This window comes from Enterobacter cloacae complex sp. XAL002, from assembly GCF_049236805.1.
GTDB lineage: Bacteria > Pseudomonadota > Gammaproteobacteria > Enterobacterales > Enterobacteriaceae > Enterobacter > Enterobacter intestinihominis.
The window spans coordinates 1-55,322 of record NZ_JBMKJN010000022.1 but is presented as its reverse complement, the minus strand read 5'-3'; the positions used below and the strand labels follow the sequence as shown (position 1 = coordinate 55,322).

The 55,322-nt window shown below is 51.7% G+C and carries 67 protein-coding genes and 4 pseudogenes (1 of these 71 running past the window's edge); 58 read left to right on the top strand and 13 right to left on the bottom strand.

What is annotated here, in order from left to right; translation table 11 throughout:
* From tssA to dbpA, 11 genes are all read left to right on the top strand, one after another.
* Nucleotides 1-905, top strand: partial view of a type VI secretion system protein TssA gene (gene tssA, locus ACOT0L_RS18605; RefSeq protein WP_126503961.1) — the 3' portion only. It extends 697 nt beyond the left edge of the window; the window shows 905 of its 1,602 coding nt (coding positions 698-1,602); its start codon lies beyond the left edge, outside the window; it ends in the stop codon at nt 903-905.
* Between the two features lie 41 nt (nt 906-946).
* Entirely contained in the window at nt 947-2,701 is a 1,755-nt protein-coding gene (tssF, locus tag ACOT0L_RS18600) for a type VI secretion system baseplate subunit TssF (protein WP_126503959.1), read from the top strand.
* Nucleotides 2,665-3,750, top strand: coding sequence for a type VI secretion system baseplate subunit TssG (gene tssG / locus ACOT0L_RS18595; protein ID WP_063145837.1), 1,086 nt, complete (start codon nt 2,665-2,667; stop codon nt 3,748-3,750). Before tssF ends, tssG begins: the two co-directional genes overlap by 37 nt.
* Entirely contained in the window at nt 3,728-4,273 is a 546-nt protein-coding gene (tssJ, locus tag ACOT0L_RS18590; RefSeq protein WP_126503957.1) for a type VI secretion system lipoprotein TssJ, read from the top strand. The genes tssG and tssJ overlap by 23 nt, the downstream gene beginning before the upstream one ends.
* Nucleotides 4,273-4,728 carry a type VI secretion system baseplate subunit TssE gene (gene tssE / locus ACOT0L_RS18585; protein ID WP_126503955.1) on the top strand — a complete coding sequence of 152 codons (456 nt, stop codon included), beginning with the start codon at nt 4,273-4,275 and terminating at the stop codon, nt 4,726-4,728. Before tssJ ends, tssE begins: the two co-directional genes overlap by 1 nt.
* A gap of 23 nt (nt 4,729-4,751) precedes the next feature.
* A complete protein-coding gene (locus ACOT0L_RS18580) occupies nt 4,752-6,083 on the top strand; it encodes a VasL domain-containing protein (protein ID WP_126503953.1) in 1,332 nt (443 codons plus the stop codon).
* A 25-nt stretch (nt 6,084-6,108) separates the two neighbouring features.
* On the top strand, nt 6,109-6,597 hold the full coding sequence (locus ACOT0L_RS18575; protein ID WP_022648265.1) for a hypothetical protein: 489 nt from the start codon (nt 6,109-6,111) through the stop codon (nt 6,595-6,597).
* Nucleotides 6,598-6,910: 313 nt separating this feature from the next.
* Nucleotides 6,911-8,041 carry a methyl-accepting chemotaxis protein gene (locus ACOT0L_RS18570; protein WP_022648264.1) on the top strand — a complete coding sequence of 377 codons (1,131 nt, stop codon included), beginning with the start codon at nt 6,911-6,913 and terminating at the stop codon, nt 8,039-8,041.
* A gap of 90 nt (nt 8,042-8,131) precedes the next feature.
* On the top strand, nt 8,132-9,115 hold the full coding sequence (zntB, locus tag ACOT0L_RS18565; protein WP_032624170.1) for a zinc transporter ZntB: 984 nt from the start codon (nt 8,132-8,134) through the stop codon (nt 9,113-9,115).
* A 281-nt stretch (nt 9,116-9,396) separates the two neighbouring features.
* The gene (locus ACOT0L_RS18560) at nt 9,397-9,543 is read left to right on the top strand and encodes a hypothetical protein (RefSeq protein ID WP_369702450.1); all 147 of its coding nucleotides are present in this window, start codon (nt 9,397-9,399) and stop codon (nt 9,541-9,543) included.
* A gap of 57 nt (nt 9,544-9,600) precedes the next feature.
* Nucleotides 9,601-10,974, top strand: coding sequence for an ATP-dependent RNA helicase DbpA (dbpA, locus tag ACOT0L_RS18555; RefSeq protein WP_126503951.1), 1,374 nt, complete (start codon nt 9,601-9,603; stop codon nt 10,972-10,974).
* Between the two features lie 43 nt (nt 10,975-11,017).
* Here the strand turns inward: dbpA and ttcA are convergent, their stop codons facing one another.
* The 8 genes and pseudogenes from ttcA to ACOT0L_RS18515 all read right to left on the bottom strand — a co-directional run.
* Entirely contained in the window at nt 11,018-11,953 is a 936-nt protein-coding gene (ttcA, locus tag ACOT0L_RS18550; RefSeq protein WP_032609308.1) for a tRNA 2-thiocytidine(32) synthetase TtcA, read from the bottom strand.
* Nucleotides 11,954-12,002: 49 nt separating this feature from the next.
* A complete protein-coding gene (locus ACOT0L_RS18545; RefSeq protein WP_126503949.1) occupies nt 12,003-13,241 on the bottom strand; it encodes a site-specific integrase in 1,239 nt (412 codons plus the stop codon).
* A gap of 1 nt (nt 13,242) precedes the next feature.
* Nucleotides 13,243-13,455 carry an excisionase family protein gene (gene xisR / locus ACOT0L_RS18540; RefSeq protein WP_014884030.1) on the bottom strand — a complete coding sequence of 71 codons (213 nt, stop codon included), beginning with the start codon at nt 13,453-13,455 and terminating at the stop codon, nt 13,243-13,245.
* A gap of 64 nt (nt 13,456-13,519) precedes the next feature.
* Nucleotides 13,520-13,762 (bottom strand): DUF4060 family protein, encoded by a 243-nt coding sequence (locus ACOT0L_RS18535; RefSeq protein ID WP_126503947.1) that lies wholly within the window; start codon nt 13,760-13,762, stop codon nt 13,520-13,522.
* 38 nt (nt 13,763-13,800) lie between these two features.
* A complete protein-coding gene (locus ACOT0L_RS18530; RefSeq protein WP_126503945.1) occupies nt 13,801-14,886 on the bottom strand; it encodes a RecT family recombinase in 1,086 nt (361 codons plus the stop codon).
* A 9-nt stretch (nt 14,887-14,895) separates the two neighbouring features.
* On the bottom strand, nt 14,896-18,033 hold the full coding sequence (locus tag ACOT0L_RS18525; RefSeq protein ID WP_126503943.1) for a RecE family exodeoxyribonuclease: 3,138 nt from the start codon (nt 18,031-18,033) through the stop codon (nt 14,896-14,898).
* A 140-nt stretch (nt 18,034-18,173) separates the two neighbouring features.
* Complete coding sequence (locus ACOT0L_RS18520; RefSeq protein WP_065102426.1) at nt 18,174-18,338, bottom strand: YdaE family protein; 165 nt, start codon at nt 18,336-18,338, stop codon at nt 18,174-18,176.
* Nucleotides 18,331-18,441: pseudogene (locus tag ACOT0L_RS18515) on the bottom strand (hypothetical protein); the annotation flags it as partial. The pseudogene ACOT0L_RS18515 and the gene ACOT0L_RS18520, both read right to left, overlap by 8 nt.
* Nucleotides 18,442-18,565: 124 nt before the next feature.
* On the opposite strand from ACOT0L_RS18515, the gene ACOT0L_RS18510 reads away from it, so the two are divergent.
* Entirely contained in the window at nt 18,566-19,066 is a 501-nt protein-coding gene (locus ACOT0L_RS18510) for a hypothetical protein (RefSeq protein ID WP_248178506.1), read from the top strand.
* 415 nt (nt 19,067-19,481) lie between these two features.
* On the opposite strand, the gene ACOT0L_RS18505 is transcribed toward ACOT0L_RS18510, so the two are convergent.
* The 3 genes from ACOT0L_RS18505 to ACOT0L_RS18495 all read right to left on the bottom strand — a co-directional run bounded on the left by ACOT0L_RS18505 (nt 19,482) and on the right by ACOT0L_RS18495 (nt 21,390).
* Nucleotides 19,482-19,859 carry an ASCH domain-containing protein gene (locus tag ACOT0L_RS18505; protein WP_126503941.1) on the bottom strand — a complete coding sequence of 126 codons (378 nt, stop codon included), beginning with the start codon at nt 19,857-19,859 and terminating at the stop codon, nt 19,482-19,484.
* The gene (locus tag ACOT0L_RS18500) at nt 19,837-20,898 is read right to left on the bottom strand and encodes an N-acetyltransferase (protein ID WP_126503939.1); all 1,062 of its coding nucleotides are present in this window, start codon (nt 20,896-20,898) and stop codon (nt 19,837-19,839) included. The genes ACOT0L_RS18505 and ACOT0L_RS18500 overlap by 23 nt, the downstream gene beginning before the upstream one ends.
* A 99-nt stretch (nt 20,899-20,997) precedes the next feature.
* Nucleotides 20,998-21,390 carry a helix-turn-helix domain-containing protein gene (locus ACOT0L_RS18495; RefSeq protein WP_020690963.1) on the bottom strand — a complete coding sequence of 131 codons (393 nt, stop codon included), beginning with the start codon at nt 21,388-21,390 and terminating at the stop codon, nt 20,998-21,000.
* A gap of 99 nt (nt 21,391-21,489) precedes the next feature.
* On the opposite strand from ACOT0L_RS18495, the gene ACOT0L_RS18490 reads away from it, so the two are divergent.
* The 18 genes from ACOT0L_RS18490 (at nt 21,490) to ACOT0L_RS18405 (ending at nt 31,488) form a co-directional block, all read left to right on the top strand.
* On the top strand, nt 21,490-21,717 hold the full coding sequence (locus tag ACOT0L_RS18490; protein ID WP_126503937.1) for a transcriptional regulator: 228 nt from the start codon (nt 21,490-21,492) through the stop codon (nt 21,715-21,717).
* 2 nt (nt 21,718-21,719) lie between these two features.
* Entirely contained in the window at nt 21,720-22,271 is a 552-nt protein-coding gene (locus tag ACOT0L_RS18485) for a toxin YdaT family protein (RefSeq protein ID WP_126503935.1), read from the top strand.
* Nucleotides 22,272-22,355: 84 nt separating this feature from the next.
* On the top strand, nt 22,356-23,273 hold the full coding sequence (locus ACOT0L_RS18480) for a replication protein (protein ID WP_185817720.1): 918 nt from the start codon (nt 22,356-22,358) through the stop codon (nt 23,271-23,273).
* Nucleotides 23,270-23,977, top strand: coding sequence for a replication protein P (locus ACOT0L_RS18475; protein ID WP_126503933.1), 708 nt, complete (start codon nt 23,270-23,272; stop codon nt 23,975-23,977). The genes ACOT0L_RS18480 and ACOT0L_RS18475 overlap by 4 nt, the downstream gene beginning before the upstream one ends.
* Before the next feature lie 392 nt (nt 23,978-24,369).
* Complete coding sequence (locus ACOT0L_RS18470) at nt 24,370-25,143, top strand: hypothetical protein (protein WP_126503931.1); 774 nt, start codon at nt 24,370-24,372, stop codon at nt 25,141-25,143.
* Nucleotides 25,144-25,203: 60 nt separating this feature from the next.
* Complete coding sequence (locus tag ACOT0L_RS18465) at nt 25,204-25,431, top strand: hypothetical protein (RefSeq protein WP_126503929.1); 228 nt, start codon at nt 25,204-25,206, stop codon at nt 25,429-25,431.
* Between the two features lie 188 nt (nt 25,432-25,619).
* Entirely contained in the window at nt 25,620-25,931 is a 312-nt protein-coding gene (locus tag ACOT0L_RS18460) for an HNH endonuclease (RefSeq protein WP_126503928.1), read from the top strand.
* 426 nt (nt 25,932-26,357) lie between these two features.
* Nucleotides 26,358-26,582 carry a DinI family protein gene (locus ACOT0L_RS18455; protein WP_126503926.1) on the top strand — a complete coding sequence of 75 codons (225 nt, stop codon included), beginning with the start codon at nt 26,358-26,360 and terminating at the stop codon, nt 26,580-26,582.
* Between the two features lie 388 nt (nt 26,583-26,970).
* A complete protein-coding gene (locus tag ACOT0L_RS18450) occupies nt 26,971-27,582 on the top strand; it encodes a DUF1367 family protein (RefSeq protein ID WP_126503924.1) in 612 nt (203 codons plus the stop codon).
* Nucleotides 27,573-27,779, top strand: coding sequence for a hypothetical protein (locus ACOT0L_RS18445; protein ID WP_185817719.1), 207 nt, complete (start codon nt 27,573-27,575; stop codon nt 27,777-27,779). The genes ACOT0L_RS18450 and ACOT0L_RS18445 overlap by 10 nt, the downstream gene beginning before the upstream one ends.
* A gap of 2 nt (nt 27,780-27,781) precedes the next feature.
* Complete coding sequence (locus tag ACOT0L_RS18440; protein WP_022651648.1) at nt 27,782-28,063, top strand: DUF1364 family protein; 282 nt, start codon at nt 27,782-27,784, stop codon at nt 28,061-28,063.
* On the top strand, nt 28,060-28,416 hold the full coding sequence (locus ACOT0L_RS18435; protein ID WP_126503920.1) for a RusA family crossover junction endodeoxyribonuclease: 357 nt from the start codon (nt 28,060-28,062) through the stop codon (nt 28,414-28,416). The genes ACOT0L_RS18440 and ACOT0L_RS18435 overlap by 4 nt, the downstream gene beginning before the upstream one ends.
* A complete protein-coding gene (locus ACOT0L_RS18430) occupies nt 28,413-28,550 on the top strand; it encodes a YlcG family protein (RefSeq protein ID WP_000801961.1) in 138 nt (45 codons plus the stop codon). Before ACOT0L_RS18435 ends, ACOT0L_RS18430 begins: the two co-directional genes overlap by 4 nt.
* Nucleotides 28,550-29,365 (top strand): antitermination protein, encoded by an 816-nt coding sequence (locus ACOT0L_RS18425; protein ID WP_126503918.1) that lies wholly within the window; start codon nt 28,550-28,552, stop codon nt 29,363-29,365. The genes ACOT0L_RS18430 and ACOT0L_RS18425 overlap by 1 nt, the downstream gene beginning before the upstream one ends.
* Nucleotides 29,366-29,572: 207 nt before the next feature.
* The gene (locus ACOT0L_RS18420) at nt 29,573-29,764 is read left to right on the top strand and encodes a hypothetical protein (RefSeq protein ID WP_126503973.1); all 192 of its coding nucleotides are present in this window, start codon (nt 29,573-29,575) and stop codon (nt 29,762-29,764) included.
* 563 nt (nt 29,765-30,327) lie between these two features.
* Entirely contained in the window at nt 30,328-30,552 is a 225-nt protein-coding gene (locus tag ACOT0L_RS18415) for a class II holin family protein (protein WP_014884012.1), read from the top strand.
* Entirely contained in the window at nt 30,530-31,024 is a 495-nt protein-coding gene (locus ACOT0L_RS18410; protein ID WP_126503916.1) for a lysozyme, read from the top strand. Before ACOT0L_RS18415 ends, ACOT0L_RS18410 begins: the two co-directional genes overlap by 23 nt.
* A complete protein-coding gene (locus tag ACOT0L_RS18405) occupies nt 31,021-31,488 on the top strand; it encodes a lysis protein (RefSeq protein WP_126503914.1) in 468 nt (155 codons plus the stop codon). The genes ACOT0L_RS18410 and ACOT0L_RS18405 overlap by 4 nt, the downstream gene beginning before the upstream one ends.
* A gap of 33 nt (nt 31,489-31,521) precedes the next feature.
* On the opposite strand, the gene ACOT0L_RS18400 is transcribed toward ACOT0L_RS18405, so the two are convergent.
* Nucleotides 31,522-31,806, bottom strand: a complete 285-nt coding sequence (locus ACOT0L_RS18400; protein WP_126503912.1) for a hypothetical protein — start codon at nt 31,804-31,806, stop codon at nt 31,522-31,524.
* A gap of 152 nt (nt 31,807-31,958) precedes the next feature.
* Between ACOT0L_RS18400 and ACOT0L_RS18395 the strand changes: the two are divergent.
* Nucleotides 31,959-32,165: pseudogene (locus ACOT0L_RS18395) on the top strand (hypothetical protein).
* Between the two features lie 67 nt (nt 32,166-32,232).
* On the opposite strand, the gene ACOT0L_RS18390 reads toward ACOT0L_RS18395, so the two are convergent.
* Complete coding sequence (locus ACOT0L_RS18390) at nt 32,233-32,484, bottom strand: hypothetical protein (RefSeq protein WP_126503910.1); 252 nt, start codon at nt 32,482-32,484, stop codon at nt 32,233-32,235.
* Between the two features lie 62 nt (nt 32,485-32,546).
* Here ACOT0L_RS18390 and ACOT0L_RS18385 point away from each other — a divergent pair.
* From ACOT0L_RS18385 to ACOT0L_RS18255, 27 genes and pseudogenes are all read left to right on the top strand, one after another.
* Nucleotides 32,547-32,735: pseudogene (locus ACOT0L_RS18385) on the top strand (terminase small subunit); the annotation flags it as partial.
* A 372-nt stretch (nt 32,736-33,107) separates the two neighbouring features.
* Nucleotides 33,108-33,299, top strand: coding sequence for a hypothetical protein (locus tag ACOT0L_RS18380; protein WP_126503908.1), 192 nt, complete (start codon nt 33,108-33,110; stop codon nt 33,297-33,299).
* Between the two features lie 52 nt (nt 33,300-33,351).
* Complete coding sequence (locus ACOT0L_RS18375) at nt 33,352-34,344, top strand: terminase small subunit (RefSeq protein WP_126503906.1); 993 nt, start codon at nt 33,352-33,354, stop codon at nt 34,342-34,344.
* Nucleotides 34,322-35,629 (top strand): terminase large subunit domain-containing protein, encoded by a 1,308-nt coding sequence (locus ACOT0L_RS18370; protein ID WP_109082157.1) that lies wholly within the window; start codon nt 34,322-34,324, stop codon nt 35,627-35,629. Before ACOT0L_RS18375 ends, ACOT0L_RS18370 begins: the two co-directional genes overlap by 23 nt.
* 1 nt (nt 35,630) lies before the next feature.
* Entirely contained in the window at nt 35,631-37,019 is a 1,389-nt protein-coding gene (locus ACOT0L_RS18365; RefSeq protein WP_126503904.1) for a DUF4055 domain-containing protein, read from the top strand.
* Between the two features lies 1 nt (nt 37,020).
* Nucleotides 37,021-38,118, top strand: a complete 1,098-nt coding sequence (locus ACOT0L_RS18360) for a phage minor head protein (protein WP_126503902.1) — start codon at nt 37,021-37,023, stop codon at nt 38,116-38,118.
* 80 nt (nt 38,119-38,198) lie between these two features.
* The gene (locus tag ACOT0L_RS18355; protein ID WP_118283747.1) at nt 38,199-38,969 is read left to right on the top strand and encodes a hypothetical protein; all 771 of its coding nucleotides are present in this window, start codon (nt 38,199-38,201) and stop codon (nt 38,967-38,969) included.
* A gap of 11 nt (nt 38,970-38,980) precedes the next feature.
* Nucleotides 38,981-39,934 carry a major capsid protein gene (locus ACOT0L_RS18350; protein ID WP_126503900.1) on the top strand — a complete coding sequence of 318 codons (954 nt, stop codon included), beginning with the start codon at nt 38,981-38,983 and terminating at the stop codon, nt 39,932-39,934.
* A gap of 47 nt (nt 39,935-39,981) precedes the next feature.
* Complete coding sequence (locus ACOT0L_RS18345) at nt 39,982-40,215, top strand: Ig-like domain-containing protein (protein WP_126503898.1); 234 nt, start codon at nt 39,982-39,984, stop codon at nt 40,213-40,215.
* 36 nt (nt 40,216-40,251) lie between these two features.
* Nucleotides 40,252-40,734, top strand: a complete 483-nt coding sequence (locus ACOT0L_RS18340; protein WP_126503896.1) for a DnaT-like ssDNA-binding protein — start codon at nt 40,252-40,254, stop codon at nt 40,732-40,734.
* A gap of 1 nt (nt 40,735) precedes the next feature.
* A complete protein-coding gene (locus tag ACOT0L_RS18335; protein ID WP_126503894.1) occupies nt 40,736-41,086 on the top strand; it encodes a hypothetical protein in 351 nt (116 codons plus the stop codon).
* 1 nt (nt 41,087) lies between these two features.
* Complete coding sequence (locus tag ACOT0L_RS18330) at nt 41,088-41,672, top strand: hypothetical protein (RefSeq protein WP_126503892.1); 585 nt, start codon at nt 41,088-41,090, stop codon at nt 41,670-41,672.
* On the top strand, nt 41,669-42,079 hold the full coding sequence (locus ACOT0L_RS18325; RefSeq protein WP_368994957.1) for a DUF4128 domain-containing protein: 411 nt from the start codon (nt 41,669-41,671) through the stop codon (nt 42,077-42,079). The genes ACOT0L_RS18330 and ACOT0L_RS18325 overlap by 4 nt, the downstream gene beginning before the upstream one ends.
* A gap of 69 nt (nt 42,080-42,148) precedes the next feature.
* Nucleotides 42,149-42,820: a phage tail protein gene (locus tag ACOT0L_RS18320; RefSeq protein ID WP_047352246.1), complete on the top strand. Its 672-nt coding sequence runs from the start codon at nt 42,149-42,151 to the stop codon at nt 42,818-42,820.
* Nucleotides 42,821-42,880: 60 nt separating this feature from the next.
* Complete coding sequence (locus ACOT0L_RS18315) at nt 42,881-43,192, top strand: phage tail assembly chaperone (protein ID WP_094084361.1); 312 nt, start codon at nt 42,881-42,883, stop codon at nt 43,190-43,192.
* A complete protein-coding gene (locus ACOT0L_RS18310) occupies nt 43,189-43,503 on the top strand; it encodes a DUF1799 domain-containing protein (RefSeq protein WP_080345978.1) in 315 nt (104 codons plus the stop codon). Before ACOT0L_RS18315 ends, ACOT0L_RS18310 begins: the two co-directional genes overlap by 4 nt.
* The gene (locus tag ACOT0L_RS18305) at nt 43,500-46,412 is read left to right on the top strand and encodes a phage tail tape measure protein (protein WP_126503888.1); all 2,913 of its coding nucleotides are present in this window, start codon (nt 43,500-43,502) and stop codon (nt 46,410-46,412) included. The genes ACOT0L_RS18310 and ACOT0L_RS18305 overlap by 4 nt, the downstream gene beginning before the upstream one ends.
* 112 nt (nt 46,413-46,524) lie before the next feature.
* The gene (locus ACOT0L_RS18300; RefSeq protein ID WP_038419619.1) at nt 46,525-47,208 is read left to right on the top strand and encodes a hypothetical protein; all 684 of its coding nucleotides are present in this window, start codon (nt 46,525-46,527) and stop codon (nt 47,206-47,208) included.
* Between the two features lie 74 nt (nt 47,209-47,282).
* The gene (locus tag ACOT0L_RS18295) at nt 47,283-47,630 is read left to right on the top strand and encodes a phage tail protein (RefSeq protein WP_126503886.1); all 348 of its coding nucleotides are present in this window, start codon (nt 47,283-47,285) and stop codon (nt 47,628-47,630) included.
* Complete coding sequence (locus ACOT0L_RS18290; RefSeq protein ID WP_126503885.1) at nt 47,627-48,382, top strand: phage minor tail protein L; 756 nt, start codon at nt 47,627-47,629, stop codon at nt 48,380-48,382. Before ACOT0L_RS18295 ends, ACOT0L_RS18290 begins: the two co-directional genes overlap by 4 nt.
* Before the next feature lies 1 nt (nt 48,383).
* Nucleotides 48,384-49,094: a C40 family peptidase gene (locus tag ACOT0L_RS18285; protein ID WP_094084357.1), complete on the top strand. Its 711-nt coding sequence runs from the start codon at nt 48,384-48,386 to the stop codon at nt 49,092-49,094.
* Between the two features lie 32 nt (nt 49,095-49,126).
* A complete protein-coding gene (locus tag ACOT0L_RS18280; RefSeq protein ID WP_059294648.1) occupies nt 49,127-49,756 on the top strand; it encodes a tail assembly protein in 630 nt (209 codons plus the stop codon).
* Between the two features lie 52 nt (nt 49,757-49,808).
* Nucleotides 49,809-53,360: a host specificity protein J gene (locus tag ACOT0L_RS18275; protein ID WP_126503883.1), complete on the top strand. Its 3,552-nt coding sequence runs from the start codon at nt 49,809-49,811 to the stop codon at nt 53,358-53,360.
* Nucleotides 53,361-53,402: 42 nt separating this feature from the next.
* Nucleotides 53,403-53,717, top strand: a complete 315-nt coding sequence (locus ACOT0L_RS18270; RefSeq protein ID WP_023303629.1) for a hypothetical protein — start codon at nt 53,403-53,405, stop codon at nt 53,715-53,717.
* A complete protein-coding gene (locus tag ACOT0L_RS18265; RefSeq protein WP_126503881.1) occupies nt 53,718-54,389 on the top strand; it encodes a hypothetical protein in 672 nt (223 codons plus the stop codon).
* A 107-nt stretch (nt 54,390-54,496) separates the two neighbouring features.
* On the top strand, nt 54,497-54,730 hold the full coding sequence (gene cor / locus ACOT0L_RS18260; protein WP_126503879.1) for a phage exclusion lipoprotein Cor: 234 nt from the start codon (nt 54,497-54,499) through the stop codon (nt 54,728-54,730).
* A gap of 58 nt (nt 54,731-54,788) precedes the next feature.
* Nucleotides 54,789-55,322: pseudogene (locus ACOT0L_RS18255) on the top strand (phage tail protein); the annotation flags it as partial.

Here is a 55,322-nt window from a genome sequence, read left to right as displayed (position 1 = left end):
GTCAGGATTTGCTGGCTCAGGCCCGAACCCTAACGGGATATTTGCGTGAGCAACCTGATGGCTGGCTTGCCGCACACCGGCTGATGAAAAGTCTGCGTCACGACACGCTGAGAGCGATCCCGGCACCGGATGCCGAAGGGAAAACGCGCATCGAACCGCCGCGGGCTGACCAGCGGGCAATGCTCAAACGGCTGTATTTGCAACAGAGCTGGCTGGAGATACTGGAACAAGCGGACAGCACTTTCTCGCGTGGCGCCAATCATCTCTGGCTGGATTTGCAGTGGTACATCCATCAGGCCCTGATTAAATCAGGCCAGGATGTGCTGGCCGATATCATTATCGCTGACCTGAAAGGGCTGCTGCGGCGCCTTCCCGGACTTGAAACGCTGGCCTTCAATGACGGCACACCCTTTGCTGATGAGGTCACGCTGAACTGGATAAACCAGAGCGTGCAGGACGAGATGTCCAACTGGCGGGATGAGCCTGTCAATGCCTTGAGTGAAACGGGCAACGATATTCTGGCCCTTGAACCGGAAGTTTTGGAGAAAGCTGACACGGATGGTCTGGATGCCACACTCCACTGGCTGCAAACGCGCCCGGGCACCGACACCACAAAAGACAAATGGTTGGTGCGTCTGCTGATGGCCCGCGTGGCGGAGCAGAAGGGTAAGAATGAGCTGGCTCTGCATCTGCTGGGTGAGCTTGACGGTGCAGCACAGGCCATCACCCTCACGCAATGGACGCCAGCATTGTTGTTTGAAGTGAAATCGCGCCGCCTCAGGCTGCTGCGCATGAAAGCCGCCCGCAGCGAAACCGATAAGTCACGGCTTCAGCCAGAGATGGACCAGCTTCTGGCGGGCCTGATTGCGCTTGACCCGGCAGGCTGTGCGGTGCTTTGCGGGTAAAGCGACTGACATACCTTTAAAACACATTTATTCAGGTTCTTATGGATGATTTAACCCTGCGTTATTACGACGCTGAAATGCGCTACCTGCTGGAAGCCGGCGAAGAATTTGCCCGCGCTCACCCCGAGCAGGCGGCTATGCTCAATCTCGATAAGGCGGGCGCGCGCGACCCGTACGTGGAGCGCCTGTTCGAGGGCTTTGCCTTCCTGATGGGCCGTCTGCGCGAGAAGCTTGACGACGACCTGCCGGAACTGACCGAAGGGCTGGTCAGCCTGTTGTGGCCGCATTATCTGCGCACCATTCCCTCGATGTCGGTGGTGGAGTTCACTCCTGTCTGGCGTGAGATGAAAGAACCGATGCGTATCGCCAGAGGTTTCGAGGTCAATTCGCGGCCGATCGGTGAAAAAGGCACGCGTTGTCGCTACACCACATCTAAAGAGATAACCCTTCAGCCACTGGCGTTGGAGCATGCCCGCCTGTCGACTGATCCTGACGGGCGCTCTGTCATCAGCCTGCGCTTCAGTTGTAGCCATCTTGCTGACTGGAGCCGTGTCGATCTCAGCCAGATCCCGTTCTATTTCAATGCTGACGCACCGCTGGCCTGCGCTATGCATGAAGCTTTTACCATGAATACGGCGCGTCTGTGGCTGCGCATGCCAGGTGACGTAGACAGAAGGCCGATGGACGGGTATTTCACCGCACTGGGGTTTGGTGATGATGACAGGCTGTGGCCGAAGGGGGACAGCAGTTTCAGCGGTTACCAGTTGCTGCTGGAGTACTTCACCTTCCGCGAGAAATTTATGTTCATGGGGCTGCGCGGGCTGGAGGCCGTGATCTTTCCTTCTGAGCTTCCTTGGTTTGAAATCGACGTGGTGCTGGCGGAACGCTGGGAGCATGACTTCAGCTTTACCGAAAAGCACCTGCGCCTGAATTGCGTGCCGGTCATTAACCTGTTTCCGCTGGAATCCGATCCGCTGACGCTCAATTCTCTGCAAACCGAATACATGCTGCGCCCGATGCGCGTGCAGGATGGCCATACCGAGATATATACCGTGGATTCGGTGATGTCGTCGAGTCAGCATACCTACGTGCCGTTTTCGAGCTTCCGTCATAAGGGAGGAATGATGCGTCATGAAGCACCGGAATATTACTACCACACCCGCGTGCGCCGCGGTCCGTCCGGCCTGCATAACACCTGGCTCATTCTTGGCGGCGAAGCATTTGATAATCATACCGTCCCGGAAGACGAAAGCCTGTCGCTGACGCTCACCGGCACAAACGGTCAACTGCCACGACGTGCGCTGCAAAGCACCGTGCTTGATACGGTGATGAAAACCACTTCGGTCAGCATTGCCGTGCGCAACCTGTGTGCGCCGACGCTGCCTTGTTACCCACCGGCGCAGGACCGTTTCCACTGGCGCGTGCTGAGTCACCTTGGCAGCGGATTTCTGTCGATGATGGATAATGCCGACGTGCTGCGCGGTACCCTGGCGCTGTATGAATGGACCGACAGCGAGATGAACCGTCGCCGCCTGGAAGCCATCATTGACGTGAAGCACAGTGAAACCGAACGCTTTGAACAGGGCTACCTGGTGCGCGGCGTGCAGATTGAGGTGACCCTGGACAGCCATGGCTTTGCCGGGCGCGGTGACATCTGCCTGTTTGGCGAGATGCTGAGTCGTTTCTTTGCGCTCTACACCGACATTTATCTGTTTAACCGACTGATTATCATCCTGCAACCTACCGGAGAGCGCCTGGAATGGGAAGAGAAGCACAATCGCCGTATTCCCGGCTGAGCCCACGGCTGGAAGCCGACCTGCATCGTATGAACTTTTACCGTTTATGCCAGTTACTGGAGAAGCGTAACCCGGGCAGGCCGCTGATGGGCTCGACCAGTCATCCGGGGGATGATCCGGTACGCTTTGCCCCACATCCGGGGATGGGATTTCCGGCCAGTGAGATGAAAGCCGTGGAATATGATGAGGAGGATGACAGCCGGCCACCACTCATCCGCACGACCTTTATGGGAATGTACGGTGTCGACTCACCCTTGCCGACGGCGTATCTCGATGACATCGCTCAGCGTCGGGAAGGGCATTATGCACTACAGGGTTTTCTGGATATCTTCAGCCATCGCATTCTGACGCAGTTTTACCGTATCTGGCGTAAATACTCTTATCCTGCCACCTTTGAACCCGGTGGTACGGACAGCATCTCGCAGTCACTGCTGGGCCTGGTGGGGCTGGGTATTCCCGGCACAGCAGACCATATTGCCACACCGGTATCCCGTTTTCTGGCTTTGCTGGGTGTCCTACAGCAACCGGGCAAAACTCAGGAGGGGATGCAGGCGCTGGTGACTTTGCTGGCCCCGGAAACCACCGTTAAGGTTAGCCCGTACTGCCTGCGGCCGGTGGAAATTGGTCAGCCACTGGGCTTTTACGGTGATGACGATTTTCTGTTGGACGGCAACACACCACTGGGTGACGAAGCGATGGATGCGGGTAGCCAACTGCTGGTTGCGCTTAGGACGGATAATGAACAGGAGGCACAGGGCTGGAAGCCGGACGGTCTGCTGTATCAGGACTTTATGGTGATGCTTCGTGTCTGGCTCGGTTGGCGTTTTAAGGCAAAACTCACCCTGACCACCCGGACCCGACTTCTTGCCGTTCCGCCGCTTGGTGAAGGCCCTTTCTGGCTCGGGATGAACGGCGTGCTGGGGGCTGATGAGGGGGAGTTTACAGACGATATCCCACCGACCTTTACGACGGAACTGGGCTATTACACCGGCCTGAAGCCGGCAATATCACAACAAGGAAACCGACGTGTTACGTACAAGTTCAATTAAACATGCGAGCTTGCTGCCTGCTCTGCTGGCATTCAGCCTGACGGGGTGCGGGGTGACGCAGGGCATCACTGATGGCACCAAATCGGCATTTAACTCCGTGTTCTACAAAAAAATTAAGATGCTGCACCTGGATTTCACGGCGCGTGAAGCGTTAAACACCGATTCCCGCGAAAATAACTCACTCTCCGAGCCGGTGGTAGTCCGCGTCTATCAACTGAAAGACCGTAAAATCTTCGATAAAACGGTTTACCAGCAACTGCTGAAAGATGGCGAAACTATCCTGAAAACCGACCTGATGGCGACCCGCGATGTGGTCGTAAAACCGGGCGGTGATACAAATCTTGATATGCCAATGGAAGAAGAAACGCAGTTTGTCGCGGTAGTCGGCCTGTTTCGTCACCCGGACCTGGTCAACAATACCTGGAAGCAGGTTCTAAAACGTGAAGATCTCGATCCGGATAAGCCGCGCATTCTGGAGGCTGGGAATAACCACCTTACGTTACAGCCATTGAAGGATGACTGATGCCACAGGGACACAACACGCCATCGCTTTATGAAATGCTGAGCGGTAATTTCTCAGGAGGCCTGAGCTTCAACCAGGTCAGCGAACAAAATCAGGTGATTTTATCCGTACTCGATAACATGCAGCGCATCCTCAACTGCCGCGCCGGTACGCTGGCTCACCTGCCGGACTACGGCCTGCCGGATATGACAAAAATCCTCCAGGGGATGCCCGGAACCGCCCATCAGCTGATCACCACACTGTCGGCCGTGTTGCTGAAATATGAGCCGCGCCTGAATCGAATTAACGTGGTGATGCAGGAACAGATTCAGACCGGTGAGCTTCGCTACGCCATTGACGCGGAGCTGAAGGGGGTGGGGCTGGTGCGCTACGGCACGGAATTTATGCCCGAGGGCAGGGTATTAATCCGTCATCTGAAACAACAGCAATACCTCGATGCACGAGCCGCCATCTAGTTATTACTCAGGTTAAAACAGTTATGACAATAAATTCTGAACGCCAACTTAAAACCGGCGGGGATCCGCGCACGCTTGCGGATTACGCTGCCTTGCGCGAAGAAATGAACAAGCTCACCCATCCGGCACGCCCGGATGTGAACTGGCAACACGCGGAAACGCTCTGTCTGTCACTGTTCGGGCATAACGGTGTGGAGCTACAAACGGCTGCCTGGTATACGCTCGCCCGTACGCATCTGGCCGGATTGTACGGTATGAATGAGGGGCTTGCGTTACTTGCTGCACTGGTAGCCCGCCAGTGGGGAAACCTCTGGCCACAGCCTGTCCATGCGCGAATCGAAATCCTTAGTGCACTCAGCAAGCGCCTGCAACAGGTAGTACGAACGCTATCGCTGACGTACGCTGACTTAGGGCAGCTGTATCAGTCTGAAGAGCATCTGAGCGCTTTGGGGGACGTCTTGCAGCGTATGGAACTCAAGCATGCTACTCAGCTTGATGCTCTGCGCACGATGATGCAGAACGCAGCAGTGCGTCTGGAAAAGAGCGAAAATACGGACATGAGTCTGCACGGTGACGCATTGGGTGCTACGGAAATTCACCTCGTCGGACCGACTGAGCGTAGTAAATGGGTTTATGTGGTTGAGCCCGAGCCGGTGCTGAACGTTGGGGTGGTTAAAGAACCTCCGGTGTCGATGAAACCCTGGAAGCCATTTGCTGCTGGTATGTTGACCATGCTGGTGGCAGCCAGTGTCGTCGCAGGAGGATGGCAGATGTTGCATGCGCCAGATTCGGCACAAGCGCAGCTAGCCGCGGCTCTGGCTCCTCTACCTCAAGGGCTATCTACAGGGCAATTAGAGGCGCTGCAACAAACGTCACCATCACCGGAACCGGGGCTTGGCAGGACACAACAGCTGTTAGCGCAGCTTTTACAGTTGAAACCAGACTGGGCAGTGAGCTTCGGCGACCGTCTGGTGCAGCAGGCGCTGACGCTGTGGCCGGAAGAAGCCAAACCCCTGGCGCAACATTGGCAGAAACAGATGAGTATCGCTGCGCTAGCAGATTTAGATCTGAATGGCTGGCATCAGGGTATGGCGCAGTTGCAGCAGTTGACGAACAAGCTGAACGCACTGGATGAACAGAAGGGGAAGTACATTACGGTGAGTGAACTGAAATCAGACGTGTTTGCCATGTCGCAGTCATTTAGCCAAACCATACCGCTTGAGGAGCAGCTTCGTCTGCTTTCCACTCTACCTGCCGGGCAACCCCGGTCAGCAGCGCAGCAAAACAAGGTCGAACAACATCTTCAGCAGTTGATTGTTAGCTACGCCCTGCTGAAGCACAAAAAAGAACAATAAGACTGGCGAAAAACACGGAGTTAACATGTCAGCAAGAGAACGTTTTTTTAAGAAAGTGCAGCAGAATAACGTAAATAAACCGATTCATATTAATACGGCTGAAGCCGAAGTCAGGGCTTTTTGTCAGCGGATGGATGATCTTGCACAGCAAATTATTGTTTGGTTTGAGGGTTCTGGTATTGAAGTCCTGTTATCCCAAAAGCATATCACCGATTTGAGTACGGTCGGCTACAGCCTCAGTAGCAGTATATGTCGTTATGTCATCACGACTGTCATTCTGCGAAATGGAGATCGCAGCGTCAGCATTATGCCAGAACAGATCATCAGGGGATCAGAGAAGGGGTGTATGACAATGTGCATTAATGCCCCCGGCAGTATATCGGGGGAGAGGATATACCATTTAAGCATGGCGCCTGAAACAGGCTGGTATATTCGTCGCGGACATCAAAGTGTGAAAGAGAATGTTCTCATGACGGAGGACTATTTTTTCCAGTCAGTCGACTGTCTGGCCTGACCGTAAGCCAGCCTGGTGGGAGGTCACGGTAACGTAGTTGATATATATTAACTACGTTAACTTATTAAGCATGACTAAACAATGTTGCCCTACGGTACTCCTTCTTAAATAGGTAAGTGCTAATATTTAAGGGGGGGCGGTAACCAAACTACAAGCTGGATATTTACCGTATATCATGCTTTTTATCTGCCTTAAGCGAAACTGCTCAAATCAAACTGCAAAACAACAAACCAACGACGAACGTGAGGACAAAATACTGTGGCAATGCTATAAACCTTAGAGCCCACAAAAATATAAAGTCGTAGGAAAAACTATGCTAAGAAATATTAGTGTCAGAACCTTCATTGTCTATTTCCTTTTATGTGTGTTTTTGGTAAGTGATGGAGTTATAGCGCTATTTTCAGGGAGTTTTTCGCTTTTTATTGCAGTCATTATCGTACAATGTATCGCCTTAATTTTACTCTGGGCGTATATGACAAAATATCTTGTGACGCCGATCAATACTGTGAAAAAAAGTATTGAAGAAGTGACGTCAGGCAATCTCGGCGTGTCGATCCCTGAATTCGGCAACAACTGTGCGGGACGACTGATCCCGGGCATTAATAGTCTCTCCAGCAACATTGCAACGCTGGTCCGTGAGATCCGCGCCTCCTCGCAAACCGCGATGACCCTGTCAGATCAGCTTTCTTCACGCAGCGCGCAGCTTTCCGTTAAAACAGAACAGCAGTCAGCTTCGCTGGTGCAAACGGCAGCCAGCATGGAAGAGATGGCTGCAAGTACAAAAAATAATGCCGACAATACCCGTTTAGCCAGCGAACAGGCGAATATCGCGACGTTGCAGGCGCGTAAAGGCGGAGAGTTAATGGGGCAGGTCGCGAACAATATGCAATCAATTACCGACTGCGCCCAGCAAATGACAGAGATTATCTCGCTGATTGACGGTATCGCTTTTCAGACCAATATTCTGGCGCTTAATGCTGCCGTTGAAGCGGCAAGAGCGGGCGACCATGGAAAAGGATTTTCAGTAGTCGCCGGTGAGGTCAGAAGCCTGGCGCATCGTAGCGCCGAAGCGGCAAAAAATATTAAGTCATTGATTGAAGTCACCAGCCATAACGTGACGCAGGGCGTTAACGTAGTCTCTGAAGCTGAAAAAAACATGCACGACATCGTTACCGGCTCGGGCAATGTCAGCAGACTGATGGATGAAATTTCCGCCTCAACATCGGAACAAGAAAAAGGGATTTCACAAATCACGCTGGCATTGTCAGAGCTGGAACGCGTAACGCAGAGCAATGTGTCGATGGTTGAAGAACTGAACGGTTCTTCAGATGTGCTGCGCAATCAGGTGATTGAACTTCAGACACGAACACGTAATTTCCGTCTGAAGAACGAGTACCAGGCTGATAATGCGTTAATAAGCCGCGAATGGGTGGTGAATTCCTGAGCATATTCAGGATGATGCCTCACATAATTATTGCTTAACCCTCGACGAAAGCTAGACTGACACCGAAAGAGATAAATCGGTGGAGGCGCTGTGGAGAGCATTAAAGGGTCTGAAGTTAACGTACCTGACGCGGTTTTTGCATGGGTACTTGATGGACGCGGGGGCGCAAGGCCGCTTGAAGATCAGGATCACATCGACAACGAACACCCATGCTGGCTGCACCTCAACTACACGCACCCGGACAGCGCCGAGTGGCTCGCGTCCACGCCGCTATTGCCCAACAACGTTCGGGATGCGCTGGCGGGAGAAAGTCTCAGACCTCGCGTCAGCCGGATGGGTGAGGGGACGTTAATAACACTGCGTTGCATAAACGGCAGTACGGATGAGCGTCCGGATCAGCTGGTGGCAATGCGTGTCTACATGAATGAACGATTGATTGTTTCCACCCGTCAGCGAAAAGTGCTGGCGCTGGATGACGTCATTAACGATCTGAAAGAGGGCACGGGGCCTACGGATTGCGGAAGCTGGCTGGTGGATGTATGTGATGCGCTGACCGATCATGCCAGCGAGTTTATTGAAGAACTCCACGATAAAATCATCGATCTGGAAGACAACCTGCTCGATCAGCAAATTCCCCCACGTGGTTTTCTGGCGTTGTTGCGAAAACAGCTCATTGTTATGCGCCGCTATATGACCCCGCAGCGCGACGTCTATGCGAGACTGGCCAGCGAACGCATGAGCTGGATGAATGACGATCAGCGTCGCAGAATGCAGGATATTGCTGACCGGCTGGGACGTGGTCTGGACGAAATTGATTCGTGTATCGCCAGAACGGCGGTCATGGCGGATGAGATAGCACAGGTAATGCAGGAGTCATTAGCCAGGAGAACCTATACCATGTCGCTGATGGCGATGGTCTTTTTACCGAGTACGTTCTTAACCGGGTTGTTTGGCGTCAATCTTGGGGGGATCCCCGGCGGTGAATATCACTATGGCTTCACCACGTTTTGCGTCATGTTAGTGGTTTTGATTGGGGGTGTTGCATGGTGGTTGCATCGTAGTAAATGGCTGTAAATTTACGCATTTTCTAATGCAGCGACTGCTTCAAAACGACATTTTAATTGAGCGAAGTCAATAAACTTAGACCATGTTAGGTGCAATATTACTCCCGCAGGTGAATGCAACGTCAAGCGATGGGCGTTGCGCTCCATATTGTCTTACTTCCTTTTTTTGAATTACTGCATAGCACAATTGATTCGTACGACGCCGACTTCATAGTCGGCTTTTTTTTGCCTCCTGTTTATCTGCGTCTACCCTTTAGGGGTAAGCACCCAAATCTGGAGGAAAAGATGAGTATGCTACTTGCCTTGCAACGCCTGAACACATGGCAGTCCGATCCGGTGCCCACCGATCCGACCCCAATTCCCGATCCCATCCCGCGTCCGCAGCCGATGCCGGATCCGCCACCGGACGAAGAACCGATTAAATTGTCGCATCGTTAGCGGAGATCTGCGAGGATACGCGCCATCTGACTGCAATCATTACCATGAGAGTATATTGTGACCGCTTTTTCCACGCTGAACGTTCTGCCTGAAGCCCAACTGACAAACCTGAATGAGTTGGGTTACCTCACTATGACCCCTGTCCAGGCCGCCGCGCTGCCGGCTATCCTTGAAGGCCGGGATGTGCGCGTGCAGGCGAAAACCGGTAGTGGAAAAACGGCTGCATTTGGACTCGGCCTGTTGCAGCATATTGATGCAACCCTGTTTCAGACCCAGTCCCTGATACTCTGCCCGACGCGCGAGCTGGCCGACCAGGTCGCGGGTGAGCTGCGTCGTCTGGCGCGTTTTTTGCCTAACACTAAAATTTTAACGCTCTGCGGCGGACAACCGTTCGGTGCGCAGCGCGATTCCCTTCAGCACGCGCCGCATATCATTGTGGCAACGCCGGGCCGTCTGCTTGATCACCTGCAAAAAGGCACCGTTTCACTCGATGCACTGCAAACGCTGGTGATGGATGAAGCTGACCGCATGCTGGATATGGGCTTCAGCGATGCGATTGACGAAGTGATCCGCTTTGCGCCAGCCACGCGTCAGACGCTGCTTTTTTCTGCCACCTGGCCAGAGGCGATTGCGGCGATCAGCGGGCGCGTGCAGAAGAACCCGCTGACCATTGAAATCGATACTGTCGATGCATTGCCAGCGATTGAGCAGCAGTTCTTCGAGACGTCGCAGCAGGGCAAAATTCCACTGCTGCAAAAATTGCTTAGCCAACACCAGCCAGCGTCCTGCGTGGTGTTCTGTAATACTAAAAAAGATTGTCAGGCGGTGTGCGATGCCCTGAACGATGCCGGACAGAGCGCATTATCGCTGCATGGCGATCTGGAGCAGCGCGAGCGCGATCAAACGCTGGTTCGTTTCGCAAACGGCAGCACTCGCGTGCTGGTTGCAACGGATGTGGCAGCCCGTGGCCTGGATATCAAATCGCTTGAGCTGGTGGTGAATTTCGAACTGGCATGGGATCCTGAAGTGCATGTCCACCGCATCGGACGTACCGCGCGTGCGGGTAACAGCGGTCTCGCCATCAGCTTCTGCGCGCCTGAAGAGGCGCAGCGCGCTAATATTCTTGCGGAAATGCTGCAACTGAAACTCAACTGGGTGAATGCCCCCGGTAATATCAGCATCGCTCCGCTGGCGGCGGAAATGGCCACCCTGTGCATCGACGGCGGAAAAAAAGCCAAAATGCGTCCCGGTGACGTTCTGGGGGCGTTAACAGGGGATATCGGTCTCGACGGGGCAGATATTGGCAAGATCACGGTCCATCCTGCACATGTCTATGTAGCGGTTCGCCAGTCGGTTGCGCATAAGGCCTGGAAACAGTTGCAGGGCGGGAAGATTAAAGGGAAAACCTGCCGCGTTCGGCTGCTGAAGTAAGGGAAAAAAGCGTCTCAGAAGCACTGTCTGAGACGCAGTCAGGTTATTTCACTTCCACCACGTTCAGGCGCAGTTCATCGAATTGCGCATCCTCTTCCTCTGGCTGCCAGCCAGCAGGCTGCATCGGGATCTCTTCGCGGTCAAACGCCAGATCCCCGCCGTTCACCACCTCTGAACCGTGGTTAATCCCTTTGAAATCGAACAGTTCAACATCGGCGAGGTGCGAAGGCACCACGTTCTGCATGGCGCTGAACATGGTTTCAATGCGACCCGGATAGCGTTTATCCCAGTCACGCAGCATGTCGCCAATGACCTGACGTTGCAGGTTCGGCTGTGAACCGCACAGATTGCACGGAATGATAGGGAAGGCTTTGGCCTGAGAGAAACGCTCAATGTCTTTCTCGCGACAGTAGGCGAGTGGGCGGATCACGATGTGTTTGCCGTCGTCACTCATCAGCTTCGGTGGCATTCCCTTCATTTTGCCGCCGTAAAACATATTCAGAAACAGCGTTTGAAGAATGTCGTCCCGGTGATGACCAAGCGCAATCTTAGTGGCGCCCAGTTCGGTTGCGGTGCGGTACAGAATGCCGCGACGCAAACGTGAGCAAAGCGAGCAGGTCGTTTTGCCCTCCGGGATCTTCTCTTTAACAATGCCGTAGGTATTCTCTTCTACGATTTTGTACTCAACGCCCAGGTTCTCAAGGTACTCCGGCAGGATATGCTCCGGGAATCCTGGCTGTTTCTGATCGAGGTTAACCGCGACCAGGGAAAAGTTCACCGGTGCGCTTTGCTGTAGATTGCGCAGGATCTCCAGCATGGTGTAGCTGTCTTTACCGCCCGACAGGCAGACCATGATGCGATCGCCTTCTTCAATCATGTTGAAGTCTGCAATGGCTTCGCCCACGTTACGGCGCAGTCGCTTTTGCAGTTTATTCAGGTTGTATTGTTCTTTCTTTGTATTTGATTGATTTTCTTGCATTTATTACTACCTTCGGAGCCAATAGGGGCATAATAGGGGCAAAAATTTTTCAGCGTGCGAGCTTATCGTTAAGCATCAGCACCTGTTCGCCATTCATTTCTTCAATCCACGCACCGTAGACTTCATAAACCATTTGCGCGTTTTCATGCCCCATCTGGCTGGCTATGAAAGACGGGTTAGCGCCGGCAGATAAAAGCCAGCAGGCAAAAGTATGCCGCGTATGGTACGGATTCCGGCGGCGAATACCAGCACGTTTTACAGCTGCGTTGAATCTCGCACCGATGCTCGATAAAGAGTAGTAGGCTTTCTGCTCTCCTTTGCGCATCCGGGGTATGAAAACGAATCGCAGGCTTTGATTTTCCACTGCGCCATACTCGCGATGATTAAAGACAATTTCGGTTTTAGGCTGTAGTGCTGTCAGCTTGCGCTGTGCTTTCAAGGCTTCAAGTGCCGGCTCTAATAGGGTGATAACCCGGTTACCTGCTTCGGTTTTTGGCGGGCCGAACATGCCCAACGCATTAAGATTGCGCTTTATATGGGCTGTACCTTTTTCCCAGTCAATATCTTCCCAGGCAAGAGCTGCGAGCTCTCCATGACGCACACCAGTATATACTGCGAACGTCCACATATTCAGGCTTTGGCCACGCTCGGATTCCGCAAGCAAACTAAACTCCTGCTTCGTTAAAGGATCCGGTTTTACTTTCCCTTTGTGTAATTTCTTGATCCCTTCGAAGGGTTTGCTACTGATAAAGCCTGATTTGTGTGCAAACCGAAGAAGTGAGCACAGAAGCGATATATAGTTGTTCACTGTACGCACAGTGCGTCCCTGTTTGTTGCTTCTGGGATTTGCCAGGTAAAGTGTCTCACCGTTCAAAAGTTCCTTTCTGTATTTCAGAATGTCGCTGTGGCGTATAGTTGAAACCGGCGTGTCTTCGTTAATGATGTGCATTAACGTACCGAGTTGTGAGCGCGTCTTACGCATCGTATTCGCGCTAATTTCTGTTTCTTTAATGTTCGTCCACAGTTCACACAGCTCTGAAAAGGTTTGAACTGAAACAGTGGTTACGGTTTTTTTTGCTTTGGAAGATGAAGGAAAGCGCTGGTGGTAATCAAACTCTCCAAGGTTGATCTCGCTAACGATCACAGCCCGAAGATTCCCGGCTTTTTTGATGTTCGCCGGGGTGTTAATCCAACCTTTTAGAATTTCGCGGCAACGCTTTCCCCGGTACATAAACCAGATACAAATCTTATTGTTTCTGATTTCGACACCTGTAGGCAAAGCTGTCATCTTACGCATCCCTTATTAACTGATTAATTCTCGGATAGTTATACCAGGTTGTGCCACGCAAGGTTTTTTCGCCAGAAGGAGATACCCGTTTAAAATGGACACCTTCCACCCAACAGCCCTGGCGATACTTCTCAATCTGTCGTTCGGTCAGGCCTGTTTTTTCTGTGAGCCTTGCGCCAACAACCCATTCTTCGTTAAAAATTACCTGCGACATGGTTCACCTCAGGTAACCGGCATGAGTATAGATATGCCGGTCTATAGTCGTTGATATTTCAGTTTCAGTTTGCCTGGCCGGGCAGGGAACGCAGTCGGCGCATGCCGGTCATTGCTGTGGCCACGTAGCTTGACTTGCAGTTGACCACTTCAACCCAGACCTTCACGCCTTCCACTCTCACCGTATAGGTCTCTTTCATCTTGCTGCGCCCATACTCGCCATATCTTTGCTGGTGGGTTGCGAGTGCGATTTCACATGCCTTGCGAGCCAAAGGGGATTGCTTACTGCCTCGATTAATCAGTCGCATTTCTTCTCCTAGAGGGAGGGTTTCCCCTCCCGATCTCGTTAGTCCACGTATTCCGGTTTCATATCCGCCAGGGTGATGCTGAACTGACCATGCAGTTCGTCGCTCAGATGGCGTTTAGACGACGCAAGAACGCGCTCTACCTCTGCGAACCGCGCAGCTGCATCGGGTTCATCTGAAGGTGGCAAGGAATTGATGGCTGCTTCGACTTTGTTCCGTGCATCAACCAAGTAATATCGTTTAACGGCCTTGTTTTTCAGCTCAGTGAAAAGGGCAGAACCCAGCGTTGCTTTCACGGTTTCAATATCTGCGCGCAGAGCTTTAGCGCTATCCACATCCTGAGCCGCCTCGATGCGGTCACGAAAATCATCAGCAAGTGCATCGATGTTTTGAGCTGATTCCTGAGCCGTTTGAGTCGTAGAGACGTTGTCACCTGAAATGTCTGCAAGGCTTACGTGCTGCGCCGGTGCTGGGTTTACCTCTCGTTCTTCACGGCGATCATCCAGTTCATCCGGGGTATAAACTCCCAGAATTACATCCGGGCAGAATAGTCTCGCCCAACGTTTGACGGCCAGGTACGCCAGCTGCTGGCGAGGGTCGTCAGCCCAAAGGGTAGAGTTTCGGGTTCGGGCCTGAGCCAGCAGTAAATCAAGTTCCCTCGGCTGATCTTCACCTTTAAGCGTTGCGCGGATAATGATGCCGATCCCGGCTTCGTCAGCCAGGGTCCAGCCCGGGACGCGGTACTCGCCTTTGTCGCCTTTACGGATGTGGAATTTTCCAACGACCTTTTCCCATGGCCCGTACCATTCATATTCAAAGCGGCTGGCCAGCACGCCGCTTCGTGAAATGACGGCATTAACCAGCTGAGCTTCATACCCGAGCACACCGTTAATCAAGTGCGTCTTCTGCGCCACGGCAAAGGGATTCATCTGCCACTGTGCCGCTTGCATCGCAACTGCCATGCAGTCGGCCTGATTGCCTTGCAGGTGCTTAGGAACAGTAGCGGTGCCCTGGGCCATAATCTGCGCGAACGTGCTGATGGCGTTCAGATACTGGGAATCGAACAAAGCCACGTTGGAGTTAATAACGGTATTCTGGTCAGCAACGGTAACGTTTGTGTTATGCATAAATCCCCCTTAAGCCTGAGCGCGCAGCGCTTCGAGGCGGCGCAGGTCAAAGTCGTTCAGTTCATCGGTGTAATCGGTAGTGATCGGCGCTGGCCATTCGCCCGTGTCGAATCCGGTTGCGATGGCGCGCATCGTTTTGCGGTACTCGAGCATGCCCAGCTCCAGCAGTTCGGTTGACGCCTCGATGATGGCGATCCAGTGGTAGTTCTCGTCTTTGTTGACGAAAATCCAGAAGAACTGATCCAGTGCCGCGGTCTCGCAATACATAGCCGCACTGAGGTGGTAGTCCCGATCAATGATTTCCCGGTGCAGCCTTGCGCGCAGGCTTTCCTGCTTCACATTCCACATGCTGATGGTTTTCAGGTCAGCACCGATGCGCACGCCGTCCAGTTCAATCTCGAGGTCAGGGCGTACACGCACTTCTGATCCGGTTTCGTCGTCGAAACCGAAATAGCTCACTTCAACGGCGCGGCTTGGATGTGTCAGCAGCATGCCCGCGGTCGGGTGCGCCAGTAGTGCGGACTGAATTGCCCGCGCTGTGGCCAGCTGCTGGCGGGTAACCAATATCTTTTCGCCAGGGTTGTTGCGCCAGGCATCCAGCAGTTCGTCGGCGAAGATGGCATCGGGCTTAACTGATTTAACTGCCTGGATCATGTCTGCTTTGGTACCGGACACTTTCAGCGGTGTCGGTTTCTGCGCTTCTTGCGCTACCTGGTCTGGATTGATGATTGCTAATTGCTCAAGTAATGCATCACGGCTGCCGCTGGTTTTAACCGGCACGGGCAGGGTGGCGTTGTACTCTTTAATGCATGCCTTCATTGCTGTTGCTGTCTGCTTCTGGCCTTCTTCAATACGCTGGTACTCAGCTGGGAGAGCCATATAGCTTTGAGCCGTTTCTTCCAGACTGGCACCAAGCGGCACTGGAGCAGGAAGGGATGCGTTATATTCTTCAAGCAACGCTTTAATCTCGTCAGCGCTTAGTAGTGCCGGCAGGCTGGCGTTGTACGCGTCGATAAACTCACGCAGAGTTGCGGTGGTCGTAAACGCACCTTCAGGGATCTCCGGTTCTACGCTGAACTCTACATCGAGGTTTTCCGGCTGCAGTGCAAGGGCGTGCACCAGATTTCCCATGTCCAGCACTTTGGATGCTGTGCGCGGGATGGTTTTAGCCACATGTCGTGCGTTGAAGTACATCAGGCTGACACGGGCATCTTTCACCTGGGTTGAGCTAATACCGTTTGCTGCGTGATAAACGTCATTCGGCAGACCTTCGTAGCGGCCAGGCTCGAAGTAAGCCGGGTATTCGATAATTGGCTCTGGCTGCTGCTCTTTCGGCGCTATAGAATCTGTCTGCGTATTAGCTGCATCAGTGCTTTCGCCCGGTGGTACCGGACCAACATCTTCGTCTTTCTCTGGCTTAGCCGTTTCCATCTGCACATCGCTGGTGGTCTCCGCTGTGTTTTCCATTTTTTCGACTTCATTTGAAGGGATATCGATGACCGGGGCGGTATTTCCAACCATCAGACCATCGATGGAGAACACGCCGCAGCCGAGATTTTCAACCTGCGGTTGTTCAGCTGGGGCTTCAGTCTCAACTACAGGAGTAGGCAACGGCAGTAATTCCACCGCAGAGTTAAATTCAGCCGTCATGGTTTTATTAACGAACTCAAGATGAGCCGCTGGCGTGTGGTGGATGTTTTCCGGCGCTATGCGGATCAGATTGAAGATTGCCGCACGGTTCACCGCCAGTACGCCGGGCTGATTACGCAGGATGGCGCTCCATGATTTCCATGGTTCTTCTTTCTTAGCCACGATTTCTTTGGCACGTCGTAATACGCACGAAGGAATTTCGAAGTGGTGGAAGTCCATAGGCAGTAGGGCACAGGCAATTTCAAGATCGAGAGTGTCCAGAGTGTGGTGCGCGCCTTCGCCGCGATCCGTTACATAGCCGCCGTCTGCATTGGTACCAGAATCAGTGCGCTGAATATTACTGATGCGATTACCAGCAGCCCATTCGCGAACGAGAATGCCGCGGTCAATGTAATCAGTCGCCGCCCAGATTCGGGTAAAACGAAGTACCAGAGCGAGTTCGTGACGCTTCTCCTGGCTGAACACCTTGCGAATGGCATCGGTGTAGCGCCACAGGTCTTTAGTGTCGTAACTCTTCACCTCTTCGCAGTTTTCTGCCGCCAGCAGCAGGTTCTGGACATAGCTGTTGTCAGTGTCCATCTCCAGAGCGCTGATACCTTCGTATTCTTCGCGGGTTAAGTGGTGGCGCAGTTCGTCGGCGGTGAACTGGGCGAGTAGCTGCTTGCGGAAGGGCATACGAACGACTGGATAACGTGTGGTTTCGTCATCATTCTCGTCAATCTGGATACCGTTATCAGGTTTGAGATCATGACCAGTTGTAACGTCGGCGTCGCTGGTGCTTTCTGATTTAAGAGGAGCAAGCTTTCCGCTTCTCCACTCTTCAACTAACTGATTGCGGTCGCCGGCATCTGCTCTCGCCCAGTCAGCCATGAATGCAGCGATAATTTCAGTTTCGTGCGCTTCATCTGGCGCGAAGACCTGCTTAATTGCCTGAACCAGTTTCCACTCAGCGTTCAGGCTGAGTTCGGCAACTTCAGGTATGTCGTTCTTCGCCAGCAGCAGATTCTGGAGATAGGTGTTGCCTTCATCCAGAGACATTTCACTGGCAGCCAGTTGCTGCTCTTTAGTGATGTGTGACTGATATTTGTCGCTGGTCAGGTGGACGGCATAACGAACCGCTGGTGTGCGGTTTTCAAGCGGGACACTCTCGCCGGTAGTTTCGACTTTTACTGTCGGTTCCGGTGCGGCAGTGTTGTCCACGGCGCCAGTAGACTCAGCACCAGCCTTTGGTAGCCAAGTGCGTCCATCGTCCTGGAGTTCGTAGCGTTTGCACCAGGTGTAATCCACGGTGCTTTCTTCCGGCAGATCGTTATAAACCGGAAAATCGGTGCGAACTGGTTTTATGTAATCCTTACCGCGGCCGGCTTCAATACCAGCATCTTCAAGCTCAACGTCGAGCTGTAGGTTTGCACGAGCTTCTGATTTCGCAGTGAACCAAATCACTGCGTCTTCTTTGCCAGATTTCTGCGTAGCCTTAACTACATAGAAAAATTCCATGTGAGATCCTCTTTTTTGGATGTAAGATCCCCGGGCCAGAGATAGCGCCCATTGGGTGAACTTTGGTTTTTTAAGTAGTTTTCCGGTGTAACTTTGGTCGGGAGCACCGGACGTACGGGCCGCCTTGCGCGGCTTTTACGTTATGCCTCGTGCGCCATCTGGTCGTACGAAGCACAACGTTCAGAGCAGTATTCCTTTTCTTTGCGCGCCAGCTGTGAGCCGTTGCGATAGAGAAGGGTACTTTTGACTACTTCCTCCGGTTCAACCGGCTTGCCGCAGTACCCGCATTTTGTTGAGTCACACATTTGGATTCCCCTTTTGCGCCAGCAAGTAGCACAAGCGGCGAAGAATCACCTCGATGAAGTTCAGCTTTACTGCCTGCTGCCGTGATGGTTTACGTGCGTAATCAGTCACTTTGATCTCCTTGTAATGCCTGTCTTTTGACCACATCAGGCTCGGTGGATCCTGCTATTCCCCAACAACAAGGATTCGTTTAATCTGGATATCCCCAGCAACAAGAAGAGTATTCGTAGTGATTGCCGAACTATCAGCTGCCATGGCCGCCATAAAAGAGACCGCAGGTTTAGCCAAAGTCATCAACGACGCAAAAACTGATGCGGAAGTTAAAGCTGCCACGATTGAACTTCAGAACAGGTTAATTACACTTCAGGCGGAGTGCTTCTCGCTCGGTGACGTGATCCGTCAACGTGAAGAAGAAGCAATGCTTCTCAAAGCAAAAATTGCAGAGTACGAAGACTTTAATTCCCAGACGGAAGGTTATGTTTTCAACCAACTTGATTCTGGTACGTTTGTGTATTCTAAGGAGCAAACTGTGGGTGACACGAAGGTGACTGTGCATCTTTGCCCACAGTGTTTTACTAAGAGAGTAGTATCGATACTTCAACCAACTGGAGAGCCGTATTATAACGCTCACACCAAAAGCTATTTTCACCAATCTGTTTGCCATAACTGTAATGCCTCGTTCTCGATGAACAACTCTAAATATCAACTTGATGTCAGTTGGTTAGGCTGACATACAGGGATATCCAGATTTTTAAAGAGCGAAGCGTCCTGCAGGGCGCTTTTCTTATGCCTTATCGCCGGCCAGCGGAACGTTTACACCTGATGCGCGTTAATTTATCCACCTCATCCGACTGTTCATATGCCGTCGGCGGCTACTTCGTGGGCGTCCTGCCTTGGTGGTTCATAGTGCGTCTTGGTGAGATTGATTAAACACAATGTTTAATCGCATGTCAACAAAATGAGTATTTATGTATAAACAAAAAGTTTAATTATGGTTTGTTAGTGGTGAGATTTGTGAGTTTCAGACGCAAAAAATCAACGGAATGGCCCAGCTCGGAGAGGGAGAGGGAGAGAGAGGTTTTACTTTGTGGCGAGTTGATAGGGTAGGATAACAACAAACCCGGCATGGTGGCCGGGTTGTAGGTTTAGGCGGGAAGGTATAAATATGATTGCGGTGGCTTTATGTTTTGGCCTAATGAGGAAATCGGCATAGGATTCTCAAATCTTTCCACATCGCCTACTTTTATAGCATATGCCTTTTCCCTTCCCAAGTAATAGCTATCGAAGAATTTTTTTGATATTCCTGCATAGTCTTTTGTCTTTTTCCATATAGCTTCAGGTTCGTCGGATAAAATGTAGTCGATTGAAAATTGACCCACAACTTTACCTAGCGGCATTGTTGCATATATTACAACAGTGCTAATTTCCTGATTTTTAAAAATCCCTTTGCGAAACTCGAACCTCTTAGTTCCGTTTAGTATTTTTTCAGCGAATTCAGGTTTAATCGACAATAAAACTTTCATTAATGCGGCCTAATTCTAGAATTTCATTAAATTGCCGGTCAGTGAGTTCAAAATTACCCCATCTGCCATTGCGGTCCCCAGTCAAACCGACTTGATCAATCAGCATTGCACGATTAGGGCGTTTTTGCAATGCAATATTATATGTAAATCTAACAATATAAGGGGATTTCTTAGAGCGATAAAAATCCCGTAATTCAGATTCTGAGAACACGCTAAATCTACGGCATTGATCTACGAAAGAATTTTCATCAGTAAAACTGGTGATTAGTCGTACAGACTCCACTACACATATAGAACTGGCCACTGATCTGTAACGCGCTGAACCCTGTCCATCGGTCATGCGATAAATAACGATAATATCTCCTCGATTCATGTTCTGAACCGAATGCATTGCACATATGTATATTTTGTGAATGCTATTTGTATGAGAGACGTCGCGAACCACGTCGGGAGATTCATTAATCAGTTTGGAGTCAGGGAAGAGTCTTGTATGATACTCAGGTTTGATTGCAAGGATAAATTTCTTTTTGTTTCGTGGTAAAACCAAAGGGTAGTCAAGCAATACATCGCCGTAAATATCATTTAAGTTGCGCGCATATACAAACTCTTTACCGTTTTGAGTTTCTTTTTCCCCATGAATATAAAAACCATAAGTTTGAAACAACTTTACGAGGTGCTTGTGTTTTTCAAAGACAGTTACATATATATCATCGGAGTTAGAGTTAAAGGCGTGGTCGAATGCTTTTTTTAAAAAGCGTTGTCCTCGTAAGGTACCTTTTGATTCAAATTTAAATGTTCCGATTTTCAGATGTTTACCTTTAGGAAGAGCGGGAGATATATCTCCAGCATCATCATCTTCCTTCAGGTACATGAATCCTTCAATGTTACGATTCTCATTATAAAGAACATAAGCAAAATCACCATTCCTTGCTTTCTTGTTCATCCATTCGGGGAATTCCTTATAGTCTTCCTTTAAGCTATCAAAGAAAGGATCGTCATGGTTAAAATCAGAAAACCTTTGAAACTTAAGACTATCCATATCTTTACTCCCAATGATTTGATTCAGATTTTTTAAGCCATTGATTGCACAATTTATGATTATTTCGGGGTTGCAACAACTTCGTGCAACCAGAACACTCTAATCCTCTTGCGATCGGATTCGACCTTTCATGTACTTTTCATACAACTCGTCCAGCTCTTTCAGACGAAGCGCAAAGATACGGAGCATGTTCTGTTGCTCTTCTTCAGGAAGTTGACGGTATAGCTCCAGTAGACGTTGTTCGTCAGGCTTTAGTCCGTCCTTCTCTCCGACATCTTGACCAAGAAGCCACTCAAGGCTTACCCCAAGTGCATCCGCTAATTTTATCGCTGAGCTTTTCCCAATGGTCCCACGAACGAACCAGTTATTGACCGACTGAGCACTGACGCCGCAAATGCGGGCCATGTCTGATTTGGTCAATTTCTTCAGTTCAAGGACTTCGTTAAGTCTCTGAACTTGTGGGTGGTTAATCTGATGAGTTTTTTCTTTCATGGACGAATTCTAAACCAAAAGTTTATTAGCTCAATATTCAAAATGTTGACATATGGATAAACAAAATGTTTAATTTGGCCATTACCCATGGAGCAAATTATGAAAGCAATTGATAAAGCAATTACCAAAGCAGGAACAGCTTCACGCTTAGCCAAACTCCTGACCGTAAGTGCAATGACAATCAGTCATTGGCGCAATAGATATAAGGGCGTTGTTCCAGCAGATCGTGTCCTGCAAATTTATGGGGTAACTGGCGTAACTCCCCACGAACTACGCCCCGATCTATACCCGAATCCCACTGACGGATTACCTAAACAGGAGCTTTAACCATGCAAACTGTTTCATTTCAACAGAGTAGCAGAGCCTCCTCTAATTCACTGATATTCCAGTGTCATCAAAGCGAGTCGGCAGCGCAGGATATTGATCATCGAGATATTTGTTCAGCAGTCCGGGCGTGGGCAGCGGCAGAAGGGCGCGTAGCTGTTGCGCTTCAGATTCAAGAAGCGGCGGAAGAACTTCAACCTGATGGCGTGGATTTCTCAGGCCAGGCCGATGTGTGGAACGTAAAGCTGTTCCGCTGGCTGGATAACAAAGAAGACTCCGCATCGTACCGAAAGAACGTCGAACAACTGATGCCAGCGATCATGTCCGTATTACCGCTTCGATACCGAGACCGCGTCGTTAAAAACGACTCGTTTGCATACCGGATGGCCAGGTTGGAAAAAGAGGTGAGTGAGGCGAAGCAAGCTCTGATGCTCGATGCACCGAAGAAGGAAAAGCTAAAGGAGTTAGGAGAGGGGATTTTCGAAATGTTCCGTGTCGATCCGGATCTCACAGCGCCGCTGCTGGCGATGGTCACAACCATGCTGGGGGCAATGTGAAGACTTCAGAAAAGGCGAAAGCCGCGGTGCTCGAACACCAACGGCTTTCAGGTGCAAAAACGGAGTGTAATTGCGGAGCTAAGTATGTCAAACACAGCTGAAATTATCAATTTCCCCAACAGAACCGAACAACCGGGAGGTCGTATGGCCGACCTGTCGAACGGGTATACCAAGGTCGCTAATGAGATCCAACAGCTCAAGCCTCGTCTGAGAATGTCAGGCCGGGAGTGGCAGTGTTTTGAGGCGGTGATCTGGCTTACCTACGGCTGGAACAAGAAACAGGACCGCGTTACTAACACGGTGATTGCCGAGCTTACAGGGCTGAGTGATTCGCATGTCTCTGATGCGCTCAAATCGCTAGCTGAACGCAAAATTATCTTCAGTCAGAAGCAGGGCGTGATGAAAACGGTCGGTATAAATACTGACCTTTCCGCCTGGATTTTAGACAAGCCGAAAACGGGAAAAGTCTTCCCGAAATCGGGAAAAGTGTTACCGAAAACGGGAAAAACCTTCCCGGAAACGGTAGACACCCAAGACTATAACAAGAACAATATTAAAATATCCTCGTCTCGGAATTCTGACGAATCCCGAAACCAGAAAACTCAAAAGTTTCTCTCACGCCATCCAGAAGCTGCCGCCGGGATATACACCCCGGCAGGTAAATCATGGGGATCCGCTGACGACCTCAAGGCCGCACGCTGGATTTACGACAGGCTTCTCACCGTCAACGCATCGCTATCCGAACCCAACTGGGCTGAATGGGCAAATACCATCAGGCTGATGCGTGTCCAGGACAAGCGCACGCACTACGAAATTTGTGACCTGTTCCAGTGGGCCAACCGGGACGAGTTCTGGAAAGACAACATCCTGAGCCCTTCAAGTCTGCGCAAACAGTGGGATCAGCTCACCACCAAACGGCTGCGCGCAACCGGAATGGTAAAACCTTCCCGGGGCGGTATCGACCTGCATAACACCGACTGGATTGACGGGGTGCTGGAATGAAAAACCTTGCCGAGAGCATTCGCAGTTTTGACCGGGAACAGGCACGCCGTGTGGCACACAACATGCCTGAGCAGTACACCGAACGCGAACAAACGCAGCAGGTGGCGCAGATTATCAACGGGCTATTTGTACAGTTGGCCGCTGCGTTCCCGGCAAGCCTGGTTAATCGTAGTCAGGAAGACGTGAACGAGATCCGTCGACAGTGGGTGCTGGCCTTCAAAGAAAACGGGATCACCACTCTGGAGCAGGTTGAAGCCGGTATGAGCATGGTGCGCCGTCAGGAGCGACCATTCCTGCCTTCGCCAGGCCAGTTCATCAAGTGGTGCAGGGAAGGGCGCAGCGTGCTGGGGATCACCACCGCTGACGTTATGGCTGAATACTGGAAGTGGCGCAAGCTGGTGTTTCGTTACCCGAGCAGCGAGCAGTATCCGTGGTCTAAACCAGTTTTTTACCACATCTGCCTTGAACTGCGGCACCGGGGAACTGATGGCCAGTTGAGCCACAAAGAACTAGAGCGCGAAGCCAGCGACATTCTGGATATGTGGGAAAAACGGGTGCTGGCTGGGAAACCGATTCCGCCCGTTCGACGGGCGTTGGGGGCGCCTGTATCGCCAAAGGGGCCGACACCAGTGGAGCTTTTGAAAGCAAAATATGAGCGCATGAAGGCTGAAGGGAAGGCACCGGGAAGAAATGGTACGCTATGAGCGAGGAGCAGACGTTCGGAGTGCATAATTATATCGATGCGTCTTAAGCAATGGGGAGCAGTTTACGGCGGGCATACACTGATTCAGATCAGCATCACAAGGCATGTAACAAGTAGACTGGAAAGTGTCATTCAGGGCCCGTCGCCTTAACGACGCTTAAAATGCCATGTGTCTTCGCTGTTTTATTTAAAGCAGTAACGTTTGGGAAAGAAGAAGAGGTCGAGCGAATACGTTCAGATTCGATGGCAGAAATTTATATGATTGATTTAAAATAGTGTTTGCCGCATTCTATATGAGGCTGAGGCGGAGTTAGATTGTAGGCTCTATTGACGCGTTGGTACAGCCTTCCATCTAATCACTATTAGTCGTCTCAAGGAATGACAGTAGAATTTATGAATGTGAAACTTCGTATACTTTCTCTATCTGCGTTGCTTTTCGCTGTTACTCCTGCGTGGGCTGAAGAATCTGGTGCAAAGGCCCTATGTGAGCTTCCGCGTCCGAAGCTGCCTCGTAAGGCTGCGCAGACTATTAAGCCTGAAATAAGCATTGTCTGCGGATCAAACACAATTTCCCAGACTGTTAGCTTACCGTCAACACAGGCCTTAACTACAATCCCGAGCCAGAGCGGCAATGCGCCCTCGGGTTCATCGGCCATAGTCGCGTTGATCTCTGCTGCTGCAGGGATATTCGGGGCATTTGCTGGCGGACTTGCCAGCTACTTGATTGCTAGACACAAGGCGAAGTCAGACTTAGAACTCGAAACCAAACGTCTGCAGGCAAATCTTGTGGCGACAGAGCGCCTTCGTTGGCTGCAAGATATTCGTGTAAGGTTGTCGGATTTATATAAACAGCTTGATCTACAGTACAACCATTTGAAGCGTCCAGTGGTTCCCGGTTCAATTGCAACTACACAGCAGCAACTTGATGTGATGTCTTCTGAGATCATGGCGCAATGCAATATGATTACGTTAATGCTGAATCCAGCCAAACCTGATCAAGCCGAGCTTCGGGATACGCTTCAGCAGGTGCTCGCATTCATGCTGAGAGCATTCCAGCATGCGGCAGCATTAAATGACTCCGAGTACACTAGACTTAAGCAAGCTGCTTTTGATGCAATGACACGCTTGGGCGTAGAGACTTGGCGACAGGTTAAATCCTTGTCATGAACGAGCAACGGTTAACCGAAATGTTAGTCACTCATTGTTAATTTGATATAAGGACCATTTATGAACCTCAACATCAAAATTCTTAAAAAGGGAGACTCAGTTATTAGCGTGTTGCCCTATGAAGGAAGCGTTGCTATCGCAGTTAAGAGAAAATCAGGTCATATAGATATTGTACTGATTTCAAAGAATTCAGAGGGTTTGCCAGAAATAACGTCAACATGGACAATTGGCGAGGGAGATAATGAAATTGAAGTTCAAGATGGCGACGTAACGATCTCAACATTTTAGAGGCCTGCAAATGAATTGTAAAGCATGTGGATTGGAAGGTCACAACAGTAGGACATGCCCAACCGCTAATAACATAAGTCCTGAAACCAGAGATAGGGCTTTAATTCTTCGTATAGACGGAATGACTCGAAGCGAGCAGAGTGAAATGCATGCCGAGCTTGTTAAGTTAAAGAAGCGCGTAACTGCAGATGAAGCGAAAGCCACATTGGTTGAAGGAAGCTCACGCGAATTACCTAGTAAAATACGCGCTCTCATTGAGAATAAGCAAAGTGAATAGACGGCCCTATTCTCATTCCCGACAGCAAAAGAGAATTAAAGAATTACAGGCTAACCTATGTATTGTTTGTTGGACTGACGATAAGAAACAAGCACGAGGTCATCACTTGATTCCCTTCTCTGAGGACGGTGGAGATAACATCATTAATTTTGTTACTCTGTGCGACGAGTGTCATAAAAAATACCATGCAGGTAAGCTGAACATTGATATCTATAGGTTTTGAAAGAATGTCATCCCCTGCAATTAACTAACGGGAATGGCGCATACCCTGAAACACTTCAAATTTAACTCAGGTAATGAGCCTCCCGATGTTTTACTCACCGTTTTGATAGATATGTCCGCTTCTGGCATAAGGCTGACATCCCATCCTGTATCAGATTGAACATTAGCTTATATTGAATTAGTGGCTTTCTAGTTGTAACACAACGCATGCGAGTCTTGCTGCAAATTTAAACTCTTTTCTTTCTTACGCCCTTAAACCTGCAGCCCACAAATATTCTAGTCTTCATTCTAGAAGTGGCCTGTGATTTGTTTAGGCGGTACATAACCGAAATCTTATACATGCATGCTTTTAAACCGTTGCAAAATCCGGGAGATACGTTTATAAATACACTGTACATTCATACAGTAATTCATTGCGGAGGGAAAAATGAAAATCGAGTTAGCCATTGATCGCATGAAGAAACTTCCTGATGGAGCTATACCTGCACTAGAATCAGAACTGCTGAAACGGCTCAGTAAACAGTTTGATGATTGCCAGCTTACGATTAAGCGTGCCAGCAATGATGGGTTGACTGTTTTCGGGGGCGACAAGAAAGAGGTCGAACATATCGTGCAGGAGACTTGGGAAAGCGCGGACGAGTGGTTTTATTAATCGCGTGAAATTCACTGGAGCAGTTTCAAAGAGTATCGCTGTTTGCGTTCCCCTGGCTGTTTCAGATTACTGTTTATCGCGTCAATAAGTCGCTCTGGGGGAAATAGTGTGTAGTGCAGATGCCTTTAATGCAGATGATCAATGGTACGACGTGGTCAGAAGGGCCGATAAAGCAGTTATCTATAGCTTCCCGGCGGAAGGGAGATATCTGGTTTATCGAGTAAATGGAATAGTTTCATTACGACCGTTACTCGAAGAGGAAGAAATCTTCACTCTCAACGGGTTCATGCAATTTGCAAAACGGCTTGGGTACCGAATTACACCACCGTCTGATATTATTCTTTCATAGGCCTGAACAACCTATACCTGATGCGCCACGGAGAGAACCATGGCGCTAGAATTACAACTTATCAAACACCACTCAGGAATACTGATCCCGGCAACGCCCGAGACCAGCGATATCCTGCAATCCAAAACCCGGCTCGGTGATGTTCTTGTCGCCGAGTTCAGGCGGGTACGAAATCCAGCGTTTCATCGCCGCTTCTTCGCGCTTCTCAATCTCGGTTTTGAATACTGGGAACCAACCGGCGGGGCTATCTCGAGTAACGAGAGGAAGCTGATCTCAGGCTACGCAAAATTCCTGGCTTCTTACGGCGGGAATGAGGGCGCGCTGATCGATGCTGCTGAGCAGTATCTGGAACAAGTGGCCTACCGCCGGGTCACGAATGGCATTAGCCTGTGCAAATCCTTCGATGCTTACCGCGCCTGGGTGATCGTCGAGGCAGGGCACTTTGATGCCATTCAGCTACCTGACGGAACACTTAAAAAACATCCTCGCAGCATCTCATTCGCCAACATGGACGAACTTGAGTTCCAGCAGCTCTATAAAGCTGCGCTCGATGTTCTCTGGCGCTGGATATTGTCAAAAGCGTTCAGGGACCAGCGCGAGGCGGAGAACGCCGCTGCTCAGCTTATGATCTTCGCGGGGGGATGGGGATGAAGCATAGCTGGTTCCATCATACCGATTGCACAACCCAGCAGGCCGAAGAGCTCATGGCGGAATACCAGCGCCGCGGCGTAATGGTAGAGCGCAGCCTGAACTCCGATTATCTCATCTGGACCGTCAGCGCCCGGCTGCCTGAAGGCAATAAACCGCCGCGTATAAATCGCCGGTGGCAAAACCGGATATGGGGGTGAGCATGGCTATTTATCGCAGCAAAAAATGGCTCGCCGCCGTCGGGCAGATCGAGCGTTGTGTTCTTTGTGGAGCATGGGGAACGCAGGTGGCACACCGGAACGAAGGGAAAGGCATGGGATTAAAAACCGATGACTGTGCGACAGCTGCGCTCTGCGTTTGCTGTCACGACAGCATTGATAACGGGAATAAGCTGAACAGGGAAGAGCGCCGGCAGCTTATGGACCGTGCGATTGTTCTGACAGTGATTGAAGTTGCCCGCCGCGGGCTGGTGGTGCCCGCATGAAAATTTACGAAATTACGCCGATTGGCAAGCCCCGAATGACTCAGCGTGACCGATGGCATAAACGGCCAGCAACAGCAGCGTACTGGGCATACAAAGAACAGGTCAGGCTGCTGGGCATCCGCCTGCCAGAGTCCGGATATCACGTCACGTTCGTCATCCCCATGCCAAAGAGCTGGAGCAAGACAAAGCGGGCGCAATATGTCGGCCAGCCTCATCAACAAAAGCCGGACAAAGACAACCTGGAAAAAGCTTTGCTGGATACAGTGTTTGACGAGGATAGCCATGTCTGGGACGGACGGGTTACCAAAATCTGGGGAGAAACAGGGCAGATCATTATCGAGGAGGCCAGATGAAGCCAGAAACGCTTGAGATACTCCGGGCGCGCTGGCAGCGCCTTCGCATTTACCGCTACCGGGGATCGGTGCTGGTGGATTACCGCATTCTTCGTAATTTTGTTCGTATCTATCATTCAGCAGGAGCAGCCTAATGAACCTCGAAAACACCGTGAAATACCACTTCGCCAAGTCGACGCTTATTAGCGACACTCCGCGCGCCACTGGTTCAGATTCGCTGACCGGGACGGATGTCATGGCGGCCATGGGCATGACCCAGGAACGCGCCGCCATGGGATACAGTGCCTTCCTCGGCAAGATGGGCATCAGTTACAACGATCGGGCGAGGGCGATTGAGTTGCTGGCTGAGTATGCGTTAACCAAATGCGATAAGGTTGCCGCGCTGCGCAAGCTGGACAATGCGGTTAAGCCACTGGTTATGCACCAGCTGGCCACCTTTGCTTTTGAAGATTATTCTCGCAGCGCCGCCAGCGTGAAACAGTGTGATTGCTGCTCGGGTCAGGGATTCATTGAGGCTGATGTTTTCACGATGAAATCGCACTACACCATGAAGCTTCCACAGTGGGCAAGAGACCTTAAGCAGTCGCCAAGTGATTTCGAAGTTAAACGTCAGGTGAAAGAGTTGGTGCGGGTTCTGTGTTCGGCCTGCAACGGGAAAAAGGTGGTTAGCTGCGCCTGCGGCGAATGCCGGGGCCGGGGTAAAGCGGTTAACAAAAAGCTCACCGATAAGCAGGGGGTACCGGTTCTAGCCGATTGCAAACGCTGTAGTGGGCGCGGCTATGAGCGAATTCCATCGACCGAGGCGTATGCAGCTGTTTGCCAGATTACCGATGCAATATCCGTCGCTACCTGGGAAAAGTCGGTTAAGCGTTTCTATGACCAGTTAATCACGAAATTCGATATTGAAGAAGCGTGGGCAGAGGCGCAACTTGAGAAGATAACCCGATAGCGCTCAAGAAAATAGCGCTCAATTTTATAGCGACCTATTTACTTTTCCGGAATCTGTGTTAATTTCTCTCTAACGATGGGTTAATGCCTTCGTTTAAAGCCCTGCGGTTAACCCCGTGGGGCTTTTTGCTTAATAGCGATTTAAGAATTTCTAAAACCATCACTATTCATTGCCTCTTATAATCTTTATATCGAAGAGGAGGGTATGATGAGAGAAGGCTATTACTGGATCCAGTACAATGGCAGCAGGCTGATCGCTTACTACATGCACGAAAAAATCGACGATTTAGAGTCGGGTGAAGTTATCTATGGTGCATGGTACGTGACTCGTGGAGATGACCTTGCCAATAATGGCGAGGTTGAAGTAATTAGCGAGCGTATTGAAGAGCCAAAGCTGTAACAGCAAAAAATTATATGAAGCCTCTTAACTGTGCGAGGCGTTAGTACCCATGGAAGAAGTAACGAATCTTCAAGCCGATAAACTTCAACACTGGCCAGACATAATGCTGGATTAAATATAGGGCAGGCGGAACAACTAAGGTCGCACCGGTTGCGCAGATTGCGTATACCGCCGAGTCCTTTGCGATTAATGAATAATTTAGGTTAAGCGTTTCAAGATTGATTGCATTGGCCGTACTCGAACCTACAAATCCAGAGCCAAAAACAACCAGAAACACATATAGTGATGCTGTTATGAGCTTTAAAATTAGCCGAATGTATTTCACGATGAACACCTGCTGATTGATGCCATCTTTTTACACAAATGCCATCTGTTTAGCTAGCTTAAAGGTCTCTTGCTTCTAAATAATACCCTGCTCATTGCCTTACCCTCACATTGCCAGCCTGTCGCTGGCTATTTGATTTCAGGCTCCGGGTACCATCATCGACACGCCTTCTTGTTAATCGTCCCGACGGACTGACCCTTTTCAAACACACAGCACCCGCCCAAAGCGAGGTGAGAGTATGTATCGCATGGACAAACTAACCACCGGTGCTGCTTATGGCGCTTCAGCCGGTAGCATCCTAAACGGCATGCTGAATGCCTACAGTCCCGAGCAGTGGAACGCTATCGGCGTGCTGGTGGGCATCATCATCGCTGTACTGACATATCTGACGAATCTCTATTTCAAAATCCGCGAAGACAACCGCCGCAGCAGGAGCCGAGATGAACCCGACACTCCGAAATAAGCTGGTGGGCGCCGTTGTTGGTGGATCCGGAGCAATAACTATTGCTGCAGTAATGCTGGGCAATGCGGATGGGCTGGAAGGGCGTCGCTATTACGCCTATCAGGACGTGGTCGGCGTCTGGACCGTTTGTGATGGGCACACCGGTGCCGACATTCGCCGCGGTCACCGTTACACCGACAAAGAGTGCGACAACCTGCTGAAGGCAGATCTGCGAAAGGTGGCAAATGCCATCGACCCGCTGATAAAGGTTCGCATCCCTGAGCCCACGCGCGCCGCGCTTTACTCTTTCACTTACAACGTTGGATCTGGAGCTTTCGCCAGCTCAACTCTGCTGAAGAAGCTGAACTCCGGTGATGTGCCTGGTGCCTGCAAAGAACTGCAGCGCTGGACGTATGCCGGTGGCAAACAGTGGAAGGGGCTTATCACCCGGCGCGAGATTGAGCGTGAAGTTTGCGAATGGGGCCAGAAATGAGCCGATTAACAGCCATCATCTGCGCAGTCGTTATCTGCCTGCTGGTTTCTATGACATGGGCGATTAACCACTACCGAGACAACGCCATCGCTTATAAAGACCAGCGCGATAAGGCCACTGAGAAGCTCAGCCTGGCAAACTCCACCATCAAAGACATGCAAACCCGCCAGCGTGACGCAGCGGCACTGGATGCTAAATACACAAAGGAATTAGCTGATGCGAAAGCTGAAAATGATGCTCTGCAGCGCAAGCTTGATTTTGGCGGCCGGGTGCGCGTCAAAGGACGCTGTCCAGTGCCAGCCTCAACCGAAACCGCCAGCGCCGCCAGCATGGGCGATGATGCCACCGTCGAACTCTCTTCAGTTGCTGGACGAAACGTTCTCGGTATCCGAGACGGAATCAAGCAAGACCAAGCAAAAATAGCCGCACTTCAACAGTTCATAACTGAGCAGTGCAGCCAGTGATTTTATTTAGCAGTTGATGGGTTATGCGGATAATTACTGCTCTGGGAAATGCACTTCGAAAGAGTAGTTTTGCTTATCACTGCTTATGGTTAGAGTGCAGTTTTCTTCGTCCCACTCCATTTTTTGAAAGCGCGAATCAAAATATTGATAACCACAAATTGATGACTCAAAACTAAATACAACCTTATCGTAGTCTGAGGAAATAGTCACAGCGTAATAATTACCATCTACGTACCCACCTACGGTTACGTAGGTATTACCTTTTATTCCGAGATGCTGACGACAATCTTGGGCGGCACCAATTGATTCAAAAGCCATTGTTTATTCCACTTTAAAAGAAAGATATATATATCGGCAATCCAGGATAAAACTTTAATTTACCTCCAAGCGAGTCGGAAAAACGATACTAAAGAACTATAAAGTGGTGGAAATTTTTAGTTGCTGGCTACAGAAAAAAAAAGAGGCTCTCATTGTCCGACATCTACATCATCAAACTGACGACGAACGACGGCGGCGAGAACAGAGGCAAGATGTAACGGCGTCAGCCTGAGCAGGTTAACGGCTTTGCTCCTCTGGCGACGGAGACGGGCGAGTGGCTTTACTTTGCACCTGCTGATGTTAAGCGCGTGCAGTTCACGCCAGTACCGGCAGAGCAGACCGAACAAAAAGCAGGCTAAGTGACAAAAGAGAGTGTGGGCGGGCTGCCACTCAGTTTACCAATGAGAAGCAGCTCCATGTTTTAATTTAAACAAATTCCCGAAGTTTCTCGGTTAGCAGTTGCGAGCTTATTGCCTCTGGTGTATCACCTTGAATGGTATTTTCTTCTATAGCTTCTAAAAGCCCTTTGTTAATTGCGTTTTTGACAGTTGCGCCATGCTTAAACTCTATAAACTGAAGCAATGCCTTTATCATTGATTTGTGGGCGACCATGGATACGTTAAGGTCCAAAACTTTGTCTTCAAGTTCTTCAAGCCTTGCATTTAAGTCTTCCATCATTACCTCTGAGATTAAAAATGGCACTCACCGACAAGCAAGAAATGTTTTGTCGCTAGTACCTCATCGATTTAAACGCCACGCAAGCGGCTATTCGGGCGGGGTACAGCGCAAAGACAGCTAACCGCACTGCGTCCGCAAACCTGTCAAAACCTGACATCCAGTCCAGAATTGCCGAACTCAAGTCCCAACGCAATGATCTGGTTGGCATAAATGCGATATACGTCCTAAATCGTCTCGTTGAGATAGACCAAAACGTGGTAGGCGAACTGCCAGAAGGGGAAGTCAATCTGAAGTAGTAAAGCGGCTGGACCGCCGCCGAAAGGCATTGCAGCAGTCATGATGCTTCCCTGAGTCGCCAGTGTGCTAGTCTGTGTAGTGATGGGTCAAGGGTTCTATATCAAAACAAGCTCCGGTAAAGCAGCGCGAACGCCAGACGCGCACCGGTTATAAGCGGCGATGAAGCGACAGCAACTCAAGGGCATGAGCGTGGCTACTCCGGGAAGTGGCAACAATTACAAAGCTCACTCGCTGGTGGGCGTGATAATGGAAAAATTATTTGAAATCTTGACATTATCCCCCACATCCTCATTACCACAGATTGGCTGTGGGAAAAGGAGAAAATAATGTTAGATGGTTATTTTGGCAATAATCCAATGACAAAAGACAAGCAACGCTTGCTTGCAGTTCAGGCCGCTCTTGAAATTGCAAAGGCTTCTGCCAATTCAGGCAGTGGCGTTATGCACAGCGATTTGGAACAGGCAAGCAATTACATTGAAAAGCTAGCTGACGCGATCCAAACAGCCTTGAAGAAATAGCATCCACTAATGATATTTAACCGCCTAAGGGCGGTTTTTTATTGGAGTAAATATGGCAAAACCGGACTGGGGCGAGCTTCAGCAACGGTTCCTGTCCGAACATGCCGCAACCGGCGTATCACCGAAGGATTGGTGTGAAACGCAGGGACTGAACTACGCGACCGCCCGCCGATATATCAAAAAACCTTCTCCGCAAACTGCGCAAAAATCTGCGCAGAAAAAAATGCGCACTGCGCAGAAAGATAAAAGCGCAAATGAGCTGGTGGATGATGATGGGATTACCGCTCAGCAGCGCTTATTTGTAGCGGAATACCTGAAGGACAACAACGCCACCGCTGCCGCTGCACGTGCTGGTTATAGTGACCCAAATTACGGTCGTCAGCTCATAGCGAATCCTAACGTTGCGCAGGCTATTGCGCGGCAGCAAAAAGTGTCCATTGCGCGCACGCTTGGGAGTGCTGATGAGGTTCTGGCGCAGATGTGGCGACTCGCCACTTTCGATGCAAACCAGCTTTCACAGTATCGTCGCGGCGCGTGTCGTTACTGCTGGGGATTCGGTCACCACTACCAGTGGCGCGATGCAGTTGAGTTTGATGAGGAAACGGCAAAAGTCGAGGGAAGGGAAGGTACCAGGCCGCCGCAGGATACTGGCGGCTATGGTTACGACCACAACCGAGAACCAAACCCAGAATGCCCACGCTGCAATGGTGACGGCATTGGCCAGCCTTATTTCCCTGATACACGCAAACTCCCGGCTGTTTCTAGGCTTGCCTATTCAGGCGTGAAGGTTGGCAAGAATGGTGTCGAAATCACAGCCATCAGCCGCGAAAGAATGTTCGAAGCGGTAATGAAACGACTCGGCCTGGCCGATAGCGAATTCGCGCAGCGCCTGCAGCAGATTGAAATCGAACGCCGGCAGCTTGAGGTCGAGAAACTCCGTAAAGAGCTGGCCGGTGATGGTGAGGACGATGAACCAACTCCAGTGCAAATCAATATCAACGTAGTGGATGCGAGGGCAGATGATGGGGATCAGCCCGACACTTAACATTCCTCAGGCGCGCTTCCTCGCAATGCAGCACAAGTTTAAAGCCTACGTTGCCGGGTTCGGTTCCGGTAAGACGTGGGTGGGTTGTGGCGGCATCTGTAAGGGGATGTGGGAGCATCCTAAAATCAACCAGGGTTATTTCGCGCCGACGTACCCGCAGATCCGTGACATCTTCTACCCGACGATTGAAGAGGTGGCCTTTGACTGGGGCTTGAACGTCAAAATCAACGAGGGGAACAAAGAGGTTCACTTCTACGAGGGGCGACGGTTCCGCGGGACTACAATCTGCCGCTCGATGGAGAAGCCCGGCTCGATCGTCGGCTTCAAAATCGGTAATGCGATGGTGGATGAGCTGGACGTCATGGCGGCTGCCAAAGCGCAGCAGGCGTGGCGAAAAATCATCGCCCGTATGCGTTACAAGGTTGATGGTCTGCGTAACGGCATCGATGTCACGACTACGCCGGAGGGCTTCAAGTTTGTCTACCAGCAGTTTGTGAAGGCGGTGCGTGAAAAGCCTGAGCTTTCTGCTTTGTACGGGCTGATACAGGCCAGCACGTTCGACAACGCGAAGAACCTGCCCCCGGATTACATTCCCTCGCTGCTGAGTTCTTATCCTGATGAACTGATTCAGGCATACCTGCGCGGGAAATTCACGAACCTCAACAGCGGGACCATTTATCACACCTTCAACCGTAAGCTGAACAACTGTTCTGACGAGATTCAGGATGGAGATCCGTTGTTTATCGGTATGGACTTCAACGTAGGGAAAATGGCCGCGATTGTTCACGTAAAGCGTAATGGCCTGCCGCGCGCGGTCCGTGAGCTGGTGAAGGTCTACGACACGCCGGCGATGATTAAGCGCATTCAGGAAGAGTTCTGGCGCTACGAGGATGGTCGCTACGTTAAAAGCCGGGAGATTTACATCTATCCGGATGCCTCTGGCGACTCCCGCAAATCGCAGAACGCCAGCAAGACCGATATTGCCCAGCTCAACGATGCCGGATTCAGCGTCATCGTTGATGATGCCAACCCGCCGGTTAAGGACCGTATCAACTCTATGAACGCCATGTTCTGCAACGCCAACGGCGAACGCCGCTATCTGGTGAACGTTCAGAACTGCCCGGTTTATACCGAGAGCCTCGAGCAGCAAATCTGGGCGGCCAATGGCGAACCGGACAAATCAGCTGATAACGATCACCCCAATGATGCTGGTGGGTACTTCATCGTGAAGGATTACCCGATCGTGAAACCGGCATACTCAATCACCATGGACACCACTTTCTGATATGGCAAACGACGACATCACCTGGGTTCGACCAGAACACCGGGCGGCTTCTGCTGCCTGGCGGAAATACAGGGACTTCTGCAAAGGAGTTGAGGCCGTAAAAGCGGCGGGTAATAAGTATCTGCCTTATCTCGACCCAACCGATAAATCCACACGCAATCGCAAGCGCAACGAAGACTATCTGAGCCGCGCAGTGTTCTATGCCATTGCGGGCAATACTAAGATCGGCATGCTTGGGATGGCGTATCGCAAGGACCCCACGTTTAATGGTCCTGAAAAGCTGAAATACCTGTTGGACAATGCTGACGGGGCCGGTACCAGCATCTATCAGCAGTCGCAGCTGGTGACCGAAAACGTGCTAGAGGTTGCGCGAGAGGGCATTTACGTCGATTACGCTGCAGAGTCCGACGAAGCGATCATCCTCCGCTATCCGGCAGAGAACATCATCAACTGGAGAACAAAGCGTATTAACGGACGCGATCAACTGGTGCTTGTGGTCCTGCGTGAATGCGTAGAAGAGCCTGATGGTTACGCTTACAAGGATGAAATCCAGTACCGCGAGCTGGCGCTGGAAGAAGGGCGGTTCATATGCCGGGTATGGCGCCGGGCTGGTGGCACCGCAAGCGGAACCTACACAGTTGACAGTGAGTACCACCCTAAGCCGAAAGGAAAGGACTACTGGGATGAAATCCCGTTCACCTTTGTCGGTGCTCAGAACAACGATCCCACTATCGATGATTCACCGCTTGCCGCGCTGGTGGAGATAAACCACGGTCATTACCGAAACAGCGCTGACTATGAAGACAGCGTGTGGTTCTGTGGCCAGGTGCAGCCGTACATGACTGGGCTCGATACCGGCTGGCGCGATCACCTCGAGAAGAAGGGGGTGAAAATTGGTTCCCGATCACCGCTTTTGCTTCCTAAGGAGGGCTCGTTTGGCTATGCCCAGGCACAGCCCAACATGCTGGCTAAAGAGGCCATGGACAGCAAACGCGATTACATGGTGCAGTTGGGCGCCCGCCTGATTGAGCAGAACGCCACGGCGAAGACGGCAACCCAGGCGAGCGGTGAGCAAACATCATCAACATCGGTGCTCGGTATCTGTGTTTCAAACGTTTCTGAGGCCTACACGCTGGCGCTTGGCTGGTGTGCAAAATATCTCGGCATCAAGGGTGAATCGACGAGCTACACGATCAACCAGGAATTCATCGCGAAAGTTGCCGAGTCAGGCATGGTGACGGCAATCGTCAATGCCTGGCAGTCGGGTGCGCTGCGAGATAGCGATATGATTCGCGCACTGCAGAAGCTTGATCTCATTGACCCGGCCGACAGTCCTGACGAGGTTATTGATACGCTTCGCAATCAGGCACCAACGCTGACCGGGGGCTAATATGGCAACCGTGAACGAAAGCCTGCGGGATGAGGCTATTGCTCATTCCGTCTGGATTAGCCGCTACGCTACGGGCGTGGCAAACCGGATGGTGAAGTTGCTTAACGAGACGGATGCGGACCTTTCGGCCCGACTGCTCGATGCGCTGGACAGATTGGCTCCTGAGAGCTTCACCGTTAGCCGTTTGCAGAGTTTACTGGGCAGCGTGCGCGATCTTAACCATCAGGCCGTAGCCACCATGCAGGCAGGGCTCGAGAGTGAGCTGGTGGCGCTGGCAAAGAACGAAGCCAGTTATCAGCTGAGCCTGTTCGATTCCCTTCTGCCATCACAGGTCTTGTCTCACTATCCGCTGCAGGCCATCACCGCCGATATGGTGTATGCCGCAGCGATGGCGCAGCCCTTTCAGGGGCGGCTGCTGAGTGAGTGGGCGGATAATCTGGAATCGGACAGGCTGGCGCGTATCGTGAACGCTGTCCGCAGGGGGTATCTTGCTGGCGACACGGTAGAGACTATCGCACGCAATGTTCGCGGACACGCCAACAAAGACTATCGCGACGGCGCGCTGCAGATGAGCAGGGCAAACGCTGCCAGCATCGCTAAAACAGCCGTGAATCATCTGGCTGCCACAGCACGCAACAGCTTCGCCAGTGCCAACAGCGATATCGTGAAAGGCAAACAGTGGCTGTCTACGCTGGACAATAAAACCAGCCACGACTGCATTATTCGTGACCTGCTGCGCTACACCCTGGATAACAAACCGGTCGGGCATAAGGTGCCTTACCTGCAGGGCCCCGGGAAAATTCATTTTTGCTGTCGTTCTACCGAAACCCTAGTGCTCAAGTCGTGGCGCGAACTCGGCATTGATATCGACGAGATGGACGAGGGGACTCGAGCCAGCATGGATGGACAGGTACCGGGGAAAGCTTCGTATCTGGAATGGCTCGCGCGCCAGCCGGCACAACGTCAGGATCAGGTTCTTGGTGCAGAGCGTGGCCATCTGTTCCGCGCGGGTGAAATCGACCTGGCTGATATGTTCACTGACAAAGGCGAATGGATCAGCCTTGAACGGCTGAAGCAGCTCTCAGGCACAGACAACTAACAATCACATCTTACTCCACGCCCTGGCATCCGCCGGGGCTTTTTTATGGGCGAGGCCCGGCAAAATCCCGAGGGGACATTATGTTAATTCGAAATATGCTTCTGAAATATTACGCACCTGAAAGTGGCGGTGAGGGCGGCGGTGGAGGTGGTATCGAAATCACTCCTGAAATCCAGAAGCTGATTGATGAGCGCGTGACCAGTGAAGTCACTGGCCTCAAAACGAAAAATAGCGAACTGCTGGGCACCATTAAACAGCAGAAAGAAAACCTGTCCCGATTTGAAGGTATCGATCCAGACGCGGTACGCGGCATCTTGCAGCGTTTTTCCGACGACGAAGAGGCAAAGCTGATTGCCGCCGGAAAAATCGATGAGGTGCTCGATAAGCGCACCGAGCGTCTGCGTGCTGACGTTGATAAGCAGATTAAAGCCGCAAATGAACGCGCGGACAAAGCCGAAGCGTTCTCCAACAAATTCCGGGATCGAGTTCTGGGCGATGCAATCCGTGCAGCAGCGTCAAAAGCTGGCGCGCTGCCGGAAGCATCGGACGATCTGATTCTGCGTGCCAAAGGCACATTCCAGCTCAACGACGAAGGCGAGGCCGTAGCAGTTGATGCAAATGGCGATGTTCTGTTCGGTAAAGACGGCAAAACTCCACTAAGCCCGCTTGAGTGGGCGGAGTCTCTTAAGGAGACGGCTCCGCATCTCTTCCCACGCGCAGAAGGCACCGGCGCGGGCGGACACAAACCAAACGGCGGTGGCAGCCTGAAACGTTCCGAAATGAGCGCCAGCGACAAAGCGGACTACATCCGCAAGCATGGCCAGCAGGCCTTCCTCAAACTTCCGAAATAAGGGATTAACCCATGTCTACCACTGTTAATAGTGACCTGATCATTTATGACGATCTGGCGCAGACCGCTTTCCTCGAGCGCCGCCAGGATAATCTGGAAGTGTTCAACGCTTCCTCCAACGGTGCGATTTTGCTGGATAACGAACTGATCGAAGGCGATTTTCGTAAGCGTGCTTTTTATAAAGTTGGTGGTTCCATTGAATCGCGCAATGTGAACTCTGTCGATAAAGTCACAGGTAAAAAAATCGGTGCCGGTGAAGCGGTATCCGTTAAAGCACCGTGGAAATACGGCCCGTATGAAACCACGGAAGAGGCCTTTAAACGCCGTGGCCGCTCCGTTGATGAGTTCTCCGAAGTGATCGGCGTTGATGTCGCAGATGCCACGCTGGAAGGCTACGTGAAATACGGCCTGAAAGCGCTGACTGCGGCGATTGGTGCTAACGCCGACATGGTCGTAACCGCCGACATTGAGACCGACGGTAAAAAGACCCTGACGCGCGGCCTGCGCAAATACGGGGACAAGTTTAACCGCGTGGTCCTGTTCGTGATGCACTCTGCCACCTACTTCGACATTGTTGATGAGGCGATTGCCAACAAAATCTACGAAGAAGCGGGCGTGGTGGTTTACGGCGGGCAGCCAGGCACGCTGGGTAAACCTGTGCTGGTGACCGACACCATGGACGCTGATGCGATCCTTGGGCTGGTAGCTGGTGCGGTTACCGTCACCGAATCTCAGGCGCCGGGCTTCCGTTCCTACGATATCAACGATCAGGAAAACCTTGCGGTTGGCTATCGTGCTGAAGGCGTGGTGAACGTTGATCTGCTGGGCTACAGCTGGGATACCGCCAAAGGTGATAACCCTGACCTGACCGCCATTGGCACTGCGGGCAACTGGAAGAAACACTTCACCAGCAACAAATCTACGGCAGGCGTGCTGATCAAACTGGAATCCGCGGTGGGGGAGTAACGCTGTCAGCGGATAAAACCTCCGCAACCGCTGACAGTACAGACGCGGTGACTGTTTCTCTGAAGTACACGCTGAATGGCTCCGGTGTATCCGGTAAAACCGTCGCGTGGACGTCCACAGGTGGCACGCTCAGCACGGCCAGTTCTCAAACCGGCTCTGCTGGTGGTGCAACGGTGAAACTCACATCAGACGTTGCTGGCACCTTCACGGTAACCGGCACGGTTGAAGGAGTGGCGAAAACCACTGATGAGATCACCTTCACTGCGCCTTCCGGAGAATAACGAATGGGGCGAAAGCCCCATAAACAGGATGATTCGATGATCAATACCGATATCACCTCTCCTGATGCCAACAGCTACGCCAGTGAAGAGGATCTTGCCTCATTTGCGGAAATACGCGGCATTGAACTGCCTGACAAGCTCACACCTTTGCTGATAAAGGCAATGGATTACCTGGAGGGGCTGGACTGGGTTGGCTCAAAAGCCGACCCTCGACAGCCGCTGGCCTGGCCACGCGTGAATGTCGTTCTGGATGAACATGATTTCCCGCCGGATGAAGTTCCACGGCAGGTTATAACCGCGCAGTGCATGCTGGCGGTAGAGGCAATCGACGGCGATTTACTCTCCAGCGTGCGCGAAGCCGCTGTGAAAACTGAACGTGTGGAAGGTGCTGTAACCATGACCTACGCGGTCGCAGATGGCGAAGTCTTCACGCCGTCTTATCCTGCCGTTATGGCGCTGCTGGGCGACCTTGCTGGTGGTCGTGGTTACGCCATTAATGCATTTGCAGAGAGGGTCTGATATGGCGATTGATTATCAACGTATGCAGGCCAGAACGACCCGCATGCTCAGGCAGAACGGCGCGACGTACAACCTAACCCGCAAGGGTTCAGTAACGGTTATCGGTGGAGTCGAGCGTAAAACGGATGATGTTCAGTTCACTGCGATCGGCGTTAAAACGGAATACGCACCCGGTGAGATAGACGGAACAGTCATCGTAAACGGTGATGTTCGAATCGTCTTTACCGCAGAGCAGGAAATTAAAATCGGCGACGTAGTCGATATTGATGGCACAGCCCACCGGGTTATCAAACCCAACCCGGCAAAACCTGCCTCGCTGGTACTCTGCTACAAAGCGCAGCTGAGGGCTTAACATGGGCGAGAACGCGGCTTTCATGGCTGAAATCACGGCTTTCGTTAACAAGGCGAAAACGAATCAGGAAGCAGTGGTGCGCGCCGTCGGCATAAAAATACTTAACCAGCTGGTGATGATGTCCCCAGTGGGCAACCCGGAGTTGTGGGAAGTTAACCAGACAGCCGTTTCCTATAATCGCGCTGTTTACGATCACAACGAGGCGCAGCGGGCCGATCTCGCTAACCTGACCAAAACCGGGCGACTGAAGAAAAAAAACCGGGTGGTGGATGGGATGGATATCAAAGCACCGCCGGGGTATACGGGCGGACGCTTTCGCGGTAACTGGCAGGTGTCCTTTGATGTGCCAACGACTGACGAGACAGGCCGGGTTGATAAGACAGGTGATCTGACAAAAGCGGCCGGGAACTATACGCTGTCGCTCTTCAAGGTCGGGATGAAGGCCATTTATTTCTGCAACAACGTGCCCTATGCCTACCCGCTTGAAATGGGGCATTCCACACAGGCTCCGGGCGGCATGGTCCGCATAACTGCAGCTGAGTTTCAACGCTTCTTTGAGGAAGCTGTCAGGGAGGTGACTAAGTGATTCCGGATATTGCATCTGCACTGGCCGCCAGACTGGGTACCTGGGCCGATGCCGAGGGAATTTCGGTTGCATGGGAGAACGTGCCGTTTACACCTCCTGCTAATGAGATGTACCTGGCCGTTCACGATATGCCCGTTACGCCGCGAACAATCGATCTCGGATTGCGCTGCCGGACTTATTCAGGCGTGTACCAGATTAATGTCGTGGCGCCAGCCGGCTCCGGCCGTACCTCCGTCGTTGCCCTTGCTGGCAGAGTAGCGGAATTGTTCCCCGAGGGGCTGGAAATTGCAGGCAAAGACTTTACCTGCTGGATTAGCAGCGCGCCTGGCATATTCCGCGGCGTCCCTACACCTGTGTCCTACTCCGTTCCTGTCAGCCTGAATTATCGGGCAGACATTATCAACTGATTCCCTCTGTGATGTCCCACAAGTGACCGGCCTTGAGCCGGTTTCCCCGTTTCTAAAGGAGTAACCATTATGGGCTTTGCATTGCCTAACGGCGCTCATGTCTATCTGGCATCGGGCTACGGCCCGGCCATTACTTTCACCGGCGCGACGAATGCTGAGCACGCGGTGATCACCGTTAGCGCCGCAGACGATATAGCGGTCGGCGATATCGTTCACGTGAACTGCAACTGGTCGGGTATTGATAACGTTATCGCGAAAATCGACGCGATTGCGGAGAATGCAGTAACTCTTCGCAACATCAACACCACCAACAAAAACAAATACGCGGCGGGCGGCGGTTCCGGCTCTATTCGCAAAATTGAAGAATGGACCGAGCTGCCACAAATTACTGAGGTATCGAAATCTGGTGGTGATCAGAACACCACGCAGATTCAGTTCCTCAGCGATGATCGCCAGCGCAACCTGAATACCTATAAATCCGCTGTCTCTCAGACTTACTCGATTGCTCACGACTCAACTCTCCCGGTTTATCCGCTGCTGCGCCAGCTGGACGAAGACGAAGAGACTGTGGCTGCGTATATGTACGTGCCGAAGGCGAAGGAGAACCGTTACTGGGCGGCCACGGCATCTTTTGACGACACGCCGACCACGGCGGTGAACGAGGTCGAAACGGTAAGCGTCGTGCTGAACCTGCAATCGCCAGCGATGACGTTCTACAAAATCACAGGCGCCCCGGCATAAGTCAGGCATAACGACAACCTGAGCCTCCGCCATGGAGGCTTTTTTCACTAAGAGGCAACGATGGCGACTAAATTCACCCTTCATCCCAAACCAACTTTTAAGGCCAACGTATCGATCCCGCGCGCCGGCGATGAGGATGGCGTGCTGACCTTCACGTTTAATCATAAGCCACTCAAAGAGCTGGCTGATCTGGAAAAACTGGAAGGCAAAACCGCCACTGATTTTCTGATGGAAATTATTTCTGGCTGGGCACTCCCCGATACATTCAACGCGGAAAATCTTTCGGTGCTGCTGGAAAACTATCCGGCTGCAATGAAGGCTATCCCTGAAACCTACTATCGCGAACTGATGGGGCAGCGCGAAAAAAACTGATAGCGGTTGCCTCTGCATTCTATACGCCTGAACCCACAGCGGCAGACCTGGCGCCCTATGGGCTTTCGCCGGATGACTACGACGATCAATACATCGACGTCTGGCCAGATGTATGGCCTTCATTCCTGGTGTTTCAGGCTGTCAGTACGCAGTGGCGCACGGGCATGGGTGGTGCATCAGGGCTTGATTACAACGTGCTGCCCTGGGTAATGCGCCTGCACCACGTCGAGGACGAGGCAACCGCACTTTCGGACATCCGAATCATGGAGAGCGCCGCACTAAAAGTTATGCATAAAGAGAGGGCGGAATGAGTAACGATATCGCCACGATTTCCCTGCGCGTAAATACCACTGAGCTGGAGCGCGGTAACCAGGCACTGGATCGCTTTCAGGAGACCGCGTCCGCCGCGGCAGGCAAAGCGGATGACCTGAACAGCACGTTCCGCACCGGTATCGATAACCAGAAGAAAAACAGCGAAAGCCTGAAGCAGCAGCGTCAGGAACTGCAGAACCTGCTGAATAAAATCAGCCCGGTAAACAAGGCACTGGATGAACTGGATACTATCCAGGAGAGCCTGGCGAAGTTTCGCGGTAAAGGGCTGGTGGGAGACGAGGACTTTACTCGTTACAACAGCGTGCTTGAGACGACGCGGGCAAAACTGGCACAGGTAATGGAGTCTGAAACCGCAGAGGGGCGGGCTCGCATTGAACAGGCTCAGGCAGCGCAGCGTGCAGCTGCGGCGGGCAAAACCTTTATCGATTCGCTGGAGGAGCAGGTCACAGCAATCGGAAAAACGCGCACAGAACTGTTAGAGCTAAAAGCTGCCCAACTCGGCGTATCCGATCGTGCTGCACCAATGATCGCAAAGCTGAAAGAGCAGGAGGAAGCGTGGAAGTCTGGGGCTATCAGCGCGGGGCAATACCGCAATGCTATGCGTTATCTCCCGATGCAAATTACCGACATTGTGACCTCACTGGCTTCCGGTATGCCTGTTTATATGGTTGCCATTCAGCAGGGCGGTCAGCTCCGTGACTCGTTTGGCGGTGTGGGCAATGCTCTGAAAGCAATGTTGTCGATGGTGACTCCTGCCCGAGTGGCCATTGGTGGCCTGGCTGGCGCTGTACTGATTGCGGCCAAAGCGGGATCGGACTACTTCACCGCTTACGACGAAATCAACAAGGCCATTATCAGGACTGGCAATATTGCCGGCACGTCAGCGCTCCAGATTATGGCTTCCTCTCAGTCTATTGCTGCCTCTACTGGGGCTACTGTAGGAACCGTTCAGAGCTTGATGACTGAGCTGGTTGGCATGGGATCGCTGACACAGCAGCAACTTGAAAAAGCAGCGGGCTCCACGGCGCTGGCGGTTCAGACCGGTATAGTCTCGGCGCAGGACATTGCTAAAGCCTATAAGGACATCGAAAAAGACCCTGTTAAAGCGCTGCAGAGTCTCAACGAACAATATAATTTCCTGACCTTTTCACAACTTAAGCATGTTGACGATCTGATAAAGCAAAAGGACCAGACCGCGGCCGTTACGCAGACTATGGACCTGTTTGGCGATACGATGGCAAAACGCGGAGAGCAGGCTTACGAATCGCTGACACCGTTTGGTCGCCTGTGGCTGGATATCAAGGGCTGGGCGTCTGAGGCCATGCAGAGTATCGGTCAGTGGGTAGCCGAGCTGGCATCAAACACACTGAAGGAATTCAACGCAATTTATTACAGCGTTGCGATCGTTTTCCAGAAGCTGAACCAGATCATTTCTTCCTCTATCGCTGCCGCGATTAACCTCGTTCCCGACTGGGCGAAAACAGATACCTTGCAGGGATGGCAGGACTACAACGAACAAATGGCCGGCGCTTATGGCGACAGCATTTCTCAGCTGAAAAAAGACTGGGATGCGGCTGATATAAGTGCAGGTAAATACCTCGATACGACCAGAAAGATAAGTATCGCAACCACCCAGAAGGATCGGGAAGGAATCGCTTCTTTTGGTAAAAAGACCAAAACCGGAAAGCAGGGCACATTATCGGCTGGCGATCGCAGCACGGATGCTGCCCAGGCCGAGCTGCTGGCGCTTCAGGCACAATTACGCGCGCTGCAGCAGCATAAAGGGCTGAACGACACTATAAGCCAGCAGCGCAAAGATCTGTGGACGACTGAAGCGAAATTTCAGGTGCTGGAAGAGGCCTCGCGTTCACGTTCACTGACAAAGCAGGAGCAAGCCCTGCTGGCGAGTAAAGACCAGGTGCTTCAGTTGGCACGGCAGAAAGCCCTGTTAGGTGATCAGATTACCGCACAGGAACAGCTGAACAAGCGAATGGATACCTCGCAGAAATACGTCACGCAGATGGCAGAGAAGCAGGCTGCATTAGTGAACGGTGCCGGGATGAGTGACCGTCAGGCACAACGTGAACTCGCGAAAAGTCAGCTTGCCGCTGGCTGGAAGAATGCTGGAGGTTCACTTGACGACGAGGACTATCAGAAGCAGCTTAAAGCGGCGAATGATTACTATGATGCAGAGGACCGGTTACGTGGCGACTGGCTGACTGGCGCGAAAAAGGGCTGGGCTGAATTTGAGGACAGCGCGACCAATGTTTACTCGCAGGTGCAGACGATTACCAGCAATGCGTTCACCGGGATGGCCAGCACGCTCACCGACTTTTTTACTACTGGAAAAGCTAACTTCTCAGACTTCCTTTCTACTTTCCTCAAGGGCATCGCCCAGATGCTGACTCAACTGGCTCTGGTTAATGGAATGAAGTCAGCCTTTGGTGGCACGGGTATCGGTGCGTTCTTTGGTTTCTCTGGTGGCGGTCTGGTGCCGCGATTCGATAGCGGTGGCTACACCGGTGATGGTGGTAAGTACCAACCGAAAGGCGTGGTTCACGGCGGTGAGTTTGTGTTTACGAAGGAAGCGACCAGTGCACTGGGTATCGGCAACCTCTATGCACTTATGCGTGGAGCTCAGGGGTATGCTAACGGCGGCTATGTTGGCCACGCCCCGATGTATGGGCTGCAATCATCGGCAACTGGCGGCGTAACCGTTCAAACGTCCGTGGTCGTTCATAATCAGAACACTCAGCAGCAGGCATCTGGTAACAACGACGCTATTTCTCGGGCTTACAAACAGACTATCGATCAGTCTGTTCGTGCTGGAATTGCCAAACAGCTCCAGCCTGGAGGTTTAATTTGGAATGCAACGAAAATGCGTTAATTGCAAACCTTCTGAAAGTTTGGTTTTTGCCGCTCATCTAAGAAAAGGATAGCCATTGACCAATTAAAAGTTAATGTTAGGATGTTTCTGATTGTAACTTAAGGATATTGCAATGAGAAAATTTCTTGGACTGACAGTCGTGGCGTTACTGGTATCTGGATGTACTACGCCAGCTAGAAACTATGTACCGCAGACAAAGGAGATAAGTATTCCGCCACTCAATACGACTACTACTACCTATGTTGGTGAAGATATGGTTAGACAAGGTATCGACGCCAGTATTGACGCGATTCACTTCAATCAGGCGGTTGAAATCGGCTCCATAGGTGTATATACAATCCCAGCAGGTGACTATGTAAAAATTGGCGAGGATTCCAAATCTGAATTTTTCTCTAATGTAGAAAGAACATCAGGTGCTGTAGTACCGAATCGATTTATGGTCAACGATCCAACTCAAAGTATACAACTCAAAAAAAATGGTGAAATATGTATTGTGACAATCTATGGCGCAACCAAATGCGATACAGGGAAGCCATTTTCAAAAGTGAAATTTCAAACAGAGCAGCAGTCGGTTTTTCAGCAAACCTTGATTTATAATGGTAAGGTTGGAAATAAGATAAATATTGGTTATCGTGAGTTTCAGGGTGGATTGGCAAGAGCTGCCTTCTCAAACGAAGTGGAATATGATCTTTCTGAATCTAAAACCATACGCTATAAAGGAGCTGTTTTAGATATCCTTGATGCGAATAACCAGTCAATCACTTTTAAGCTTACTCGTAACTTCAATACCAATTGATAAAACTTTAATTTATTTTTTGAAATATAAAAACCCAACCCGCTTCGGCGGGTTTTTTTATACCTGGAGGAAAGGTGGCGATCGAAACATTTACCTGGCGAACCCAGATTCAGGCGGGAATGGAAGGATCGTTCAGCCTTAAAACGCGCTCTGCAACCTTTGGCGACGGCTATGAGCAGATCGCCGGGGAAGGCATTAACCCTGAAAAGCAGTCATGGCCGGTCACACTGACGGGGAAAAAAGCGGACATGCTTCAGGCCCTGAAGTTCTTTCGTTCTCACGTCACAAAGTCATTTATCTGGACATCGCCAGTTGGCGAAACAGGGCTCTATCGGATTGAGGCCGAATCAATCAAGTCACAGCCCTTATCCAGCAACGTTCTGACCATTTCTTCAACATTCAAACAGGCGTACGCACCATGATCACCGCAGACTATCAAAGCCTTGAGCCCGGCAACAAAGTCCGGCTTATCGAAGTTGATGGCTCTACGTTCGGCGTGGATGATGTACTGCGATTTCACGCGTACAATCTCCCGCACACGGAAGAAGAAATCGCCGCCGTTGGTGGTGATGAATCAAAGCTGAAGGCGAAAAGCATCTGGTGGCAGGGGGAAGAATATGCCGCCTGGCCGTATCAAATTGAAGGGCTAGAGGCCTCCACAGACGGCAACAGTGCCCAGCCAACGCTCACGGTTGCAGATATCGATAGCAAGATTACAGCGCTGTGCCTTGCCTATGACGATATGCTACAGGCGAAAGTCACTATCCATGACACCTATTCGCACTATCTCGATGCGAAGAACTTCCCAGCAGGTAACCCAACAGCTGATCCGCAACAGGTCAGAAAACGAGTTTTTTACATCGATAGTAAAAGCAGCGAAATTCCGGGCGAAAGTATCGAATTTGTACTCGATAGCCCAATGTCGTTACAGGGAAAGATGATCCCTACGCGACAACTTCATTCTCTGTGTACCTGGTGTATCCGGAATAAATATCGCACCGGCGACGGCTGCGACTATGCCGGTACCCGCTATTTCGACAAAAACAACAACCCAGTGAGCGATCCGTCACTGGATGAATGCAACGGCACGCTGACGGCCTGCAAACTTCGATTCGGCGAAAATAACGAACTCTCGTTCGGTGGTTTTCCGGGCACGTCTTTGATCAGGAGCTGATATGCGTCAGAAAACCATCGATGCGATTATGGCACATGCTGCAGCTGAGTATCCTCGCGAGTGTTGCGGCGTAGTGGCGCAGAAAAGCCGTGTTGAACGTTATTTCCCGTGCCGGAATCTTGCCGCGGTGCCGGAGGACAATTTTATACTTTGCCCCGAAGACTATGCAGCTGCTGAGGACTGGGGGAATGTGATCGCCATCGCTCACAGTCACCCTGATGCCACGACGCAACCGAGCGAACTGGATAAAGCGCAATGCGATGCAACCCTTTTACCCTGGCATATCGTGAGCTGGCCGGAGGGGGATTTACGGACCATCCAGCCGCGTGGAGAACTGCCTCTGCTGGAGCGCCCGTTTGTGCTTGGTCACTTCGACTGCTGGGGGCTGGTGATGAGCTATTACCGGCAAACCCACGGTATAGAGCTTCACGATTACCGGGTCGATTATCCCTGGTGGGAAAACGACTATCCGGACAACTTCTATCAGGATTGCTGGTATGAGTGCGGATTCCGTGAATTCGACGGGCCGCCAAAACCAGGCGACATGATAATCATGCAGGTTCAGGCAGATAAGTGGAATCATGCAGGAATCCTGCTGGAAGGCAACATGCTACTGCATCACCTTTATGGGCATCTGAGCCAGCGCGTACCTTATGGCGGTTACTGGCGTGAGCGCACAATGAAAATACTGCGCTTTAAAGACTGTTTCTGATAACCGCCTGTGGCAGTTTTTATGGGGGAAAAATGGCTGCATTACTCAATGTTGAGCCGGTCCGCACAATTCGATTGTACGGCGTGCTAGGCGCCACCTTCGGGCGTGAATATCGTTTGTCAGTAGCTTCACCTAAAGAGGCCATCCGCGCCCTGAGCGTTATCGTGCCGGGTTTTGAGCGTTTCCTGAATACCAGTAAGCAACGAGGTTTAACTTATGCGGTATTCAGCGGGAAACGAAACCTCTTAAACGATGAGCTCAGTATGGACAGGAGCAAAGAGGAAATCCGCATCGCGCCGGTGATCATCGGCAGTAAGCGAGCCGGTGTGTTTCAGACAATCCTCGGGGTTGCCCTTGTCGCTGTTGCTGCGTTCGTTACGGGAGGGGCCGCGATCGGGATTGGGGGTACCGCTTTCGCTGGTGGATGGGGCGCTGTGGCGGGGATTGGGGCATCAATGGCGATCGGCGGCGTAGTCCAGATGCTTTCTCCACAGACAACCGGGCTCGCCAGTAAGCAATCTGCGGATAACCAAGCCAGCTACGCCTTTGGTGGAGTAACAAACACGACAGCTCAGGGGAATCCGGTACCACTTCTTTATGGCCGCCGGCGAATCGGCGGCGCGATTATTTCTGCCGGGATTTATGTCGAAGATCAGCAATAAATAATCACCTTCTTTCAGGCCACCTTCGGGTGGCTTTTTTTATGGGCGCAATATGGCAACTGCAATCGCTATAAAAGGCCGCAAGGGCGGCAGCTCAAGTTCCCGAACCCCTACCGAACAGCCTGATGATCTGCAATCTGTAGCAAAGGCAAAAATCCTCGTTGCACTGGGAGAGGGGGAGTTTGCAGGGCAACTGACGGCGAAAGATATCTATCTGGACGGAACGGCTCTTGAGAATGCTGACGGCTCTCAAAACTTCAGCGGCGTTACGTGGGAATTTCGCGCGGGAACTCAGGCGCAAAAATATATTCAGGGCATACCCGGTACCGAAAACGAAATCAACGTGGGAACTGAGGTATCGAGCGCTACAGCGTGGACGCGCACGTTTACTAATACGCAGCTTTCAGCTGTTCGCCTGCGCCTGAAATGGCCTTCGCTTTTCAAGCAGGAGGACGACGGCGATCTGGTCGGTTACTCGGTTAATTACGCGATTGACCTGCAGACGGACGGCGGCACATGGCAGACGGTACTCAATACCAGCGTGACCGGCAAAACGACGTCAGGTTACGAGCGCAGCCACCGTATTGATTTACCTCAGGCTGGCAGCACCTGGACAATCCGACTGCGTAAGATTACGTCTGATGCCAACAGCGCGAAGATCGGCGACACGATGATGCTGCAGAGCTTCACCGAGGTAATTGACGCCAAATTACGCTATCCAAACACAGCGCTGCTTTATATCGAATTCGATTCCAGCCAGTTTAACGGCTCTATCCCGCAGATCTCCTGCGAGCCCCGCGGCCGCGTTATCCGCGTACCGGATACTTACGACCCCGAAACTCGCACTTATAGCGGTACGTGGGCTGGGACATTTAAATGGGCCTGGACCGATAACCCTGCATGGATTTTCTACGACTTGGTGGTTAGTGACCGTTTCGGACTTGGGGATCGTCTTACAACGGCCAACATAGATAAATGGACGCTCTACCAGGTTGCGCAGTATTGCGATCAAATGGTACCGGATGGCAAAGGCGGAAGTGGTACCGAACCACGTTATACCTGCAACGTCTACATTCAGGAACGCAACGACGCTTATACGGTCCTGCGTGATTTTGCTGCCATCTTCCGTGGGATGACCTACTGGGGCGACGACCAGATTGTGGCGCTGGCGGACATGCCGAGAGATGTAGATTTTACATATACGCATGCGAACGTTATTGATGGGCGCTTTACCTATTCCAGCAGCACCACAAAGAACCGTTACACCAATGCGCTGGTGTCCTGGTCTGATCCTGATAACGCTTATTCTGATGCGATGGAGCCTGTTTTTGAGCAGGCGCTGGTTGCGCGTTATGGGTTTAATCAACTTGAGATAACTGCTATCGGTTGTACCCGTCAGTCAGAAGCGAATCGCAAAGGGCGATGGGGGCTCCTCACCAACAACAAAGATCGCGTTGTTACTTTCAATGTAGGGGAAGATGGCAACATTCCACAGCCTGGCTATGTAATCGCCGTAGCGGACCGAAATCTCTCCGGGCGCGACCTGGGCGGCCGTATCTCTGCGGTGAATGGTCGCGTGCTGACGTTGGACAGGGCGCCGGATGCTTCGGCAGCTGACAGGATGATTGTCAATCTTCCATCGGGTGTTTCACAGTCACGCACTATTCAGTCGATAACGGGCAATAAAGTGACCGTTACGACCGCTTACAGTGAAACGCCTGTGGCTGAGGCCGTATGGGTCATTGAGTCTGATGAGCTCTACGCACAGCAGTATCGCGTTATTACGGTAACTGATAATAACGACGGCACGTTCACAATCGTCGGTGCAAATCACGATCCGGATAAATTCGATCGCATTGATACCGGAGCCATCATTGACCAGCGGCCGGTGAGCGTGATCCCGCCGGGCAACCAGTCGCCGCCTGCGAACATCGTGATCAGCTCGTTTTCTGTGGTGCAGCAAAATATCAGCGTCGAAACGATGCGCGTGAGCTGGGACCAGGCGCAGAACGCTATCGCCTATGAAGCGCAATGGCGCCGCAAAGACGGGAACTGGGTTAACGTGCCGCGCAGCTCCACCACGTCATTCGACGTGCCGGGGATATATGCCGGGCGCTACCTGGTACGTGTGCGCGCCATTAATGCCGCAGAAATTTCTTCCGGGTGGGGCTATTCGGAAGAGAAAACGCTGACGGGTAAAGTGGGCAATCCGCCGAAACCGGTCGGCTTCATCGCTTCTGATAATGTGGTTTTCGGTATCGAGCTGAGCTGGGGATTCCCGGCGAACACCGACGACACGCTGAAGACGGAAATTCAGTACAGCCTGACCGGGACGGAAGACGATGCGATGCTGCTGGCAGACGTACCCTATCCGCAGCGCAAGTATCAGCAGATGGGCCTAAAGGCTGGGCAAATTTTCTGGTACCGCGCGCAGCTGGTGGACCGCAGCGGAAACGAATCAGGTTATACAGACTTTTTGCGCGGGCAGGCCAGCATCGATGTATCCGATATCACCGATGCAATTCTGGAGGACATGAAAGGCTCCGATACGTTCAAAGACCTGATCGAGAACGCGGTGGACAGCAATGCAAAAATTGCAGGCATGGCTGACGACATTAAACAGGCCAACGACGAACTGGCGCAACAGGCGGAGGAAATCGCCAAAAACGCCCAGGATATCGGGAAGGTTCAGACCAGCGTTACAAACCTGTCGAGCACGGTCGGAGATGTGTCTTCTTCTCTGAGCAAGCTTGAGCAGACAGTGGCGACGGCCGATACCGCGCTGGGCCAGCGCATCGATAACATCAGCGTGTCTGTGGACGGTATGACGGGAGGAGTGAAGAACTCCGCCATCGCGATTATTCAGGGCAATCTGGCGCAGGTGGCCGCGCGCAAAACGCTGTCGGCATCGGTCGCCGGTAACAGCGCGCAGCTGGACCGCATTGATGAGGTGATCGTCAACGAGAAGGAGGCAACGGCGCGTTCGCTGCTGAGTTTGCAGACTGACGTGAACGGCAACAAGGCATCCATCAACAGCCTGAACCAGACGTTCTCCGATTACCAGCAGGCCACGGCCACGCAGATAAACGGCATCACGGCGACCATCAACGGGCATACGTCAGCCATTACCACTAACGCGCAGGCCATTGCGAACGTCAACGGCGACCTGAAGGCGATGTACAGCATCAAGGTCGGGTTATCCAGCAACGGCCAGTACTACGCCGCAGGGATGGGGATAGGCGTGGAGAATACGCCGTCCGGCATGCAGTCGCAGGTTATCTTCCTGGCTGACCGCTTCGCCGTTACTCACCAGGCCGGAGCGACCGTTACGCTTCCGTTCGTTATTCAGAACGGGCAGGTGTTCATCAGAGACGCGCTGATAGGTGATGGCACCATCAGCAACGCCAAGATCGGTAACTACATCCAGTCCAATAACTATGTGGCTGGCTCAGTCGGGTGGAGGCTGGATAAGGGCGGTACGTTTGAGAACTACGGTTCGACAGCTGGTGAGGGGGCCATGAAACAGACAAACCAGACAATCAGCGTGCGGGACTCCAGGAATGTGTTGAGGGTGCAGATCGGTAGAATCACGGGAACATGGTAACGGGAGGCCTCTTACGGGGCCTCTTTTTTTCAGGAGGACTGGATGGCGGAATATGGGGTTCAGACATGGGACGCCTCAGGCAAGGTAAACAACTATGGCGTTAAGCCTGTCAGCGTTTGTGGCTATCTCCAGCTGGCCCAGAACCAGAAAACAGGCTCTTACACCGTAGCGCTTCCACCGGGTTGCAGGCTTACCTATTTTCAGGTCATGAACGGTGATCAGTTTGGAACGAGTCGGAGAAAGATCACCATTTCAGGGGGAACAGCGACAGTGTCAGCAGTAGGCGATACCGACTACTCAGCAGGGACTGAGCCTGCGGCAGCGGCTTATCTCATTTTCCAGATCGAGAGGGCATAAATGGCGGAGTATGGCGTTTTACTGACGACCACGAGCGGGGAAGTATGGGTGACCGCGAACAGCTCGCCAATCGCTCTACAGGCGCGAAAGACAGCGGCACTTCAGGGAACAACGGGTTTCAATACCAAAGTGACGCACACTTTCCCCGCAGGTCAGCCCGTTGTCGCGTTCGTTCATTGTACTGTTGAGGTCGAAATCACCCAGACGATAAGCGGGAACACCTTCACGATTGATTTTCTCAGACCGAACGCAACCGGCACAGCGTACGTTTATTTTTTCTCTATTTTCCCGCAGACAAAGCCAGACTACGGGCTGGCTGTGTGGGATGCATCAGGGACGCTGATTTTAACAAACGAAACGCGCACACTGAGCGATGTAGTCACCCTCGGTACAGCCGGGGTGGATGCCAGCTCAGGATACAACATCAATACAACTCTGGCGGGGAAGTGGGCTTGTATGCCTGCCATGCTGGGGCTAATTACCGGGGTTATATCGGCTGGCGGTCAGCCGCAGCCATACATGGCCATATACAAGAGCATGGCAAAACTTGAGGGAAGCAATACGCGGATATTCGCCAGACCGCAGACAACCCCCGGCGGCAACCTTCAAAACGTCGCGTATTCGAATCTGAGAAACGTGATTATGGCCATCAACTGCGCCAACTATGATTGATCGTTTTGAACGATCAATTTCGAATAATTGATCTACCAAATCAATTATATCCCGTTGATTCATATTGTTATTGTGTAGCTTCATGAATGCCCTGGGATATAACCACTATGAAAAATATGATTCTTTGCCTGGCGGTAGCGGTATTGCTCTCCGGTTGTGCTGGCGTTATTGAGAAGCAGCAACCCGTATGCACCGGAACAGCCCTGGTCGGCGGACAGGAAAGCAGCGTCCAGATCTACGGAGTCCGCAAGCAAAACAATCAGACGCAGTACCGCGCCGGTTATCCCTTTAACTGGACCTGGGTGAGCGCCAACACGTTCAGCAGCACCACCTGCCACTAACCCATTCAGTTTTGAACAAACCCCGCTCCGGCGGGGTTTTTTATTGCCTGGAGAAAATATGCTTTATAACACTGGCACCATCGCCATTAATGGAAATACAGCCACCGGCACCGGCACGAACTGGACGGCACCGGCCAGCCAGATCCGGATTGGCCAGACGTTGTTTGTTCTTTCTAACCCGGTACAGATGTTTCAGATCACCGCCATCAACAGTGCGACGTCACTGACGGTTACGCCTGCCGCGTCTCCGGCGTTGAGCGGCCAGAAGTACGGCATTCTTGTTACTGATAGTCTCTCGGTCGACGGCCTGGCGCAGAGCATGTCCCAGCTCATCAACGAGTATGACGAGAACATCGGCGCCTGGGAGGCGTTCGCCACCACTTCAGCAAACCAGAACATCACCGTTACCATCAACGGCACTCGTGTAACCATTCCGGCGATCGGTAAACTGGTCCAGAAAGGGAGCAATGGGGCGGTTGGAGTTTTGGATGGCGGGACCGGGGCAACGAATGCCGCTGACGCTCGCACAAACCTCGGTTTGGGAAGTAGCGCGACTAAGGACGTCGGAACGGACTCCGGTAATGTCATGCAA

Bases quoted from the DNA above. Each gene is read 5' to 3' on its own strand.
- ACOT0L_RS18360 (WP_126503902.1), top strand. From the start codon at position 37,021: ATGGCAACCGTGAACGAAAGCCTGCGGGATGAGGCTATTGCTCATTCC.
- ACOT0L_RS18400 (WP_126503912.1), bottom strand. From the start codon at position 31,806: ATGGCTTTTGAATCAATTGGTGCCGCCCAAGATTGTCGTCAGCATCTC.
- ACOT0L_RS18410 (WP_126503916.1), top strand. From the start codon at position 30,530: ATGAACCCGACACTCCGAAATAAGCTGGTGGGCGCCGTTGTTGGTGGA.
- ACOT0L_RS18265 (WP_126503881.1), top strand. From the start codon at position 53,718: ATGGCGGAGTATGGCGTTTTACTGACGACCACGAGCGGGGAAGTATGG.
- ACOT0L_RS18330 (WP_126503892.1), top strand. From the start codon at position 41,088: ATGGGCGAGAACGCGGCTTTCATGGCTGAAATCACGGCTTTCGTTAAC.
- tssG (WP_063145837.1), top strand. From the start codon at position 2,665: ATGGGAAGAGAAGCACAATCGCCGTATTCCCGGCTGAGCCCACGGCTG.
- ACOT0L_RS18305 (WP_126503888.1), top strand. From the start codon at position 43,500: ATGAGTAACGATATCGCCACGATTTCCCTGCGCGTAAATACCACTGAG.
- ACOT0L_RS18490 (WP_126503937.1), top strand. From the start codon at position 21,490: ATGAAAGCAATTGATAAAGCAATTACCAAAGCAGGAACAGCTTCACGC.
- ACOT0L_RS18350 (WP_126503900.1), top strand. From the start codon at position 38,981: ATGTCTACCACTGTTAATAGTGACCTGATCATTTATGACGATCTGGCG.
- ACOT0L_RS18535 (WP_126503947.1), bottom strand. From the start codon at position 13,762: ATGCGACTGATTAATCGAGGCAGTAAGCAATCCCCTTTGGCTCGCAAG.
- ACOT0L_RS18430 (WP_000801961.1), top strand. From the start codon at position 28,413: ATGAAGCCAGAAACGCTTGAGATACTCCGGGCGCGCTGGCAGCGCCTT.
- ACOT0L_RS18580 (WP_126503953.1), top strand. From the start codon at position 4,752: ATGACAATAAATTCTGAACGCCAACTTAAAACCGGCGGGGATCCGCGC.
- ACOT0L_RS18370 (WP_109082157.1), top strand. From the start codon at position 34,322: ATGGGGATCAGCCCGACACTTAACATTCCTCAGGCGCGCTTCCTCGCA.
- ACOT0L_RS18435 (WP_126503920.1), top strand. From the start codon at position 28,060: ATGAAAATTTACGAAATTACGCCGATTGGCAAGCCCCGAATGACTCAG.
- ACOT0L_RS18470 (WP_126503931.1), top strand. From the start codon at position 24,370: ATGAATGTGAAACTTCGTATACTTTCTCTATCTGCGTTGCTTTTCGCT.
- ACOT0L_RS18425 (WP_126503918.1), top strand. From the start codon at position 28,550: ATGAACCTCGAAAACACCGTGAAATACCACTTCGCCAAGTCGACGCTT.
- ACOT0L_RS18270 (WP_023303629.1), top strand. From the start codon at position 53,403: ATGGCGGAATATGGGGTTCAGACATGGGACGCCTCAGGCAAGGTAAAC.
- cor (WP_126503879.1), top strand. From the start codon at position 54,497: ATGAAAAATATGATTCTTTGCCTGGCGGTAGCGGTATTGCTCTCCGGT.
- ACOT0L_RS18315 (WP_094084361.1), top strand. From the start codon at position 42,881: ATGGCGACTAAATTCACCCTTCATCCCAAACCAACTTTTAAGGCCAAC.
- ACOT0L_RS18275 (WP_126503883.1), top strand. From the start codon at position 49,809: ATGGCAACTGCAATCGCTATAAAAGGCCGCAAGGGCGGCAGCTCAAGT.
- ACOT0L_RS18530 (WP_126503945.1), bottom strand. From the start codon at position 14,886: ATGCATAACACAAACGTTACCGTTGCTGACCAGAATACCGTTATTAAC.
- ACOT0L_RS18560 (WP_369702450.1), top strand. From the start codon at position 9,397: ATGCTACTTGCCTTGCAACGCCTGAACACATGGCAGTCCGATCCGGTG.
- ACOT0L_RS18465 (WP_126503929.1), top strand. From the start codon at position 25,204: ATGAACCTCAACATCAAAATTCTTAAAAAGGGAGACTCAGTTATTAGC.
- ACOT0L_RS18495 (WP_020690963.1), bottom strand. From the start codon at position 21,390: ATGAAAGAAAAAACTCATCAGATTAACCACCCACAAGTTCAGAGACTT.
- ACOT0L_RS18525 (WP_126503943.1), bottom strand. From the start codon at position 18,033: ATGGAATTTTTCTATGTAGTTAAGGCTACGCAGAAATCTGGCAAAGAA.
- ACOT0L_RS18300 (WP_038419619.1), top strand. From the start codon at position 46,525: ATGAGAAAATTTCTTGGACTGACAGTCGTGGCGTTACTGGTATCTGGA.
- ACOT0L_RS18475 (WP_126503933.1), top strand. From the start codon at position 23,270: ATGAAAAACCTTGCCGAGAGCATTCGCAGTTTTGACCGGGAACAGGCA.
- ACOT0L_RS18335 (WP_126503894.1), top strand. From the start codon at position 40,736: ATGGCGATTGATTATCAACGTATGCAGGCCAGAACGACCCGCATGCTC.
- ACOT0L_RS18355 (WP_118283747.1), top strand. From the start codon at position 38,199: ATGTTAATTCGAAATATGCTTCTGAAATATTACGCACCTGAAAGTGGC.
- ACOT0L_RS18440 (WP_022651648.1), top strand. From the start codon at position 27,782: ATGGCTATTTATCGCAGCAAAAAATGGCTCGCCGCCGTCGGGCAGATC.
- ACOT0L_RS18455 (WP_126503926.1), top strand. From the start codon at position 26,358: ATGAAAATCGAGTTAGCCATTGATCGCATGAAGAAACTTCCTGATGGA.
- ACOT0L_RS18505 (WP_126503941.1), bottom strand. From the start codon at position 19,859: ATGAAAGTTTTATTGTCGATTAAACCTGAATTCGCTGAAAAAATACTA.
- ACOT0L_RS18415 (WP_014884012.1), top strand. From the start codon at position 30,328: ATGTATCGCATGGACAAACTAACCACCGGTGCTGCTTATGGCGCTTCA.
- ACOT0L_RS18365 (WP_126503904.1), top strand. From the start codon at position 35,631: ATGGCAAACGACGACATCACCTGGGTTCGACCAGAACACCGGGCGGCT.
- ACOT0L_RS18445 (WP_185817719.1), top strand. From the start codon at position 27,573: ATGGGGATGAAGCATAGCTGGTTCCATCATACCGATTGCACAACCCAG.
- ACOT0L_RS18390 (WP_126503910.1), bottom strand. From the start codon at position 32,484: ATGATGGAAGACTTAAATGCAAGGCTTGAAGAACTTGAAGACAAAGTT.
- ACOT0L_RS18380 (WP_126503908.1), top strand. From the start codon at position 33,108: ATGTTAGATGGTTATTTTGGCAATAATCCAATGACAAAAGACAAGCAA.
- ACOT0L_RS18285 (WP_094084357.1), top strand. From the start codon at position 48,384: ATGCGTCAGAAAACCATCGATGCGATTATGGCACATGCTGCAGCTGAG.
- tssE (WP_126503955.1), top strand. From the start codon at position 4,273: ATGCCACAGGGACACAACACGCCATCGCTTTATGAAATGCTGAGCGGT.
- ACOT0L_RS18340 (WP_126503896.1), top strand. From the start codon at position 40,252: ATGATCAATACCGATATCACCTCTCCTGATGCCAACAGCTACGCCAGT.
- ACOT0L_RS18480 (WP_185817720.1), top strand. From the start codon at position 22,356: ATGTCAAACACAGCTGAAATTATCAATTTCCCCAACAGAACCGAACAA.
- ACOT0L_RS18570 (WP_022648264.1), top strand. From the start codon at position 6,911: ATGCTAAGAAATATTAGTGTCAGAACCTTCATTGTCTATTTCCTTTTA.
- xisR (WP_014884030.1), bottom strand. From the start codon at position 13,455: ATGTCGCAGGTAATTTTTAACGAAGAATGGGTTGTTGGCGCAAGGCTC.
- ACOT0L_RS18375 (WP_126503906.1), top strand. From the start codon at position 33,352: ATGGCAAAACCGGACTGGGGCGAGCTTCAGCAACGGTTCCTGTCCGAA.
- ACOT0L_RS18500 (WP_126503939.1), bottom strand. From the start codon at position 20,898: ATGGATAGTCTTAAGTTTCAAAGGTTTTCTGATTTTAACCATGACGAT.
- ACOT0L_RS18280 (WP_059294648.1), top strand. From the start codon at position 49,127: ATGGCTGCATTACTCAATGTTGAGCCGGTCCGCACAATTCGATTGTAC.
- ACOT0L_RS18290 (WP_126503885.1), top strand. From the start codon at position 47,627: ATGATCACCGCAGACTATCAAAGCCTTGAGCCCGGCAACAAAGTCCGG.
- ACOT0L_RS18520 (WP_065102426.1), bottom strand. From the start codon at position 18,338: ATGTGTGACTCAACAAAATGCGGGTACTGCGGCAAGCCGGTTGAACCG.
- tssF (WP_126503959.1), top strand. From the start codon at position 947: ATGGATGATTTAACCCTGCGTTATTACGACGCTGAAATGCGCTACCTG.
- ttcA (WP_032609308.1), bottom strand. From the start codon at position 11,953: ATGCAAGAAAATCAATCAAATACAAAGAAAGAACAATACAACCTGAAT.
- ACOT0L_RS18420 (WP_126503973.1), top strand. From the start codon at position 29,573: ATGAGAGAAGGCTATTACTGGATCCAGTACAATGGCAGCAGGCTGATC.
- ACOT0L_RS18405 (WP_126503914.1), top strand. From the start codon at position 31,021: ATGAGCCGATTAACAGCCATCATCTGCGCAGTCGTTATCTGCCTGCTG.
- ACOT0L_RS18575 (WP_022648265.1), top strand. From the start codon at position 6,109: ATGTCAGCAAGAGAACGTTTTTTTAAGAAAGTGCAGCAGAATAACGTA.
- ACOT0L_RS18450 (WP_126503924.1), top strand. From the start codon at position 26,971: ATGGCGCTAGAATTACAACTTATCAAACACCACTCAGGAATACTGATC.
- ACOT0L_RS18460 (WP_126503928.1), top strand. From the start codon at position 25,620: ATGAAGCGAAAGCCACATTGGTTGAAGGAAGCTCACGCGAATTACCTA.
- ACOT0L_RS18320 (WP_047352246.1), top strand. From the start codon at position 42,149: ATGGGCTTTGCATTGCCTAACGGCGCTCATGTCTATCTGGCATCGGGC.
- ACOT0L_RS18485 (WP_126503935.1), top strand. From the start codon at position 21,720: ATGCAAACTGTTTCATTTCAACAGAGTAGCAGAGCCTCCTCTAATTCA.
- ACOT0L_RS18545 (WP_126503949.1), bottom strand. From the start codon at position 13,241: ATGACAGCTTTGCCTACAGGTGTCGAAATCAGAAACAATAAGATTTGT.